Genomic DNA, 57,671 nt, shown 5'->3' with positions numbered 1-57,671 from the left:
TTATTGTTCTCATGGGGGGAAGTTCGTATTTGCTGTCTTCTCAAAAATTAGCCGTTCTGGACCAAAAATTATCTTTGCATGACCCAGAAAAAAAACGGTTTACTCTAGCTGGGGCGGTTATTGAATATAGCCGAAAAGGAATTGCTATATGGCGCGAAGCACGTCATATTCAAGAAGCAATGATTGCTCCGGGAGAAATCTTTATATGGGATCAGCGCTATCAAATTATCAATCATGATACGTCAGCCATACGTGTGGGGCCTGCGGATTTGCTTCATCTGAAAGCTTCTCTCGATCAAGGAAAAAGTGATCTCGAATCCCCTCATTTCCCCTCTTTGCAATCGTTGGTGATGATTTCTCATGAAAAGGGGGTTGATATTCCAGAATTAACACCTCATTTTTATTGTCAACACAATATTATAATAAAACGAATTATGGCACCATTTCATTGGTTATTATCACAGGAGGATGCAGCGATTGTCAGTGTTGTAGGACCTTTTTTTAATTTTAATCATGAATAAAAAATGAAAATTTACAGAAAAAAGGGGAAAAAGGATGAAGAAAAATCATTTTAAAACAGAATAAATAGCTCTTATATCTTGGCAAGGAAGAAACAAGATTATATGTTGAACACGACTCTTAAGAAACTCTATTTAAATAAATGGGCTTAATATGAATTCCAATTATCGTTCCCTCTTGATTTGGGGGATCATCGCCGTTGTTTTAATCGTGTTGTTTTCTCTTTTTAATGGAGACAGTCAGCGTTCTGGAAATGGCGAAGTATCCTATTCTGAGTTTTTACAAAAAGTTGAGAATGGCGAGCTTAAAACTGTCACTATTCAAGGGCAAAAATTAGTAGGAAAAACGACAGATCAGAGGGTGGTTTCAACCTATGCACCAAGAGATCCAGGGTTGGTGCAAAAATTGGAAAACAAAAAAGTCAATGTTAAAGCAATTCCAGAAAATTCTGGGAATAATATCTTTCTTAATTTATTATTTTCGTTGCTTCCTGTTATTATTATCGTGGGCGCGTGGGTTTTCTTTATGCGACAAATGCAAAATGGATCACGCGGTGCGATGGGTTTTGGGAAATCAAAAGCAAAATTGCTGACAGAAGCTCATGGAAGAGTCACTTTTCAAGATGTTGCTGGTGTTGAAGAGGCTAAGCAGGATTTACAAGAAATTGTTGATTTTTTGCGGGAACCACAAAAATTTCAACGCTTAGGTGGACGTATTCCACGGGGCGTTTTGCTCGTAGGACCTCCAGGAACGGGGAAAACTTTGCTTGCTCGTTCTGTTGCAGGGGAAGCGAATGTGCCCTTTTTTACCATTTCTGGATCCGATTTTGTAGAAATGTTCGTCGGAGTTGGAGCAAGCCGTGTTCGTGATATGTTTGAACAAGCCAAAAAAAATGCTCCTTGTATTATCTTTATCGATGAAATTGATGCTGTAGGCCGTCATCGTGGTGCAGGATTGGGCGGAGGAAATGATGAACGCGAACAAACATTAAATCAGCTGTTGGTTGAAATGGATGGATTTGAACCCAATGAAAGCATTATTTTAATTGCTGCAACAAATCGTCCTGATGTTCTCGATCCTGCTTTATTAAGACCTGGACGTTTCGATCGACAAGTTGTTGTGCCCAATCCCGATGTATCTGGACGGGAACAAATCTTAAAAGTTCATGTGCGGAATGTGCCTCTGGCTCCTAATGTTGATCTGAAAATATTAGCAAGAGGAACGCCGGGATTTTCCGGAGCTGATTTAATGAATCTTGTCAATGAAGCTGCTTTAATGGCTGCAAGCCGGAATAAAAGAGTGGTCACAATGCAAGAGTTCGAAGATGCCAAAGATAAAGTGATGATGGGGGCTGAACGGCGTTCAACTGCTATGACACAAGAGGAAAAAGAACTGACAGCTTACCACGAAGCAGGACATGCGATTGTCGCTTTGAGTGTTCCCGTTGCTGACCCTGTTCATAAAGCAACAATTGTACCAAGAGGAAGGGCTCTGGGTATGGTCATGCAATTGCCAGAAGGGGACCGTTATTCTATGAGCTATCGGTGGATGATTTCACGTTTGGCTATCATGATGGGGGGAAGGGTTGCCGAAGAATTGAAATTTGGAAAAGAAAATATCACCTCTGGAGCAGCTTCTGATATTGAACAAGCAACAAAGTTGGCCAGAGCAATGATCACACGATGGGGATTTTCCGATATTCTCGGAAATGTTGCTTATGGTGATAATCAAGATGAGGTTTTTTTAGGTCATTCCGTAGCAAGAACACAAAATATCTCTGAAGAGACAGCCCGTATGATCGATGCTGAGGTCCGTAAGCTGATTGATGATGCTTACAAAAGTGCAACAAAAATTTTGAAAGAAAAAAAGAAACAGTGGTGGGCTATTGCTCAAGGTTTGTTGGAATATGAAACCTTAACAGGTCAAGAAATTAATAATATCATTCAGGGCAAACCTCCTGTTCGTGCACAAGCAAGTGAAGATCAGAATCCGCGAACCTCTGTTGTGCCTAAAACGGGGAAAAAAGGAAAACACGATACGTCTCATCTTGAAAAAGACAGTTCCAATCACGAGGGTGAGGCTAGTGATGCTGAAACAAAATCACGAAGCACAAAAAATAAAACCGAGACCAATAAATCTGATAAAGCTGAAACAGGAGATGTTTCCAGAAGTAAAGAAAAAACGTCAGAAAAGTCTCAGACTTCTGAACGAAAGAAAAAACAAACTCCTGCTAATGATGCTTAACTAAAACCTATTATCCTTAATAGCTCTGTGCGTTATCAACACAAAAATCTATTAAAATTCTTTAGAGGATTTTAAGGGCAGAAAGGATAGTGTCTAGGAGGGTGAAAGGTGCGAAGGTGGGATTTAAAAAATCAATTCAGAAAAAAGAGAGGTCTTGCAAAGGAGGGTGCAGTAAAAGCTGGACAAAAATTAAGATTCTTGAAAGATAAAATTATTGACGGAGAGTATAGAACTCTGAGCAGTGTGTTCTATATCCTCTTCTGAGGAGGATGGGAAAATATTGTCTTAATAAGAGATTTCCTTCTTCTTCTGAGTTTGTTCAAAAAGTTGAGAATGGTGGGCTTAAAACTATAACTCTTCAAGTGCAAAAGTGAGGTGAGAAAATGATAGATCAGAGGGTGATTTCAACTGATCTATGCATCAAGAGACTCGGGGTTTGTGCAAAATTGAGAAAAATAATCAAAACATAATAAATGCAGTATGTGGGGGCTGTCAGAGAAACGGATATGTAAAAGGAAAAAAAATGGCACGAAAATATTTCGGTACAGATGGAATTCGAGGGAAAGCCAATCTTTTTCCTATGACACCAGATTTTGCCATGAAAATAGGAATGGCCGTGGGTGTTTTATTTCGCACAAAAGAACAGTCACATCGTGTGGTTATTGGAAAAGACACACGTTTATCTGGGTATATGTTAGAAAATGCTTTGGTTTCAGGATTGACCGCTGCTGGAATGGATGCTTTCTTATTAGGACCGGTGCCAACCCCTGCTGTTGCTATGTTATGCCGTTCCTTACGGGCTGATTTAGGCGTGATGATTTCCGCTTCCCATAATCCTTTTTATGACAATGGTATTAAACTTTTTGGTCCCGATGGTTTTAAACTTTCCGATGAAATAGAAATCAAAATTGAACAATTGGTTGAGAAAGATCTTGTACATTCTTTAGCAGAAGCTTCAGAAATCGGTCGTGCTAAACGTGTGGAAGGGGATATTTATCGCTATATAGAATATGCTAAACGAACTTTGCCACGTGATGTACGACTGGATTCTTTGCGTATTGTTGTCGATTGTGCCAATGGTGCTACTTATAAAGCAGCGCCACGGGCATTATGGGAATTAGGAGCAGAAGTCTTTGCGATTAATAATGAGCCAACAGGTCTTAATATTAACCAGAAATGCGGATCAACCGATCTCACCTCTTTAAAAAGGAAAGTACATGAAGTGCGTGCCGATGTCGGAATTGCTCTTGATGGCGATGGTGATCGGGTGATCATGGTTGATGAAAAAGCGCAAACTATCGATGGGGATCAAATCATTGCTGTTATTGCTGAGCATTGGTATAAAACCGAACGGTTGCAGAGAAATGGAGTTGTTGCATCGATTATGTCAAATTTGGGGCTTGAGCGTTTCTTAAACAACAAAGGATTGGAACTCATTCGTACAAATGTCGGAGATCGCTACGTTGTAGATGCTATGCGTCAAAAAGGATACAATGTGGGTGGGGAGTCTTCTGGGCATATTGTCTTAAGTGATTTTGGAACGACTGGTGATGGATTGGTCGCTGCCTTGCAAATTCTCGCTTGTATGCAGGAAAGTCAGATTCCTATGAGCCAGTTATGTCAGCGTTTTGAAACTGTTCCACAGATTTTAAAAAATATATCCATTAAAAATAAAAAGATCTTACAGAACTCTAAAGTCAAAACTGCAATTGATCAAGTCCAGAAACGTTTAGGAAAAGAAGTCCGGTTGGTAATTCGGCCCTCTGGAACTGAACCCTTCATTCGCGTTATGGCTGAAGGAGATGATCAAAAAGTCATTGAAGATGGTGTTGCAGAGATTAGCACTGTTCTTGTCCAGTATGATAGCATTCAGGCATAAGTGTATAAAATAGCGGACAACTTTTGAGAAAATGATCGGCTTCCCAGTGTTTGTTGCTGTGAATTTCTCTGTTTGATTCCCTAAATTTATATAAGAGGAAGGGAAAACTTCTTCTTTTTTTCTTTTGTGGAAAGAAATCTCTCACTCTTTTTACAGGATGAAGAGCAGCTATAGTTGTTCTATCAATTCGGTTCTTATGATCAGCAAAGGGAAGAGATGACAATAATCACTCAATATAAATGCTTTCTTTTATAGGCATTGGATATGAGAAATCGTTGAGAAGACTCCATAAGAGAAACAGATATTTTGAGGTGAAGATTATTCTCTTGCTGTCTTTGAAGAAATTGATGGATCAAAAGCAGTGATGTGCTTGTGGGCAAATTTGCTTTGTGAGATCAAGCAGAAGAGAATGTGTCATGGGAATGAGGAAAATATTATATTTGTTGGATGCGTTTAACTCTCGTTATAAACAATATGAAAGTCATTACAGGGTGCGTTCTTCTGAAAATAAGAGGTCTTTTTAAAAGCTTTACCTTGAAAAGAAAGCTTCTCGAAGAGAGTTTTTGGTGAAGAGCAAACCTCTTTTAGATGCATGAGACTCTCCCCCTATTTCTAGGGGTGGTCTTTTTTATTTTTTTTCAAAAGAAAATAAGTGATAAACCCAAGAAGAGGTCCTCCTAATTTAACAAGAGGTAAATGTTTGTTCAGGAGCGTAAGACTGGAAAGGGCTGAAGCTGTTATAAGCTCATGACGCTGTTTTTCCCACTGCTTCTGGTGATCGCGACGATGATACGATTTTAAAAGCTTGCAAAGAACAGCGCTAAGTCCTGCGATAAAAAGCCAAATCAAAAATAATGTACTTGCTGCCGCAAGAGGAGACATCACCAAACAGAATGCGAGAAAACCTATGATGCATAAAAAGATAAGAGCTATAAATAATGCAAGTCCAATAATTCCATAGCAAAATGTTTGGATTTGAATCTTCTTCACAGTACTTTGGATTCCTCCACCAACAAGGTGGTTCAAAAGGGGAGTAATCATTTTATACATTGGTTAACGGCGCAATAAGTGAGAAAGAATAAAACCAATGCCTGTTGCAATGAGAAGCGCTTTGCCAGGATGCTCTCGAACTTGTTGATTGACTGTTTTTTCTAAATCACTGTACTTGCTTTTCGCTTGTGATAAGAGTTCCTCACTATTTTCTTTCGCTGAACTGTAAAGTTGTTCGGCTTTGTTTTTTGCTTCGTTCATTTTGTTGGAACTAAAGTCACTGACGGTCGAGGTGATGCTTGCAATTTCATTGCGTAATTGATCCAATTGTTTCTTTAGTTTTTTTTCTGTCTCTGTTTTGTTGTTTGCTTTATTATTTGCCATAGTCATTGTTCTTTCTATTGACTGATGTTGCACATAGTATTGATATCATTTGACTGAAATAAAAATTTCCTCGTCATGCTTTGTAACGTCATAAAATCTTCTTGGTTCCCTGATCTATTAAGGAACAGTTTTTTTAGATGACAATTCTAACAAAAATGGGGGGATTTGCTTTTTACAACATTGTAAAGAAGAGTGCTCTACAAAAACAAGGGACATCTTCGATAAATAGACTGATGTAATCGGTCCTAATAATGTGAGATTTTCTTTATAAGTTAGAAAAAAAGAAATATAAATAACATCTTAAAAAAATCTTCTTGATGATAAAAAAGATTAATCGTAAGTAATAAAGAATGATTGACTTGTTTTTTGCAAATTTATACCTTTAAAAAGCGAATATAAAGAAGAGTCGGGAAGTATAAAGGGGGAATAAAAATTTAAATATAAGGATTTTGAATAGAATATGACATCTCATACAGTTCCTTTAGAAAACAATACAAATGCATTACCCATGCATGATTTCTCTCCTTTTTCAATGTTTATGGCTGCTGATTGGGTTGTGCAAGCTGTTATTATCGCTTTATTGTTGGCTTCTCTTCTTTCCTGGACCATTGCTTTTTTTAAAATTGTTGAATTCACTGTTGCAAAATATAAAGCACGGCGCGTCTTTCAATTAACGAATGATGCTCAAACATTTGCAGAACTCATAGCAAGCTTTCAAAAGATTAAAGGAACTTCTGTCTTCTTTTTGGAAGAAGTTCTCAAAGAAATACGTCTGTCGTCTCAACAGCTTTGTCTTATGAAATCCAAAGATTTGCATCAAAACCAAAGCGAAGTTTTTCCTTATGATATCCTTTCTTGTGGAAATATCGATGGAGTGAAAGAACGTGTTCATTCGCTTTTATCACGCTCCTTGTTTGCTGCAATGCGGCGTATCGCTTGCGGAAGTGCCGTTCTCGCGACGATTGGATCTGTGGCGCCCTTTGTTGGTCTTTTTGCAACCGTGTGGGGGATCATGAATGCCTTTATTGGAATCGCAAAATCCCAAACAACACGGTTGGATGTCGTCGCACCTGGAATTGCTGAAGCTTTGCTGGCAACAGCTATAGGGCTCTTTGTCGCAATTCCTGCTGTTATTCTCTATAATGGTTTTATACGTTTTTTGAATGGATATCGAAATGATTTAGCCGATATCGCAGCGGCAATCGAAAGACTTATAAGTCGTGAATTCGATAGACAACAACAGAATAAAAATTATCAGCTCAGCCATGAAAATAGATCAATATGATAATTGGGAAAACAATGAAGAAGGCCTCCATAGTGAGATTAATATAACGCCTTTCATTGACGTCATCTTAGTGCTGTTGATTGTTTTTATGGTCGCTGCGCCTTTAGCAACGTCTGTTCTTCCTGTTCAGTTGCCTACTCTTACGCAAACCCCTATTGTTGCTCAGACCGATGAGCCCATTTATATTACCTTGAAAAAGGATCATGCTCTTTATATTGGAAAAAATCACACCAGCAAAACAGAGTTGATTGATCTTTTGTTACAGAAAACGCAACGTAATTTCGAAACAAAGATTTTTATTCGAGCAGATAGCGAAATCGATTATGGAGCTGTTGTGGATCTCCTTAATCAAATCCGAAGTGCTGGATATACTAAAATTGGTCTTGTAGGGCTCCATAAAGCTGCAATAACTGCTCCTAATTTTGCGGTAAATGATCCTATTGAAGATGATGACTGAATATATTCTAGAGTATTTGCTCCTTCTAGAATCTGTGTTGTCCTCTCTGTGTTGTGGGCTATTTGGGAGTATGGAACTTTTGTTCAGAGGACACTGTGGCATCTGGGGCAGAGGCAGTCTCTGTGCTTTGTCTATATGGAGAGGTGTGCGGGGGCATTTGCTGTTCTAGAATCTGTGCCGGCCTCTCTGTGTTGTGGGCTATTTGGGAATGTGAAACTTCTTTTCAGAGGATACTGTAGCATCTGGGGTAGAGGCAGTCTCTGTGCTTTGTCTATATGGAGAGGTGTGTGAGGGAAATATTGCGGTCCTGAAGAAGAGAGGTGAGAGTGTTATTCTTGTCCTGTTGAGCCAAAGCCTCCCGTGCCGCGTTCGTTTGGAATGGCTTGGAAAGAAGCAGAAAGGGGATCTGCTTGATGAGGATCAAATTCGCAAACATCAACTTGGGTAACTGGGGCAATAACCGTTTGTGCAATGCGCATTCCACGGTGGATGGAGAAATCTTCTTGCCCTAAATTAATGAGAAGGACTTTAACTTCACCACGGTAATCGCTATCAATTGTTCCAGGAGTGTTTAGGCAAGTGATGCCATGTTTTAAAGCAAGGCCAGATCGTGGACGTATTTGTGCTTCGTACCCTGGAAGAAGATGAAAGATAAAACCAGTGGGTATGAGAATACGCTGTCCTGGGACGAGATTCACAGTTTCTTCTGGGGCAAGAGCAGCCCGCAGATCAAGACCTGCAGATCCTGCCGTTGCATAATGGGGAAGCTCAAGCCCCTGTCCGTGATCAAGACGCTGAATCCGCAGAGGAAGTTTTTGTACCAGGTGAGAAAAAGTGTCTTTTTGAGGTGTCGAAGGGGGAGTATTTAAAGAATGAGGCATGGCAAGGAATTTCCAAAAGATAAATCAAGTTTATATCCTAACAAAAGCCTTCCTACAAAACAAGCAGATATGATTTCATTAACAAGTACTCCCCTTTTTGGGCTCAGCTTGTGCCAATCAAAATCCCTGTCGCAAAAACTAAAGCGCCACCGAGGATAATCTGAAGAGAAGCTTGTCATGAGGGGGTGGATGTGAATTTATATGATTTCATTAACAAGCGCTCCCCTTTTTGGGCTCAGCTTGTGCCAATCAAAATCCCTGTCGCAAAAACTAAAGCGCCGCCAAGGATCATCTGAAGAGAAGCTTGTCATGAGGGGGTGGATGTGAATTTATATGATTTCATTAACAAGCGCTCCCCTTTTTGGGCTCAGCTTGTGCCAATCAAAATCCCTGTCGCAAAAACTAAAGCGCCACCGAGGATAATCTGAAGAGAAGCGCGTCGTAAGGGGGTAGACATGAATTTATTTTGGATCCAAACAATGGCTCCTAACTCAAAAATGACAATAATGAAAGCAATAAGCGTTGCTAAGAAAAAAGAGTCAATCAAATAAGGAATCGTATGTCCTAGACCACCAAGCATTGTCATCAGACCGCAAGCAATCCCTCTTTTTATAGGTGAGCCACGGCCAGATAATTTACCATCATCATGGAGAGCTTCTGTAAATCCCATTGAAAGACCAGCACCAATAGAAGCAGAAAGGCCCACTAAAAAAGTTTTGTATGTATCACCCGTAGCAAAAGCTGCTGCAAAAATAGGAGCAAGGGTGGAAATGGAACCATCCATTAATCCCGCAAGGCCAGGTTGAATCCACGTTAGAAGAGTTTTCTTTTGATGAGGAGTAAGGGTCGATTGTTCTGTCTCTACAGAGGAGGACTCAGCAGCAGAAAAGGATGAAAAATCAGAGATTTCAGGCGATGAATCTAAGGTTCCTTCATTTATATGGCAAGAAAGGTTCAGTAATTGTTTGTGGTGTTGGAGCTCATTATGACTCATGGTTGCAAGAATCAAAGCTTGAGTGGGACAAGATGATTTGAGTGCTTGTGCGTATTTTAAATACAATGCAGCATGGTCTTTTTTTAATTGGGTGGCATGAGCGACAATTTCTTGCGCTGTGCAGGAAGAACAAACCTTCTGGGGTGTTGATGAAAAGAAATGCTTAGGCATTGGACTCATATGATTAGTTTTAGAATTATTCTAAAATATAAAACGAAAATAATGAAAGTCAATTCGAAAACTTTCTGATCAAAGTAAAATTGTGGAAGAGGGAAATTTCCTTTGTCGAAAAAATTCCGCTAAGTCGGTAAAGAATACCAATAAAATATCCTGTAGGATGACAATCCTTAGATGCACTTTATAGAGAATGAAAACGTTCGGAGATGTTTGCTGTTCGAGGAAATAAGGGGACTCTTAAAACGTCAAAAGAAGAGTATCGTCTCTTTGATAGAGGAATCTATGGATTTTGGATAAAAAAGAACGAAAAGAGCTCTTTGCTTTCTTCTGGAGTATGGTGGGGAGGATGATGAGGAATTGGTGGAGGTGAATGGAAAATCGATTTTGTACAGTGAGAGGTATGCTACTTAAGTGATGGCACGAAAGGAAGGTATGTTCTCTTGTCTTTGGAAAAAAGAAAGCGAACTCTTTGAGAAAGGGATTTCATCTGAAACATTTTTGAAAAGTGTACCGTTCTTCTTTCTGGCAAGAAATCATTGAAAATAATGGATAAGGTGCAAGAAAAAACACGAAGCGGGCAGTGCTTCTCGTTACTTCCTGAAGAAAGAAAAATAGAAAACATCGTCTTGAGGAAAAATGCTTTTGAAAGGTGAAGAGAACAATTGAAAAGAGGAGGATTTTGTTCGTATTATGGGCTGTTGTTTGTATTTTTTATGGTTTTTACTGTTTTTTCAAGAGTCCTTTTGAAGCAACAAAGAGGCTGATAAGCATCAGAACTAAACTAGCAACAGCATTCCAGCCAGCAAAGGAAAGAAACAAAAAATATCCCGCTGCTTGATTACAAGAGGGAGATTGAATAGCGTTTAATTGATTTAAAAGGTGAGAGGCATCCGTTATGATCATGGTAGAGTGTGACGTGCAATTATTCGGTGCGTCCCAAAAGCGATATTCAGCGCCTGCGTGGTAGATTGCTAAGATAAGGCTGATGACCATGAGGATAAAAATACCCCAGAATAAAGAGCGTATCCAAGCAGAGGAGGGGAAAAATCGTGTTGATAAGGCAGCAATACTCAAAAATATCAGAGAGCCATAATAAGGAAAGCGTTCAATGATGCATAACTTGCAGGGAAGAATGCCACCAATATATTCGAACACAAGGGCAATGCCAATCGGAATCAATAAAAGGATAGCAAGAATAAAAATCCATAATTTTTGCTCTTTGCTCTTCAGTGTACAGTGAAGATGTTGGCTAAAAGAATAGTCAGAAAAGATCACTGTATGCACACCTTAAAGAGAAAAATATGATTTGAGAAAAAGAATGTATAATCCATAAATGAATAAAAGCAAAAGAAAACAAAGGGGCATAAACCATTTAAAGTGATCGGAAAGCCAGTCAGTCGCTTGAGAGCCAAAACGTTGAATCAGCCAAGCAAAAAGATAAAAACGTGTCCCACGGGAAAGGATACAGAGAAGAATAAAAAGCCAAAGATTAAAATGGGTAACGCCTGCAAGAAGGGTGGTTATTTTGATGGGAGGAAGATGGGTGAGACCTGAAACAGTCAGTAAAACTGCTAAAAATTCTTGCGTTGTATCATTGTATAATATTTGAAAATTTTCATATTGATCGGTCAATTCTAACAGAGGCTTAACAATCGCGTCAAAGGCAAAATAGCCAAGACACCATCCAACAATACCCCCAAAAACAGAAAAAAATGTTGCAATAAAGGCATAAAAATACGCCTTCTTAGGGCGGACAAGCGCGATGGGAATATACAAAACATCCGCTGGAATAAAAAAAATAAAACTTTCAATAAAAGCAATAAAACCAAGCCAATAAGGCGCTGTACGGCGCTTCGCCAGTGAAATTGTCCAAAGCTTTACTGAGTTCAAGATCATTATTTCTTCCGACAATTCAAAGAGGCAAAGAAGATCAAAAAAATCTTAGGAAGCCTGAATGAGACAAAAATAGCCAATTTTTGCAAAAAAAAAATCTAGTGTTGACGAATCTTCTGTTCTTTATATAGTGCAAAAAAAGAGGGGACAAGTGTGTTCCTTATCAGATGTCGTGCGGGTGTGGTGGAACTGGTAGACGCGCCAGACTCAAAATCTGGTTCCGAGAGGAGTGTCGGTTCGAGTCCGACCACCCGCACCACTTTATTTCATATTCCCTTAATTTAAAGTATAAGATCTTTCCCTCCAAAAATAGATCAAAATCTTATCAGAGGATACTGTGGTATCTGGGGCAGAGGCAGTCTCTGTACTTGTCTGTATGGAGAGGTGTGCGAGGGAAATATTGTTGCTCTGAAGAAGAGTGGTGAGAGTGTTATTCTTGTCTTGTTGAGCCAAAACCTCCCGTGCCGCCAATAAAGGCATAGAGCGTCTTTTGAGGGCAAACAAGTGTGATGAGAATATACAAAACGTCCCTTGGGATAAAAAATAAAACTTTCAATAAAAGCAAAAAACCAAGCTAATAAGGCGCCGTTTGTTTCCAATACAGCTCGTGGAGAGACAGCGTCTCTCCGATCTTTCTGGTGCTTATGCAGAGCTTCTTTGAAAGATTTGTTGAACGGCTTCTCTTTGCCGGATTCTCTTCGGAGGGAAGTCAAAAAGATGTGCTAAAAGAGTTTTTTGTAAAAAAGAGAGCATATGTAAAAAAGAGAGCATATAAAGAGGCACATACAGAGAAAATGAAGAGACAAGAAGAAGTATAAGGGTAGAAGCAATGGGTGGGGACTCCAAAGGTGTGTGTTAGAACATGGTGATGAAAGAGGTGATTCGTGCTTTTTTCAAAAAGTTTAGATGTCTTTGTGCGATTTGCAGTGCGGCAGTGAGCAGCAAGCCAGTCTCTTTTCAAGAAGTTAAGACATGTTTAAGATATCTTTGTGCGATTTGCGTAGCCCCAATGAACAGCAAGCAAGTCTAAACAGTCGCGTAAATGATCAGCAAGAGAATTTTGTTTGCGTTTGGAGGGACTTAATTCTTTAAATGCTTGATCATAACCAACCACTTGTTCAACCAGTCGATACCCAAGAGTCCCTAATTCGATTTTGACTGTTTGTAATTGTTTGAGGGCATTTGTTTGGGCTTCTATTGGGTGGGTATATCGCTGATCGCTATCCACTTTTTGAATGGTCAAATCAAGACTCATTTGTGCATCACCTTGGCATTGACGCCAATAAACATAAAAGCGTTCCGCTGCTTTGTATTGCGCTTGGTTGATATGTCCTTTCTTATATAAAAGGGCAATGGGACGGTTGTGGGCATCAATAAAAGCAAGAGTGGTGCGTGGGTTTTTTGTGCTGATTGGAGATGTAGGTTGAAAGGCAGGATTACTCGTTTCGATGATCACTTCTCGAGTTTTTAGGTGACCAATGGATTTCTTTTTACAGCGAGAGCAGGAGGAGAGACAGGGATGGGAGGATTGTTGTTTTTTGCTGGAGGGAATGGTGGAATCTGTTTTTTGTGAATGGGTCATGATGTTTCCTTCTGAAGAGAGTGGTGGTGTTATTTGAGAGGAAAAGCACTGAAGTAAAAGCTTTAAGGGGTATGAATGTTGGATGATTGAAGGAATTTGGGTTGGTTGATGGATTGTTCTTAAAGAGAATTATTCTTTTGTATTGCAGGGTTTTTCTGTGCGGCGAGAGTAGGGGGAGAGACAGGGATGGGAGGATTGTTGTTTTTTGCTGGAGGGAATGGTGGAATTTGTGTAGCGAGGGAAGATAAAGGAGAAAAAGAAGGAGATTCTTGTGGAAGAGGAGGTGTAGAAAAACAGTTGACTGTGGGAGAGATGATGGGGCTTTGCTTTGAGTCCAAAGAGCTATTTTGGTTCTGTTCAATATAGCATCGGGGTGTTAATGGAGCAGAAGAAGAACAACGATAACGGTAAGTTTTAGGATCAAACCAGAGCCCAATTTTTCCTTCAAAATCCCCAGAGCGTTGTTTGGCAATATTGATAATAACACCTGGGCGTTGTGCTAAGTGCGCTTTTTCTTCTGGTTTATGGGTAGACAAAATTTTGTCTTCTAAAGAACGGTTCCGCCAAATGGTGATGATGTTAAAAGCATTGGCACCAATTTCTGAGGCGCCTTTAATATCTTCTGTGCCTGGGACATCCTTTTCTAAACCACTTTTGCGTGTATGTGTTACAAGATGAATGTGAACAGCGTTTAAAACTGCCCAATCAACTATTTTATAAACAGCTTGTTCTTGTCTTGCATAGTCATCGGAGGCGATCCCAAGGCGCATCAAACTGTCTATAATAAACTGGTCACAGCCATATTTGGCACGGCAATAGTCAAAAATATCTAAGAGGGCATCAACGCTTGATTTGCCTACATGCTCGTACAAAATAAGACCTGCATCTAAAAAATGAAGAACGCGTTCAATCATTTCTTTCGTTGGTTGGTCCGTTCCGCCAGTTTGTTTCGTTAAACGACGTAAAGATTGTTCTCCTTTCATTTCAAGAGAAGCTAAGCAAAGACGGCTTTTTTGCGCAATCCAATGGGGAATGCAATCCGATAAAAGTTGGCTTTTGCCAGCACCACTGGCTCCACTCCAAAGGGTCAATTCCGCAGGGCGAAAATAAAGTTTACCATTCAGTTTTGAATAGGGAACTGTATAGCCAAGATGCTGTTTTGCAGAAGGATAAAATAAGTTTATAACTTGCTCCTTATAATCCAAAACATGGCGTAACCCCTTGGGGGTAAAACTTTGAGCTTGCAAAAAAGCTTCGTGGATGATGGAAGCGTCAACACCTGCTTGTAAACACGCATTCGCATCTTTGCCAGGAAGGCGGACGCGATAACATCGATGGCGACCAAGGCGATGGGCAATCTCAAATGCTGCTTCTTCCCCCGGTGTATCCATATCCGTAGCAAGAAAAATAGTTTCAAAAGACTCTAAACGATCAAATTCATTCTCAATCCAATTTTGTTTGCCTCCTTTCCCGCCGCCAAAGGGAACAGAAACAGCTGGATATCCATAGGCTGCTAAAGAAAGCGCATCAATTTCTCCTTCAGTGATCACAAGAGTTCGGTCCGTTGAAGCACAGTCTTTGAATGACAAAGCTTGCCAGCCAAATAAAATCGGTTCACATTGAGAGGCTGTTGGTTTTGCTGTTGCACCGTTTTCGGCTAAGCGCTCTTTCACTAAGGCGAGGGTACCATCTGGTTTATAAAAAGGAAAAATAATCTTATTGCCCTCTTCGCCAATCCGGTATTGCTGTAAAATTTCAAGGGGAATGCAACGCTCTTTGTGCAAATATATTTTAACCCGCTGTTGCGGAATATTTGCTTTCGGAAGAGGAGGAGCACGATAATGATGGCGAGGAGCCATGAAAGGTTTTGGACGAGAAAGATTGAGATAAGCGCGTGCTTCATCAAGCGCCTCAGGAAGACTGATCCCTTTAACACTACACCACAGGTCAAGAAGATCTCCGCCATTGCCTTCAGCAAAATCATACCAAAGCCCTGCTTTTTTGCCGCTTAAGCTGATCGATAGGCTTTGTCCTGCTTCGCCGTGGATATTGCCCACAACCCAAGAATTGCCGCGCTTTTTCCCTTGTGGAAGCAGCATTTCTGCTATGGAGCCTGCTTGGGCGGTAAGTCTTTGTTTAATTTCAAAAAGTGTGCTCATTGTTATCGATGTGTTAAGAAACTTAATAATTGATAAGGCCGCTATAAAGCCTTTCTTCGTGGTCGTTGCTTAGGGCAGATGCAGAGTGGGCCGAAAGAGCGATAGAGGACAAAGCAGCAAGTCGTTTATCATTTTCTTGTAAACGCTCAATTTCACGGCGGTACCAATTACGCCAGGTGGCTGTCCAATCAACTTTTTTTGCATCTTTGCCACTTTTCGCTTGCCAATAATCACGAAACTTTTTTTCTTGCCAAAGGGCTTGTTCTTCATTGAGCCCTTCTGAAATTGCTGCTGCAATGTCAGCACGCCACTCAGGGGGAAGTCGACACCCTTTGACGTCTTTTTTGGGAGAAAGACTGTCACAAAAAGAGGCAGAAGAAACAATCGCAGACGGTTTCTTTTGTGAAAGACCGTTAGGTGTTTCTTTTTCTTCTGTTTTCTGATCAGGGGAAAGTTGACACCCTTTGACGTCTTCTTTGGGAGAAGGACTGTCACAAAAAGAGGCAGAAGAAACAACCGCAGACGGTTTCTTTTGTGAAACACCAGTAGGTGTTTCTTTTTCTTCTGTCTTCTGAGCTTCTGAGTTACGTTCAACATCTAAAGGAGAGGCGTTGAGCAGATGCTGAAATTGTTCGTTGATTTTCTTGCGTTTTTTTGCTGAAGAGCGTCCCGCAGAGGATTTTTGCTCAAGTAATTTTGCGCGTTCATGAAAGACAATTTCACACCGTGTGTTCCAAAGACCACTGGCGAGCTGTAATATTTTCCCTTCCGTTATTAACATCTCTAAAACGCTTTCAAAAGTTCGCTTGTCACAACCACAAAGACGCGCTAAACGTTCTATTGATAAATTTAAAGGGCGCCCTCGCGCGTACATTTCATTCAGTAAAATTGTATAAATGCCAATTTCATGTGCCCGCATTCCACGGACTCCACCAAGGAAATCATTCTGGTACCAACAGACATAAGGAAGTATCGAGGATTCATAATGCGGAGCTTCTGAGTGTAGAACTTGTTTCATAGGGAAATAAACTTTCTTCTTTTTCGTCTGATATGAAGGGGTAAAAAGCAAAAAATATATTTTTATGTCTCCCAAAAACTATATTGGTTACATTTATTATTTTGAAAAATATTGCTGTTTCATTTTTGTGTTGTTTCGCTTTGTTCTGGTAGACGATCATTTTTTTGTGTATTTCCTTAAAATTGACTCATCAATTATGCAGAATTTAGAGAGTTGCAATTTTACAATTTGAGGTTGTATAAAAGATGGAAATTGAAGAGGGCAAAATAACAATATACGGGTTTTTGAAAAATGACTGTCTAATTCTTAAACTTTGACTTGGGGTGTTGTTTTTTAATAAAAAAATGATGAATCCTCCAATAAGTGAAAATTTCCGTTAATTTTATCCTCTTTAGAAGATAAAGCAAGTCAATTTTATTACAAACAGATTTTTTTAAGATAGGCTATAGGGTGAGACTATGAATATTGATGGTTGGCGTCAAAGATTGCAGGAAGCACTTCAAAAAAGTGGACGGTCAAAAAGGTCTATCTCACTCTCTGCAGGGAAAGGAGCTGGATATTTGCACTCCATTCTCTCTGAAGGAAAAGAGCCGACGATTGAATCCCTCTATCGTGTCTGTCACGCAATTAATGTGAGTATGAGTTATATTCTCTACGGACAAGAGACAATGCCTGAAGATCAAGAGTTTATTGATCTCGTTTTGCAGGTTTCTCCTGAGGAGCGGAAGGCCATTTTAACTCTTTTGCGTCGATCTCTTGACGGAGACGAAACAAAATAATCTGTTGTGTTTTTCGGTCAAGTTTTGTCCAAGATTGTAATAGTTCGAAATCACGCATTTCAGCCCCCGTCTGTTGAAAATATATAGATTTAGAATAATCGGAAACAATGCAGAGCAAGATGGGAACAAGAGAACAGTCATTTTCGTTCTTGTTTTCATTTGAGCATTGGTAAAAGTCATAATATATCTTTTATTAAGGATAAAATAATTGACATATCTTCCATAGAGGATATAAGACTAACGCTATATTTGATCATGTCAAGACAGAGCTTAGCTTTATCAACTGTCTAAGGGAGAAATATTCATGAAAAATATTCCATTCGTTAAAGAGGATGAAATTCTTATCATTCTCTGTGAAGATGAAATCAACGATACGTATGATGGTCCTCTTGAACGAGAAGAAGTGATCGAACTGGTCGAGAATAAATATGATGATGTGGTTCGACTTTTACGGCTCGATTTAAGGTCATTACATGCCGATGATGTAAGCGAACAAATCGCCGAATTATATATGAATATGAAAATTCGTGATGGCTATGACCAAGATGAACAAGTAGCTCCTTTTATTTTTAATAGTGATGCTTATCATGCTTATTTAGATCAAAAAATTGCCCAAGAATATGAAGACAATCTCTATGGATCTTATGAAAAACAGCATCGTTTGCGTTGGTCTGATGTGTTGAATGAATATTGAGGGGAAAATAATGAAAACTTACCTCAAAACATTCTCTTATGGATTACCACTCTATTATGCCGGATATGCACACAATATCATCAAATTGGAACCACAACAAAAAAATGCCTGTTCTTTTATTTCACACTATGAAGCAGAGGCAGTAGCACGGAAATTAGCGCTTCAGTATCAGCGTGATGATTTTTATATAGCGCAAAAATAGGAATGCATTTCCTCATTTCTTTATGCCCATGATCGTACAAAATTAATTCCAGAAAATAAAAAACCGTAAGCAACAAGAAAAAGTGAGTCCAGTTGCGCGATGCTGGGTGTGTGCAGTTCTGTGGTGTTGTTTTGTTGGAGCTGTGTGTTGCGCAATGCTGGATTTGAAAGGTTTTCAAAGAGAGACAAGAGCGGGAAAAAGGGAGAATATTGAAAATGCCAACGATTATTGATTGTGTTCAAGGAACAGACGAATGGCGCCAAGCACGGAATGGTTTAATTACTGCTTCTTTGTTCGAGATGGTCCTTGCACAAAAACAAGATGGAAAAAAAACGCAAAAATATACTTCTTTAATGATGAGGCTTGCTGGAGAAAGAATAACAGGAAAGCCTATCGAAGAGGGAACAACGTTGCCTATGCGGCGCGGCATAGAATTAGAACCACAGGCACGTCAGCTTTATGGAACTCTTACACAGACAGAACCTGAATGCGTTGGTTTTATTTTGGCCGATGATCGTTTGAAAGGAGCTTCTCCAGATGCTTTGATCGGGACAAATGGGATGTTGGAAATCAAAACAAAAAAACCTGAAATTTTAATCCCTTATTATACGCAAAGGAATTTTCCTCTTGAACATAAAGCGCAATGTCAAGGAGGGTTATGGATTGCACAACGTGAATGGATTGATTTAATGATCTATTGGCCGGATATGCCGCCTTTGATTAAACGTGCTTATCGCGATGAGGCTTATATTCGAAGGCTTGAAATAGAAATTAACCGATTTAATGAGGCTTTGGCAGTGATGGTCCATCGTCTGCAAACGATTTCTTTATAAACAATGGTGGAAAAGGATGTTGTAAAATTACAGCAGTTGGGAAAGAAAAAGCCATGAATTCTACGAAAAATTTTAGGGAGATAGAGAGTGCAAATTTGAGGAGAAAAGGCAGAAAAAATAAAAAAAAACGAGTCCACATGCAGAAAATAAAAAGAGAGGTTTCTGCGTGAATCAAGAAAGCATCGTCAAAAAAGGGGGTTCTACACATATGGTGCTGCGAGAGAGGATTGAACTCTCGACCTCTCCCTTACCAAGGGAGTGCTCTGCCACTGAGCTACCGCAGCACTTTGAATCTTCGTGCCGCCTTGTGCCATATTGTTACAAAATAGGCAAGAGAACATTGATCCATTCTTGCAAGTCAGTCTATCTTATGTCATGACAAAAAAGGTGATATAAGAAGCAAAAAGATAAAGGGGAGATAGAGTGTGTATTGAATGGGCTCCCGGTTATCAAAAAAGTGAAATTGTTCAAAAAAATGTGTCATGACACAAATGGATCAACAAAAACAAGACGATAATAAAAAATACAAAGATGAGAAAAAAAAGCAACGCCAAGAAAGGCTAGCCCAGCAATTGCGAGCTAATTTAAGACGTCGAAAAGAGCAAAATCGAAAACGATTTCAGGATAATTCCTAAAAAAGACTTCCGATTAAGGTATTTTTACGGCATTTTTGCAACCAAACCTCTTAATGATTCGTTTCAAAGTCAGAAAAAAGACGCTTCAAGGTATTCACTTGTTTGAAAGGAAACTCTTCAAAGGATCCTTTCTAAGGGGCACTTTGGCGTGGGTAAAAAGGGTCAAACATTATGGATTCTATTCACATTATTGGTGGAAATCCTCTTAATGGTGTTATTCCTATTTCAGGAGCTAAAAATGCTGCACTTCCTCTTATGGTTGCTGCCTTGCTCACTAAGGAGACACTTACTTTGAAGTATATTCCGCATCTCGTTGATGTCGAACTCTTATTGAGAATTCTCAATCACCATGGGATCGGTTATGCTGTAGAGGGGCGAACAGCACATCAGGAAAGCGGGTATTCAAGGACAATTCACTTTACAGCAAAAAAAATAACAACAGTACATGCTCCTTACGAATTGGTCACAAAAATGCGTGCAAGCTTTTGGGTGATCGGTCCGCTTCTCGCACGATGTAGAGAAGCTTACGTTTCCTTACCTGGAGGGTGTGCTATCGGAACAAGACCCGTTGATTTTATTCTGGAAGGTCTCAAAAGTCTAGGCGCACACATCGTTATCGAACAGGGCTATGTTCATGCAAAAGCACCAGAAGGTCTTCAAGGAGGGCGGTATCGATTCCCTAAAGTAACCGTTGGGGGAACACATGTGCTCTTGATGGCAGCCGTCATGGCAAAAGGAACAACCGTTCTTGATAATGCTGCTTGTGAACCAGAAGTGACAAATCTTATTCAAGCCCTAAAAGCTATGGGCGCGCGCATCTCTGGAGAAGGAACACAAACCCTGACCATTCATGGAGTGGAAAAACTGCATAGTGCCAAAGTCCAAGTGATTCCGGATCGAATCGAAGCAGGAACTTATGCTATGGCCGTGGCAATGATTGGTGGAGACGTCTTTCTGAAAAATGCAAACCCTCATCATCTCACCGAAGTTCTCGAATGCCTCAAAAAAACAGGCCTCGAAATCGAAATAAAACCAGAAGGGATCAATGTAAGACGAAATCCAGAGCAGAAAATTATGCCAGTGGATATCAAAACAGGTCCTTTTCCAGCTTTTCCGACAGATCTACAAGCACAGTTCATGGCTCTTATGACACGGGCGCAGGGAAATGCTCATATCACCGAAACAGTCTTCGAAAATCGTTTTATGCATGTACAGGAATTAATACGTTTGGGAGCACAAATTACACTCAATGGACAGACAGCTCTTGTCTGTGGAACAGAGAATCTGCAAGGTGCACAAGTGATGGCAACAGATTTACGCGCTTCCGTCTCTCTTGTTATTGCCGCACTTGCTGCACAGGGAAAGACAATCGTTAGTCGCGTTTATCACCTTGATCGAGGCTTTGAACGGCTGGAGGAAAAGTTGGCGCAATGTGGTGCAAATATTCAACGCGTCACAGGTTGAGAAAATATATCTATGTTTGTGGAAAGTCGTTCCTGAAGAGAGGAAGTCTGAGATCTCCTTAAGAAAAAGCTCCAGAGACGAAAACAATGATAGCTTATGCGCAAAGAATGATGGCGTGTGTGGGTGCGTGGGGTCCTCAGGGAGAATTTTGTGTGGACAAATCTCTGGAAAAGCTGAGGACAAGCTGTAGAGAAAGAGAGTAGTGTCTTCTTTCTGGACTTAAGATTTTTTCACCTTTTCAGCAAACAGTGCATGGACAGGACAGAGAGAGGACTGTAAAAGGGTAAGAGCCTATATGCTTTGCAAAGGATCATCAGGTTCACAGGCATTGCTGTATGCGCAAAGAATGATGGCGTGTGTGGGTGCGTGGGGTCCTCAGGGAGAATTTTGTGTGGACAAATCTCTGGAAAAGCTGAGGACAAGCTGTAGAGAAAGAGAGTAGTGTCTTCTTTCTGGACTTAAGATTTTTTCACCTTTTCAGCAAACAGTGCATGGACAGGACAGAGAGAGGACTGTAAAAGGGTAAGAGCCTATATGCTCTGCAAAGGATCATCAGGTTCACAGGCATTGCTGTGTGCGCAAAGAACGATGGCGTGTGTGGGTGCGTGGGGTCCTCAGGGAGAATTTTGTGTGGACAAATCTCTGGAAAAGCTGAGGACAAGCTGTAGAGAAAGAGAGTAGTGTCTTCTTTCTGGACTTAAGATTTTTTCACCTTTTCAGCAAACAGTGCATGGACAGGACAGAGAGAGGACTGTAAAAGGGTAAGAGCCTATATGCTCTGCAAAGGATCATCAGGTTCACAGGCATTGCTGTGTACGCAAAGAACGATGGCGTGTGTGGGTGCCTGTTTCCTTAAGAGGAGGCTGAAGTGGTGAGCTCTGAAAGGGAGAATGAACCCCAAAAATCTGGAATTTCAGGCTTTAAATGGGGCCCAATGCGGACAGCGGAAACTTTTTCAGCAAGGCCAGTACGGTCAGAAAGCTCAACCGCTAAACCACAAAGCGTTGCTGGTCCTTTCGCAGGCTCATAAAATTTAAACTTTTTTTTATAAAGAAAACGGTAAAGAGGTTCTTCTTTATCCATTCCTAAAGAGGAATTATAATCACCGCACATGCCTGCATCCGATAAGTAAGCGCTTCCGCCCTCTAAAATTTGTGCATCAGCCGTCGGAATATGTGTATGCGTGCCGACAATAACACTGACACGTCCATCAAGAAAGTGACCAAAACACTGTTTCTCACTCGTTGCTTCCGCATGAAAGTCAAAAATAATCGCGTCCGCTTGTTCACGCAGAGGACAGGCTGCGAGAATCTTATCTGCAGTGTGAAAAGGGTCATCTACTGTGCAGGGCATAAAAACAGTGCCCATCACATTCGCAACAAGAACACGAGCACCATTCTTCGCTGTCCATAAACCAGAACCTTTTCCAGGAGTGCCTTCAACAAAATTCGCTGGACGTAAAAAACGATCGCTATAAGAGGCATAGCTCAAAGTCTCTTTACATCTAAATGCATGATTGCCCGTTGTGACAACATCAACGTTCAAAGCTAAAAAATCTTGGTAAATTGTCTCGGTAATGCCAAAACCATTGGAGGCATTTTCACCATTAACAACAACAAAATCAAGGTGCCAGTGTTCAATCAAACAGGGAAGAATCTGGGAAACAACTCTGCATCCCGTTTCTCCAACAATATCACCTAAAAATAAAAAACGCATACGCGTTTTAATCACACTTTAAAATGCAAGAAAACCCTTTTCTGTAAAAATACCCTGCAAAAGAAGATCCTCTGTTCTCGGAGGAATAAAAGCAGCTTCTTGGCACGAAAAACCAAAACCAAATAAATGGACAGGGTGATCTTGGGTGCAGAAATTTTCAACGATCCGGTCATAGTAGCCTGCTCCATACCCAAGTCGATGACCGTGATGGTCAAAAGCAGAAAGAGGAACAAAAATAAAATGTGGCAAAACAACAGCCTGTTTAGAACTCGGGCAAAGAATGCCAAAATGCATCCGCTCTAATTCACTTTCATGCGAAAAACGGCGAAAAACCATCGTCGTATGATCAATAATTGACGGTAAAGCCAAATGACCCCCTCGTGATGTGATAAAATCAAACAAGGGACGAGGATCAATCTCCGAACGAATAGGCCAATAACCAGCAAAAATAATCCCTGAAAGATTATTCACTTTTTTGTCAAGATATTCTGCTGCATGAGAACAGGCGCGATGCGAAAAAATAGAACGGTCCTGTAAGGATAAATGCTCCCGTTGTGATAAACCCCAGTGGCGCAAAGAATTGCGAACCGATAAAGAAGAAGAGGTGCTTTCAGGAAAATGGGGCATTGCTCATCAATGGGGTTAGAGAATTGTGTCAATCAGGTTAAACAATAGCCGAAGCGCAAACAAATACAAAAAGGTGAACCGCAACAACCGATGGAAAAAGTTGATTCCGAGTGCCTAGTATACTAGGTGGGCACCGTGTGAAAAAGCCCACGAGCTCTTTCAGGGACAGCTCCCTTGGAAATCAATAAGGCCTCAGGAATATGTTATTTCCTGTCGCGAAGTGCAGAACACCTTCGACCATTATAAAAGAGTTTTAGCTTTTCGGCTAGAGAAAAAATGATTTCTCATAAATCTCTAAACTTCTTGATCTGCGTGTTGGGATACAAGAAAATCAAGGCGCTGATGAAGAAACTCCATTTGTGGATAAAAAGAAAGAGCTGTTTCATAAGCCTTGATCGCAAGATGAGGACGATTCGTCTCTTCCATAATGATGCCAAGCTCAATAAAGGCTATGTAATGCCGAGGTTCAAGCGTGAGAGCCTGGAATAAATCAAACATCGCAAGCTTAAAATCACTCAATTGAATATGAAGCCAAGCACGTTTTACCCAAGGTTCAGCATAGGTCGGAGCAAGAGCAATCACAGAATCAATCCTATCAAGAGCAGCGTTATAATCTGATGCTACAATGCTTTGTTCGGCCCAGATCATTAAAAGGTCAATAGTTTCACTGCCCGAGCGTGACCATAAACGCTGAAGTTGACGACTAAGATTCTTCGCTTCCTTAACATTAGAACAATATTTCAATTCTTTGAGAAGGCGTACAATCTCTTGTTCTTTACGATCACTCGCAAGAGATTGATGTGCATGAGGCGGCAATGCATAATCTTCAAGAAGAATTGTCCCCGAGTGAGGATTTGACAAGGGAGAACTGTCAGACCGTTCCGAAGGAAAATCAGGAATTATATCCTCTAAAGGTAAAAGAGATTGTGGAGAAGGTGCTTCTTCAAACGGGGAAGAAGGAGAGTTTTGTCCATAACTGGGAGAGAGAGAAAAAAAAACGCTGAAAAATAAAAGAAATATACTCTGCTGTCTTAAAAAATTTGAACAGAAAAAAATAAAACCTTTTAAAAAAACAAAAGACCTTAAATGAACATAACAAATAAATGCCCCCACAAAAACAGCAGAAATCAGAAACCTGTCTTTTAAACCCATTATCCCTGACGGGCTCTAAAACGCGGATTTGTTTTATTCAAAATATAAACACGACCTTTACGGCGAACCAACCGATTGTTACGGTGACGTTCTTTGAGTGCTTTGAGCGAATTTTTAATTTTCATCATCATCACCGTTTATATATAGTTCAAGCAAAAATCGCTTTCTTAAGATAAGAAAACTCTGCTCTTGAGACATAAGATATTATAAAAACATTTCCACTTCTGTCGTGAAAAATACTGAAATTTTCCACCATAATGGGTAAATGAAAACGGTGGATTCATAGCAGGAAGTCCTCTTTTTGTCAAGTACACTTTCCTTTAGCGATATGTTTGATAGGGGGAGAGAATGCTTCTTCAGGATTGATGCCCTTTGATAAAGGAAGAAGGGCCTAAAATGGAGAAAGCGGGAAAGTGAGGTGTTGCGTGCGGAGAGTTCTTAGGAGCAGGAGAGTGTTGTGGTAGGGGAAGAGAGAGGTTTTAAAAGTACACTCTTTCTTTTCTGAAGGGAACCTGTTGAGTTCTTTATTCTTTTGCGTGGGAAGTTTTTGTTGCTGGTCCCGTTAATTGAATGACATGGCCCATTTTGCGTTCTGGTTTGATAAGAGTTTTGCCATATAAATGGACTGACGTTGATTTTTGCTGTAAAAAATTTTGATAATCTTTCAAATTCGTACCAAGAAGATTTGTCATTTCACAATTGCTATGGCGTGAGGTATCCCCTAAAGGAAGAGAACAAATAGCACGGATATGCTGTTCAAATTGTGAAGTGATGCATGCTTTTTGTGTCCAGTGACCCGAATTATGTACACGAGGCGCTAATTCGTTAACCAAAAGACTTCCATCGGCTAAAACAAAAGATTCAACACAAAGAACACCAACATAATCAAGAATGTCCATAATCTTAGCGTTAATCTCTTGTGCTGTTTTTTGAAGCAGTGGTGAAGCTTGTGAAGGTACTAAGGTTTTATAAAGAATGCCACTCTTATGCTGATTTTCACAGCAATCATAAAAAGCATATTCTTTTTGAGGATTTGATGCTGATACAACAGATATTTCAAATAAAAAGGGGACAATCTCTTCTAAAATGAGAGGTTGATGATTAAGTGCAATTAACGCCTTATCGATGATTTCTTCACTCGGATGATGAAGACCAATTTGATGCTTGCCATCATAACCAAAACAGCGTGTCTTCAAAAGACCACTTCCTCCCAAGGCTGATAAACCCTCAATAAGAGAATTTCGGTCATGAACCGCATACCATTTAGCCGTTTGAATTCCATGGGTGTTCAGAAATTGTTTCTCAAGAACGCGATCTTGCGAAATCGCCAAAATTTGAGAAGAGGGATAAAGATAACTTTTTTGTTCAATATATTGTGCTGTTTGCAAAGGAAGATTTTCAAACTCATAGGTTATCACATTGCAAACAGAAAGAAGATGCGTTAATGCCGTTTGATCGTCATACGAAGCAAGAATATGCTCTGTGCTAATATGAGATGCTGGACAATCAATCTCAGGACTCAGAACAAGTGTTTTAAAGCCAAATTCTGCTGCTGCAATTGCTAACATTCGTGCTAATTGACCGCCTCCAAGAAGGCCAATAGTTTTGTCAGAACATAAGTCTTCAGAATAATGAGACATCTTTACTTTCCATCGTTAAAGTTATTGCTTCGCTGGCTGTTTATTCTTTGCATCAGTGTTGTTGCTGTAAATGTTCGGATAAAAGAGTATTATCATGAGATATCCTCACTTTCCATCGCTGGCGTTATTGCTACGCTGGTTGTTTGTTCTTTGCGCCAGTGCTGTAAACGTTCGGATAAAGCATCATCATGAACCGCAAGGACTGCTGCGGATAAAAGAGCGGCATTAATCGCTCCTGCTTTGCCAATTGCTAAAGTACCAACCGGTACACCCGCTGGCATTTGTACAATCGAAAGCAAAGAATCTTGACCCGATAAAGCTTGAGAGTGAATCGGAACACCAAAAACAGGTAAAGGAGTAAGAGACGCTAACATACCAGGAAGATGCGCTGCTCCCCCAGCGCCAGCAATCAGAACTTTAAAGCCAGAAGCTTTTGCTCCTCTCGCAAATTGATAAAGTCGCTCAGGAGTGCGATGCGCCGAAATGATCTGCGTCAGATGAGAAATGCCAAGGTGAGTTAAAATATCTGAGCTATGGCGCATGGTATGCCAATCTGATTGGCTGCCCATTAAAAGTGCTACGTCATACAATTTTTCAGCCATTTAATATCCTTTTCATTCTGCAAGAGGCTTCATTCTCTCTCACTGGGCGCTTTGTCTTTTGATATTATCAAAGGGCGATTCAATTGCTTTTAAAAGTTTTGTTGCTTTTTTGCAAAGTTAATGAGTCAATTTTACTCTCCTTAAGATGAGAAAATAAATTTTTAAGTTCAATCTTTAAAGAAAAAAACATAAAATAAAGCATAAAATACTGGCTTCGTTGAGAAGAAAAATCACAAAAAAGTACAGTGATTATCTCAGAACCGGTTTTTGTTTTTTATGAACCGGTGATCATATGAAATGAAGGAAAAATCAAGAGAAGAAAAAATAAAGAGTGAAAATACGCTCACAAACAGTATATAAAGAAAATCTCTCTTTCTCTCTTAAATCCTTGTTCACAAAATCAAAAAAATAAGATATGGAAAAAGAACGTTAACTTATCATATAAAATCAACGACATATACTATAAAAGGAAATCGCTCTTTATGTCTAAAGAAGAAGTACTGGAATTTTCTGGAATTGTTACAGAACTTTTACCAAATGCAATGTTTCGGGTGAAATTAGAAAATGATCATGAAATTATTGCCCATACCGCTGGAAGAATGCGAAAAAATCGTATTCGTGTCTTAGTCGGCGATAAAATTATGGTGGAAATGACCCCTTATGATTTATCAAAAGGACGAATTACATATCGCTATAAATAACCATCAAAAGGAAAAATTCTGTATCAAAAATTAACCCAAAATTGGGAAGCGTTATTGCAGAAGTGAATGCTTGTGAAAAATAAGGTCAAAGAAAAAACGCTTCAAGTGCACTACAAAATATAGAGGTGTGAAAAAAATAATTTAAATAAAACGGGGACGTTGGGACAAAAGTGCATGCACTCAAAATTGGCGAAAGGGGTTCTATTATGGATATCAATTTGGTTCTTGCTTCTGCTTCTCCGCGGCGTTTAATGCTTCTCGCACAAATAGGTGTTGAACCAGAATTTGTTTATGCAACCAATATTGATGAAACACCAAAATCAAGAGAGCATCCAGCAAATTTAGCAAAGCGTCTCGCAAAAACAAAAGCCCTCGCAGCACAGGAAAATTGGTTAAGAGATCAGAAAAATAATGCAAAAGAACCGTCATCAAAAAAATATTTAATTTTAGCTGCAGATACAGTAGTGGCAGTGGGGCGTGTCATTTTCCCTAAAGCAGAGGGAGAAGATGAAGCATACGAATGTTTGCGTTTTCTTTCAGGGAGAGCCCATAAGGTATATAGTGCTATCTGTCTCTTGAATGAGTGTGGAAAAAAAAAGATCAAGTTAGTTGAAAGTTCTGTGCGGTTTAAACGGTTAACCAAAACAATGATAGAGGCTTATGTGGCTTCTGGAGAATGGCAAGGAAAAGCCGGAGGGTACGCAATTCAAGGAAAAGCCGGGGCTTTCGTGACAAATATAATAGGGTCTTATTCCAATGTTGTGGGACTCCCTTTGGCTGAAACAATAGATCTCTTAATGACTTATCAGTATCCATTGCTTAATCATTGGTGCGAAAATTTCAGTGAAGGTGAATAAGACAAAGTGGGCGAAAATTTAATGGGTAAAGGAAAAAAACAAAACTTTACAGAAAAAGGTACCTTGAAAAACAATGAAACAGCGCAAAAAAGACGGAAAAAAAGCAGAAATATATCAGCCGCCCTTACAAAATAATTTGCGTCCATCGCGCCCCTGTCCAGAATGTGGAAAAATGTCTCAGCAGGATTCTTACCCTTTTTGTTCATCACGGTGTCGTGCAATCGATCTGAACCGTTGGCTGTCTGGGGCATATGTTTTGCCTCCACCTCCTCAAAAAACCGATGAGGAAGAGTGAACGAAAAATAAAATGCTTCAAAAGGAAAAAGTGCCATCTTTGTCTTTGTGGTTAAAATGAAATGCTGTTAGAATTTTTTTAACATATGATTTATGTTTAACGTGAATGCTTTTATCCGTGCTATTTGCGTTGGTTTTTTCAAAATATATGTCGGTGTTTGTTCTTTTATCTTCTTCCTTTATCTGTACCAAAACAAAAAGAGCACAAACTCGCTTGATATCAGGTTTAAGAGGTTCTGGTAAAATGTTTAGAGCATGACATAATGATACTCTTGAAAAAGAGTTGTAAGAGCGTGCCTGATGGGGAAGAATGGACAAATCTTACTGTATGGGAAGGCGCCATGGGGGAGGTTATGGAGCAGAATATCAGGGAATGTTGAGAGAAGTTTTAAGAGAAGGGCTGTGGAGAGGCAAAGCAGATGTTACAGTATCATTCTTCTCTTTAATTGAGCCTTATGATGCTTTTGAAAAAGGGCTGTAAGAGCGTGCCTGATGGGGAGGAATGGACAAATCTTACTGTATGGGAAGGCGCTATGGGCAGGAATATCAGGGAATGTTGAGAGAGGTTGTAGGAGAAGGGCTGTGGAGGAAAAAGGTTTTCTTTTTCAAAAGAGGTTTTATTTCCCTCTTGCTATAGGAAGAGGATGTTCCCATATTTCTTTATTGTTAAAGTAAATTATTGTTTATGGGTGTGTGGAAGATCGTGAAGACGCTTGAAAAAAGTGCTTAGCGGTAAAGTACAAGCTCGTGAAAACAAAGAGCCTGTGAAGGCAGAGAGAAAGAAAAAATGAATTTGGAAAAATATAGCGAACGGCTTCAAGGTTTTTTACAAGCAGCGCAAAGCAGTGCTCTTTCTTCTGATCATCAACAGTTTATGCCTGAACATTTCTTGAAAGCGCTTTTAGAAGATAGCCAAGGGTTGGCCGTTTCTTTGATCCAGAAGGCAGGAGGCAATTTGCCAGCTATTCAAAAAGAGCTCAAAGAAGCGCTCGATGCTATGCCAAAAGTACAAGGCGGAAATGGGCAGCTCTATATGTCTCAGACTATGGCAAAAGTTTTCGCAAAAGCAGAAGAAATTGCTCAAAAAGAAGGGGATCAATTTGTAACAGTAGAACGTGCTCTACAAGCTTTGCTTCTCGAAAAAAATGCAAAAACAGCCGATATTTTGACAACAGGAGGAGTCACAGCGCAGGCTCTTGATGAAGCCATCAAGACAATGCGAAAAGGAAAAACAGCAACAAGTCGTCATGCTGAAAGCCAATATGAAGCGTTGGAAAAATATGCACGTGATTTGACAAAAGAAGCACGAGAGGGAAAACTCGATCCCGTAATTGGACGAGAAGAAGAGATCAGAAGAACTGTTCAAGTCTTATCGAGACGGACCAAAAATAATCCCGTGTTAATAGGAGAACCAGGAGTCGGAAAAACCGCTATTGTTGAAGGACTAGCTCTCCGTATTGTCAATGGTGATGTCCCCGAAACGTTGCGGGATAAACAACTCTATGCTCTCGATATGGGAGCCCTGATCGCTGGGGCAAAATATCGAGGCGAGTTTGAAGAACGTTTAAAGGCTGTGCTCTCAGATGTTCAAGCCGAAAATGGACAAATTATTCTCTTCATCGATGAATTGCATAATCTCGTAGGAGCCGGAAAATCCGATGGGCCTATGGATGCTTCCAATTTGCTTAAACCTGCTCTTGCTCGCGGTGAGCTCCATTGTGTAGGCGCAACAACGCTCGATGAGTATCGAAAATATGTCGAAAAAGATGCTGCTCTAGCACGACGTTTTCAACCTGTCTTTGTTCCTGAGCCAACCGTGGAAGATAGTATCTCTATCTTGCGTGGAATCAAAGAAAAATACGAACAACACCACAAAGTACGCTTGGCCGATAGTGCTTTAATTGCCGCTGCACGATTGTCCCATCGCTATATTGCAGATCGTTTCTTGCCCGATAAAGCAATCGATTTGATCGATGAAGCCGCCGCACGTTTGAGAATGCAGGTCGATTCAAAACCAGAAGAACTCGATGCAATCGATCGGCGCATCATGCAGTTGAAAATCGAACAGGAAGCTTTAAAAACAGAAGTCGATCCCGCAGCAAAAGAACGCTTGAAAATCGTGCAGACTGAACTCGAAACACTGGAAAAAAATTCAGCAGAAATGACACAAGCTTGGCAGGCCGAAAAACAAAAATTAGGATATGCTGCTGATCTGAAAAAACAACTCGAAGAAGCACGAAATGCTTTGGCTATTGCACAACGAAATGGACAGTTCCAACGCGCTGGTGAATTGGCCTATAGTGTCATTCCTGAACTCGAAAAACAACTCAATGTTGCCGAAAATGATGATCAACAAAATAATCTCGTCGAAGAAATCGTTACAGCTGAACATATTGCGCAAATCGTTTCACGGTGGACAGGAATTCCCGTCGATCGAATGCTCGAAGGGGAACGAGAAAGATTATTGCGCATGGAAGACGAAATCGGTAAACGAGTAGTCGGACAAGCTGAAGCTGTACATGCTATCGCACGCGCTGTACGACGCGCGCGCGCTGGATTGCAAGATCCTAATCGTCCTATCGGGTCCTTTATGTTCCTAGGGCCAACAGGTGTTGGAAAAACCGAACTCACAAAAGCACTCGCTGCTTTTCTTTTTCAAGATGCTCAGGCTATGTTGCGGATTGATATGTCCGAATATATGGAAAAACACGCCGGAGCACGCCTGATCGGTGCCCCTCCAGGATATATCGGATATGAAGAAGGAGGCATCCTCACCGAAGCTGTCAGACGGAGACCTTATCAGGTTATTCTCTTTGACGAAATTGAAAAAGCCCATCCCGATATTTTTAATTTGCTTCTTCAAGTGCTTGATGAAGGACGCTTGACGGATAGTCAGGGCCGAACCGTCGATTTTCGAAATACTGTCCTCATTATGACTTCTAATCTCGGAGCCGAAATCTTGACCGCATTGCCAGAAGGACAAATAACACATCAAGCAAGAGATGAAGTGATGCAAGTGGTAAAAGCTGCTTTCCGTCCAGAATTTCTGAATCGCGTCGATGAAATTATTCTCTTTCAAAGATTACAGCGCAAAGATATCGAAGCAATCGTTGATCTTCAAATCCAACACTTACAAAATTTACTCAGTGAACGCAAAATTGCCTTGCAGATCAAACCAGAAGCACGAACTTTGCTCGCGCATAAAGGCTATGATCCTCTCTATGGTGCGCGCCCCTTAAAGCGAATGATGCAAAGAGAAATTCAAGACCCTCTCGCAGAAAGTATTTTAAAGGGCACAATCCATGATAATACAACCGTGACAATTACAAAAGAAGGAGAGCAATTGATCTTTTCTCCTGAAACAGAAAGCGAAAAAGTAAACGCTTGAAAGGGTAAAATGACAGACAATAAAACTTGACAAGGTGAATCTAAACAGCTATCATAAAGGCATAATCACAATTTCGTCTTTATTTAAGTGTTCTGCATTGGTTGTATGAAATCAGCAGAAGTTTTTTGTTTGTGTTTATAATTTATCTTGGCAATTGAAGCTGATTAAGAAATGGTAATTGGGGAGATTTTCTAAAAAAGCACAGGAAGAAAATCTCCCGTTATTCAAAAGCATTTCTTAAGAAAAAAAAATACAATCTCTTCATGCACAAGATTAAGTTTCTTTCTCTTAAGAAGAACCTTCTTCCCATAGAACAGACCTACTTCTCTAAAGAAAGAGCTCTGTTTCATTGGCTCTTTTGTCGCATTGAACTTTATGAAAGGCTAAAATTTGCTTAATTACTTTTTTTACTGCCCAGACTCCGCAGAGCAACACAGCTTCCCACACTGTCCTTGAGGATATTGAGTCATTGATCGTGTCTGGTGAAAACGTTTTTTCGACAAATTTTAAAGTTTTGCATATGAAAAAGGAACTCTCTGATGATACAGGATAATTCTCTTTCTTTGAAGGGGAAAGGACGGCCAAAAGGGACGGTGAATAAAACAACAAAGATTTTCAAAAAAGCACTTCTTACTGCAGCTGAACAGGCGGGAAATCAGTATGGTCGTGATGGTTTGGTTTCTTATCTTTGTTATCATGCGATCAATAATCCTGTTCCTTTCTTTTCTCTGTTAGCAAAAGTTTTGCCTTTGCATGTGATGGGAGAAAATGAAGAAAAGACCAAGGTTATTTCGCGTGTTGAGATTGTACCGATGGTTTCTAATATCGGTGATCTAAACGATCAAATAACGTCTTGACACATCGGTACTTGATTTTGGCACACCCAACCGCCACTTACAAAAATAATGATAAACGCAAGCCGAAGAGGCCGACAAAAAATACGGAACGTCTAAAAATGAAAAACAAGCAGCTGATAAATAACGATTTAAAGATTACCTAAGCCATACTCTATTCCCTGATTTTAAAGGAATATAGAAATTCTTCTTTTCAGCGATTGAGGAAGGTGGTGTATGTTCCAGGTTTATGTTTGAATATCTACAAGAAACCCATAAATGCGAAGAGTTTTTTAAGAAATTGTGAGTGATTTATATTTTAGGGTATGGCTTAGGTAATCTTTAAATCGTTATTTATCAGCTGCTTGTTTTTCATTTTTAGACGTTCCGTATTTTTTGTCAGCTTCTTCGGCTTGCGTTTATCATTATTTTTGTAAGTGGCGGTTGGGTGTGCCAAAATCAAGTACCGATGTGTCAAGACGTTATTTGATCTTAACTCTTTGTGTTGAGGAGTGGAATTATACTCTTCGGGATCACTTTTGTTATGGATGATGTTTTATGATTTTTGGATCAAGAGTCTTAAGGGCAAGGATCTCGCAGAGAGCAGATATCTATTTTTGAAAAGTGTATTCTTTGAATAGGGTCATATAGTGCTTCATAATGAGAGAGAGTTCTATCGGTTAACAAGGGTTATAGTGCACAATGACAACCGTTCAGATTGCCTTGATTCCAAAGCTCATCCCTGTTTTTACTGGAAAAGCTGATGTTCGTGCTGCTTGGGGAGGGAGGGGATCAGGGAAAACACGCTCCTTTGCTTTGATGACAGCTGTGATTGGCTATCATCATGGAAAAGCCGGAGAACGAGGCATTATCCTTTGTGCGCGACAATTCCAAAATTCATTGGCTGAAAGTTCTCTCGAAGAAATTAAACGTGCTATCGAGGCCTATCCCTTTTTAAGCGACTATTATGAAATTGGCGATAAATATATTAGATCAAAAGACGGCTGTATCGTTTATGCTTTTGCTGGTCTTGATCGCAATATCGCTAGCGTTAAATCTATGGGGCGTATTTTGCTCTGTTGGGTCGATGAGGCCGAGCCTGTAACCGATGCCGCTTGGCAAATCCTGATTCCAACGCTCAGAGAAGAGGGAAAAGAGTGGCATTCCGAATTATGGGTGACATGGAACCCATGCCGAGAAAATGCTGCCGTTGAAAAACGGTTCCGTTTTACCAAAGATCCTAATATCAAAGGCGTTGAAATTAATTGGCGCGACAATCCAAAATTTCCTGCGAAACTTAATCGCGATCGACAAGCTGATTTAGAACAAAGGCCTGAACAATATCAACATATTTGGGAAGGGGAATATCTGCAGGCAATGCAAGGGGCTTATTACCAAAAATTGCTGCTTGAAGCAGAACAAGAAGGGCGTATTACTACAGTGCCGCGTGATCCTCTGATCCAGGTCAAAATCTTTTGGGATATCGGCGGAACCGGCGCTAAAGCCGATGCAACCGCTCTATGGGTGGCGCAATTTGTCGGACGCGAAATTCGTGTTCTCGATTATTATGAAGCACAAGGACAGCCCTTATCAGAGCATATCGGATGGGTCTGTCAAAAGGGCTATGAAAAAGCACTGATGGTTTTGCCTCATGATGGAGCTACAAAAGATCGTGTCTATAATGTCAGTTTCGAAAGTGCACTCCAACAAGCTGGTTTTCGTACCCAAATTATCCCTAATCAAGGTGTCGGTGCTGTCAAAATGCGGATCGAAGCTGTAAGACGATTATTCCCCGCTATATGGTTTAATCGTGAGACAACAACCGCTGGGCGAAAAGCCCTTGCCTGGTATCACGAAAAACGCGATGAACAACGTAATATCGGTTTGGGAGCCGAACACGATTGGGCAAGCCATGGTGCCGATAGCTTCGGGCTGTTATGCGTGGCCTATGAACAACCCAGTGCTCACAAAAAACGAGAGGCTTATCGGTCGTGTCCCTCTTCTTCTACAACATCATGGATGGCTTTTTAATGAATATGCAGATTGCTTCTAATTCAATTGAAACCCTCGAACATCAGGCGCTCTTTCAAAAGCTCGTTAACTGGTATCAAGAGGATATTGTTCATGTCGAGCAATGGCGAAAAAATGCTCAAGAAGATTACGATTTTTATAATGGGCGACAGTGGAATGAACAAGATCTTGCTGTTTTACGGGAACAAAACAGACCCGTTATGACATTCAATCGTGTTGCGCCCTTGATTAATGCTGTCGTTGGAACCGAACGCAATAATAAACGCCATGTTCAATTTATTCCACGACAAGAAGGCGCTGCTATCGCTAATCAAATCCTCACTGGAGCAGCAGAATGGTTTCGTGATGAGGCGCATGGTGAATATGAAGATTCCGATGCTTTTCAAGATACGGTTATTTGTGGGATGGGATGGACCGATACTCGGCTCGATTATGAAGAAGATCCTAGAGGAAAACCCGTCATTGCACGGCTCGATCCTATGAAAATGGTGTGGGATACAAGTGCCGTTAAACCTAATCTTATTGATGCTCAGCGGGTGTGGTATATCGATGAAAAACCACTGGAAATTGCACAAGAAATGTTCCCAAATGTGCATTGGAGTGAGCTCAATGCAGATTGGGTGCAACAGCAAACGGGAATGAGTTTGCATAGCGTTGGGAATGGAGATTACCAAAATGAAAGCTTCGGGGAAGGTGAAAATATTCTGCAAAGCCCTAAAATGGTTACTCTGGCTGAATGCCGGTGGTTCGAACGTGAAGTCATCTATAAGGTGCTTAATCCTCAAACTGGGCGGTTTACTGAGTATTCTGAACAGGACTTTGAACAGATTAAAAAAGAATTTCCTCTGTTTCCCGCAACAAAAATGACAAAAAAAGTTGTCAAACGCGCTTTCTTAGGAAAAAAATTGCTCGAGCCTCCCGATAAACCATTGGTCCCTTCTAATCAATTGGGGTGGGAATGTATTACTGGGACATTCGATAAATTAAGTCGACAATTCTATGGAATCGTACGTCCAGCCAAAGACCCTCAACGTTGGGCTAATAAATATTTTAGTCAAGTCATGCATTTGCTTAATAGCCAATCCAAAGGCGGTATCATGGCAGAGCGGGATGCCTTTGATGATGATCGACAAGCAACAGAAAGTTGGGCAAGAGCTGATAGTATTACTTGGCTGAAAAATGGTGCTGTAGCCGCTGGAAGAGTCCAACCAAAACCTGTCGCCCAGTTTCCAAATGGCTTTTTTCAACTCTTTAATGAAGCAAAGGGTGCTATTTCTCAGGTGACAGGATTGTCTCCCGAGTTTGTAGGAACACGCTCCGTCAATCAACCAGGTATACTCGAAGAAAAACGCCGGCAATCTTCGCTCAATCTTTTGGCTGCTTTCTTTGATGGATTGCGTCGCTATCGACAACGACAGGGAAAAATAATTCTCTATCTTATCCAAAATTATCTCTCTGATGGCCGTTTAATTCGTATTGCTGGAGAAGATAATGCTAAATATGTGCCCCTTACACGGGAAATGGTTACAAGTTTGGAATATGATATTGTGGTAGATGATGCACCAACAAGCACAAATGAAAAAGAACGGACATTTTCCGTTATTATGCAATTGTTGCCGCTTATGCAACAATTTGCAACGCCAGAAATGATGCTCGACTTTCTGCACTATTCACCTTTACCTGCATCGCTTATCCATAAAATTACACTCAAAGCACAGCAAAACAGTCAAGTGCTTACTGAGCAACAAGGGCCCCAACAATTCCCAGAAGGAGCAGAAGGTATCCGTGTTGCACAAGCTCTACAGAACCTTGTGGGATGAGTTTACTATTTCCAGAAGGAGCAGAAGGTATCCGTGTTGCACAAGCTCTACAGGATTTTGAGGGATGCATCTTCTGTTTCTAGAAGAAGCAGAAGGTATCCGTGTTGCGTAAGCTTTACAGGATTTTGAGGGATGCATCTTCTGTTTCCAGAAGGAGCAGAAGGTATTCGTGTTGCGTAAGCTTTACAGGATTTTGAGGGATGCGTCTTCTGTTTCTAGAAGGAGCAGAAGGTGTCCGTGTTGCGTAAGCTTTACAGGATTTTGAGGGATGCGTCTTCTGTTTCTAGAAGAAGCAGAAGGTATCCGTGTTGCGTAAGCTTTACAGGATTTTGAGGGATGCGTCTTCTGTTTCTAGAAGAAGCAGAAGGTATCCGTGTTGCGTAAGCTTTACAGGATTTTGAGGGATGCGTCTCCTGTTTCTAGAAGGAGCAGAAGGTGTCTGTGTTGCGTAAGCTTTACAGGATTTTGAGGGATGCATTTATTGTATATGTGCTCTGCGTGGGTATGGGGGCATTTTGTTGTTTTAGGCAAATGAGGAAAGCATAATGAATGAAGAAACTTTAACATTGGAAGAACAGCACGCATGGGAAACGCATTCTTTGCAAGAAACAAGTGATAGTTTGGAAGGAAATTCTGGGAGAGAAGAGGGAGGTAATGTCCTTGCAGAAGAGGACGATGAAAATGAAATAGTCTCACTGGAGCAGGAGAATGAAGGCGATCAGAGTGAAGAGCCAATGCAAGCTCCACCAGATCCGCAAAAAGACTTTATGGGCTATCTGCAATGGCTTGGACAAATGCTTCAAAATAAACAGCAGACATCAGAAGTGCAACAAACTGCTTCGCAGGGGCAGGGGGCTTCAGAAGCAGAGCGGTTGCAGTCTTTTTTTCATCAGTCTGTGGAGACTGTCAAAAAAGTACATAGCGATTTTAATCAAGCTGCTGATTTTGTTTATGAGATGCGTGCAAAGCAATTGGCTGCTTGTGCTTCTCTTTATCCTGAACTAGCAGATCCGAACGTTATTGATGCTATGATCGGCGATGAGTTGAAAAAGATTGTGCAAGATTGTCGTGAAAAGAATAAAAATCCGGCCGAGATGATTTATACAATCGCACAGACTATTGGCTATACAACACCACAAAATCATAAAGGTGAAATTCTACAAAATTATCAAGGGCAAAGTTTACAAGGAATGAAGGAAACAAAGAGCCTACAAGAAAGTGTATGGGAGGAGAAAGCTCTTCAGGAGAGGCAAAATTCTGCCCGTACCCTTGTCGCTTCTAATGGTTTGAGCGCCAATGGGCCAATTTCTTTGGATCTTCTCGATAAGATGTCCGAAGGAGAATTTAATGTTTGGATCGATAACCCAAAAAACAAAGCTGCTTTTAACCATTTAATGAGTGGGGGAGGGCTGTAAAGAGAGGAAAAATACTAAAAAATTAAGACACTAAAAATAACTTTCTGTTCTGAGCATTAGGATAGGAAACAATAAACGCCCGGTACAATACCGGTTTTTTTATATCAAAAATTATGAGGGGGAAAAATGGCTGCAACTCACATCGGACTTAATCATCCAATGGCTGTACGTACATGGTCAAAATTACTGAATCAAGAAGTCTCAAAAGCAATTTCTATTGCACCACTTATTGGAAGAGATTCCAATAGTATTATTCAATTGAAAGATGAAACCAATAAAGCGCATGGAGATTCTATTAGCTTTGGTTTACGTGTCCAATTGTTTGGTGAGGGGGTTACTGAAAAAGACCTTCTTACAGGAAAAGAAGAAGATTTACAATTCCTGACGGATCGCTTGGTCATTAATGAACTTTCTCATGCTGTTCGTGTTAGAAATGAAGGCACAATCGATCAACAGAGAACTTTACATAATTTACGGACAGAAGCCAAAAATGCTCTTGTCGATTGGTATGCAGATCGTTTGAGTCTGATGTTCTTTCTTCATGTCTGTGGTTTTACAGCAAATAAAATCAATTTTGAAGGACGAACCATGGCGGTAAAACCTGTGCATTACGGATTTAATCCACCAACTGAACCAACCGACAAACGGATACTGCGTCCTAATGGAAAAACAAAAGATGCAGATCTTAAATCAAGCGATATCTTTACTCTTCAGTTGATTGATAAAGCTGTCGAACGCGCTAAACTTGCTAACCCAAAAATTAGACCTGTGCGTGTCGATGGAGAAAATGTTTATGTCCTTTATCTCCATCCAACACAAGTTACACAATTGCGATCCAATACAGAGCCAGGGCAATGGCTTGATATCACTAAGGCCATTTACAGTGGAAGCCGTATGAAAAATCCCATCTATAATGGATCATTGGGTATGTATAATGGAGTCATCTTACGAGAAGCAGAGCATGTCACAGAAGGTGTAGGACCGGCATCTGAGGATGGTAAGACGATCCCTATGCTTCCTCATGTGCGTCGTGCCGTTTTGCTAGGGGCACAAAGTACTGTTATTGCTTTCGGTAAGGATCGGGGAGCAACACGCTATAAATTGGTGGAAGAGCTCTTTGACTATGAACGTGAGTTTGGTGTTGCTGCAAAAACAATTATTGGTATGAAAAAAACACGCTTCAGTTTGGAAAATGAGCGTGAAAAAGCTCAGGATTTTGGAACCATCGTGATTTCAACATACGCTCTCTCTTCTTAAAAAAGATTATAAAATTCCCTGCCAATTTTTAAACTTTTGGGAGGGAATAAAATAAAAAGGAAGCACTCATGCCTATTCCTGGATCTTCTTTAACAAAATCTTCTGCTCAATCTTATTCATTTGTTTCAAAAATCTCCGATCATGCCAAAACATTTGGGCAAATGGTGGCGCTGATTCAGGATGAAGTCGATGATACAACAGGTGAATATTCTATTCAAATTCAAGATTCTATTGTAACTGCTCTTCGCTTGTGTGAACAGGAGCCCTTTTTCTTCAATAAAATGCGGGAAATGCGCTTTAAAACACAAAGCGGAAAAACATGGTATGGATATGAAGATACCGCTTTTCTTGAAACAGAAATGGTTATTGAATCTTTGGTTCTTGAGAAAAAAGAAGCAAGGCGAATACCCCTTCTTTATAAATCAGGGAAAAAAGCACAAAAAGAATATAAAAGTCATTCAGTTCAAGGAACACCCGTATTCTACACCTTTTTGGATCAACAAATCGGACTGTTCCCAACACCTGATACTGTTGAAACTGTTCGCCTCTTCTGGAGACCAGCGCATTTTTCTGATAGTCTCGCTCTGCAAGATCAGAACCCTTGGTTTGTTTATGCTTTCGATTTAATTAAAGCACGGGCAAAGTACGAACTCTATAAAAATATTCTCAAAGATGCTGAATGTGCTGCTGTCGCGTTTAGCGATTTTCAAGAACAGCTCCAACTCTTGCGTTACGAAACATCGCGTCGCGAAGGATGCTCTCATATTCTTTCAACGGGGTTTTAAATGGCTTTTTTTCCTCTTGCGGATTATCGTCCCGATGTTGCTCATATCAATAGTCTCTTTACCGATGAACTTGTCAATGTGCTTCCTGCAGATGGATCTTATATCCCAATGCCAAATTTTAGTCCATTATCAGAGCCTTGTCCGGGGACTATTTTAGGCGCTATCGCTGTCAAAACAAAAAATGGTGTGTCGATTATTGCTGGAACAGAAAAAAAAATCTATCAGCTCAATAATACAACTTTGCAGTGGAAAGATATTACGCGTAAAAATAAATCCTATTTTGCTAATGTTGATGCACCTTGGTCTTTTGCGTTATTTGGCGATTATGTTATCGCTGTTAATGCAAATGATAAGCCTCAAGTTATCGATATTAATCAAGATGAAAATTTTAGAGATTTAGGTGGAAATCCTCCACAAGCAGGAATTGTTCGCGTTTGGGGCGATTTCGTTTGTCTCATGAAATTACCCGAACATCCACGACGCGTTCATTGGTCTGGGTTGAATGATGCTGAGTTCTGGACTGTAGGGAAAAAAAGCTGCGATTATCAAGATTTTCCCGATGGGGGATATGTGCAAGGAGCAACAGAAACAACAAATCCGTTAATCTTTATGCGTTCTGCAATTTATGCCGGCTCTTTTATTCCTGGATCTAAGATTATCTTCAGTTTCCAGAAAATACATGATAAACGTGGTGCAAAAAACCCTGAATCAATAGTTTGTCGTGGGGATCTCGCTTTCTTTGCTGATGAGGGAGGATTCTATCAAATTACTACAGATGGGCGAATTTCTCCGATCGGATTCGAAAAAGTCGATCGAACTATGGTGGCAAAAATCTCAGAAAATCAATTATCTACTCTGAGTGCTGCAATCGATGGCGTGTATAACCGCGTTTATTGGGTTATCGATGCCGATGAAACGATCGAAGAGCGGATCTTGCTGATCTATGATTGGGGATTGCAAAAGTGGACCAAAGCGACTGTAAATATCAAAATGATTTTGCCTATTTTTCTAACCGGGTATACCTTAGAAGGGCTTGATAGAGTTTCAGAAAGTCTGGATGATTTACCTTTTTCTCTCGATAGTAAAGTGTGGCAAAATGAAACACCAATTCTGGGAGCTTTCGATCGTGAAGGGAGACTCGGATCATTTTCTGGATCCCCTATGGCTTGTGTCATAACCTCACAAGAAATGGGACAGACAAATGGTATGATAACCAGGGTGAGAAATATTATGCCCCAGGTGAATAGTAAAACATTTTATTTGTCGGTTGGTATGCGCTTTCGTCAAGCCTTTGAGGAAGAAACTGTTTGGTTGCCAGAAAGACAACCTTCTACGCATACGGGACAAATTCATTCTCGTGCTAGGGCGCGGTTTTATCGCTTTAAGCTTCGGATACCAGAAGGAGTCAATTGGTCTCATGTCACTGGATTTGATGTCGAGTTGAGGCCTGCCGGCATGCGTTAAGCATGCCAAAGAATAGGGCTTATGCGTTAAGCATACCAAAGAATAGGGCTCATGCGTCGAGTTTGCTAAGGCACAAAACTAGAATGGTGAGGATGCTAGGGTAAAAGCTTAATATGGTGAGTATGCTTGGGCAAGATGCTGATGCGGTGGGTTATTCAATCAGGAGGTATCAGTATAAATGAGCGCAATGGAGGGTGACAATAGGATTCTCCGGCTGTTTTTGGTGATGTATCGCGTGTTTCTTCCATAGGTAGGGCAGATTGAATGGCAGGATTATGTTTGTGGATAAGAGAATGCTCTAGATAAATGGTGAGAGATTTTATGGGGATAAGGGATGTATTGAGTATAGCAACAAAAAAACTTCTGGCGAGAGCAAAGTTAAGAAGTTGGGATGCTATACCCTGGAAGAAAAAAGCTAAAATTGTAACACAACGCTCAGATCATGAAGATTTTTATTCTCTTCATTGTACGCATCAGTGGTCTTGGGAAAAAATGGCTCTTTATCGAGAGGCTATGAATGCAGCTATGCGGAAATATGCTCAACGATTTCCTCATGATGTGTGTTTGAAACATATGGCTGAAGAGATCATTGGTGGGCAGGCGCAGCTGTGGTTGATTTTAAAAAATAGAACTGAATTTAGTGCTTTTGTAATAACCAAAATTGAAAAAACGCACGATGGAAAAAAACGCGTTGTTATTTTAGACCTTGCTGGCCAGGGAGGCATCAAACTGGTTTCATTGATTGATCAACTCGAACAATGGGCACGAACTATCAAGGCTGATGAAATTTTGACACTGGGAAGATCTGGGTGGGCGAAAATGCTTGTTCATCACGGATATGCTATCAATTTTATTCATTATAGAAAGGTTTTAAAGCATGAGAAGACGGACAAGCCCTCAGGTTCAAACAACGACACAAACGAACGCTCCACCCTCGTGGGCGGAGGATATCTTAAAACAGGCAAGCGCTGAAGCTCTCAATTTGTATAATAAAGGCATAGGGGGAAATGTCTATCAAGGAGAACGGCATGCTGATTTAAGTGAAACAACACAAAATGCTCTTAAGGGTTTAGAAAATGCAGCCAATCAATATAACAATTCAGTCTTTAATGAGTGGCTCAAAGAACCTACAAAAAGTGCTCAAAATCTCTCTGAGATGGCCGCCGGAAATTGGATAGGCAATAATAGCAAATTTAATGATGCTCTTAGCAGAGCACTGAATAAAACATCCGATGTTGTTAATCAATCTATGGCAGGAGCAGGACGTTATGGCTCTGGTGCCCATACCGGTGTGCTTACCGATGAATTGGGAGCATTGGCAACTCAGGCAACCGCACAACAATATAATCAAGATATTAATCATATGCTCAACGCAAATCAGATGATTGATCGTTCGATGCAAAATCAAGTGAATACAGCCAATAATTTCTATCAAGGACAAAGCAATGCTCAAAATAATGCTTTGAAGGGCGGAATGGTACAAGATGCAAATAAGCAGCATGCTTTGGATGTAGAGCAAGAAAAATGGCGCGAACAGGATAATCAAGCCTGGAATCAATTGGAAAGATTGCTGCAAATTGGAACCAAAGCAGCCGGTAATTATGGAACAAAAACAGGAGAATCCACAACTATGCCTGCAATCACAAAGGATCCCTTACGTGATGCGCAGCGCGTGCTTGGCTTGTTGAAAGGCATTATTGGTCTTTCTGATGTAAACGTTAAAGAAAATATCGTTCTTGTAGGGGAGAAGAACGGCTATCCCCTCTATGAATTTAATTATAAAGGAAATTCGCAACGCTATCGCGGGGTTCTTGCTCAAGATCTCGTTCGTTTGAATCCCGATGCCGTTTATATGAATATAAAAACACATTTATTGCATGTGAATTATAACAAGCTCGGCTTTGGATTGGAAAAGATCAAAAAACCAAAGAAAAAATTCTTTGCCTTTTTTTCTTCTTTCTTTTCTTGGTTGTGGTCTGCAAAAAAAGGATAAATCCTATGAGCTCAATTTATGATTGGTCACTTATTGCGGCTGAGAATGCTCGCGCCGACGAAATAATCAACTGGGCTGAAGGACAACCTCCAAGTTCAGTGAATGATAGTGCTCGTGCAATGATGCAGCGCGTCAAAGAATATTTATCCGATATCGGGGGAACCGTTGAGGTTAAATTCACTATAACGGCTGAAGAGAAAGAAGAAAGTAAGAAAAAAACCTCTATTCATTTGACAACTAAGGCTCCTTATGCAGCTTATCAAAATGGTATTGTGCTTCGATTTAAAGCGCAAGAAACGAATGTCGGAGCCACAAGTGTTGTCTTAAATCAATTGTCTTCTCAGCCAATTTATAAAGGAACACAGGAGGGACTCCGACCGTTGACCGGTGGCGAGATGCAAAAAGAAGGGCTTTATGAACTGATCTATTATTCGGAAATCGGTGAAAAAAAAGAAGAAGGATGGTATTTAACCAATCCAGCTGTTGTTCTCCCTAAAGTCAGTGTTTTTCCTTCAGGCTTTATTGCTTCTTTTGCAACGGAAAAAATTCCGGATGAATGGTTATTGTGTGATGGTAAAGCCTATGCCCGAGGGGAATATGCAAGCCTTTTTGAGGCTATTGGAGAAGTGTGGGGGAAAGGAGATGGCACAACAACTTTTAATGTTCCCGATTTTCGTGGTATGTTTTTACGGGGATTGGATAGTGGAAAAGGAATTGATAAGGACCGTATTTTAGGAAGTGAGCAAAAAGACTCTTTTAAATCTCATGACCATACAGGAACAACAGACAAATCAGGATTGCATGATCACATATATACAGGATACGAAGCGGCAGATGATGCATTAGGAGGGGGAGGACTTCTCAGACGTAGATGGACACAACAAAGATATACAGCTGATTCTGGAGAGCATACTCACAAATTAATCATCGATAAAACAGGGGGAAATGAAACACGTCCCCAAAATATGGCCGTTATTTATGCCATTAAGATATAAAATCTTTCTGTGCTAAAAACAGAGAGAATTTCTGCTTTCCTATGGGGAAGGGGCAAAATATTGGTTGCAGTCTCTTGAGAAACACCATGATGGAAAAAATGCGCTTTTTAAAGGTTTCTTTCTTGCTAAAGATGCCTTTCATAAAGGCTTTCTTGTCTATTCTTCTTTCTTCGTAGGATAAGGGAAAGCATCGATGTATCTACAATCGTTATTGTGGAGGTAGAATAAAATTGTGCAAAGGATCAAGGAATCCTACATTTTTAAATGAGGAGCTAGCTTGGTTTTCTTCTTTCATGAAGAGAATGCTTTTGCAAAGATAAAATATTTTCCATCAATAAAAATGATCTTTATCCTACATTTTCTATTCTTTCCAACGCATTATTGGAAGAATAACGAGAATTTCATCTCAAATTATTGAAAATAGAGGCTCTGACAGCTGCTCAATAATGCGTTGGAAAGAATAGAAAAGTTTCCTCATGGACTGTTGATAAATCCAAGAATAAAGGAAAAAATAAAATGGCACTCTTTCCATTTTCAATTGCTGATATTGATGATCCTAGTCATATTCGTGTTGTTCTCTATGCGAGTGGAAGAATGGGACATGCCCCTTTAAATGCATTGTTGAAGCAAATCCTGCAAGAAGGAAAGCGTGAAGATAAAAAACACCAAAAAAACTATATACAACTTTTACAGCGTATTACGGCTTTGGAAGAACAATTGACAACAGGAATAAAAGATCATAGCTTTTCATCAGAAAAAGCGGGAAGATTTCCAAAATGAGCACTTAATTGTCAGCTGGAGAATTGTCAGCTGGAAAGTGCATGATTAGGGGAAAACCATCGATTTTAATCATCCTATAGGCGGTTTATGGAATCAGGAAAATGCGGAAAATATCAAAAGAGGGGCTTGCACTCATTAAACAATGGGAAGGATTACGCTTAAAGGCTTATCAAGATGTTATTGGCGTGTGGACAATTGGATATGGACATACAGAACAAGCAGGAAAACCTGTTGTACAAGATGGCATGGAAATCACACAGGTTGAAGCAGAGACTATACTTCGACAAGATTTGAAACAATTTGAACAAACTGTGGAACGCGAAGTCACTCAGTTTTTAACCGATGAACAGTTTGCAGCTCTTGTATCCTTTTGTTATAATATAGGAACAGAGGCATTTTGTAATTCCACGCTCTTAAAAAAGCTGAACAAAGGAGATTATGAAGCCGTACCAGCCGAATTGCAAAAATGGATAAGAGCAGGAGGAAAACGTGTGCAGGGATTGGTGCATCGACGTGCAGCAGAGGCTGGTTTATGGGCTAAAGGGGCTTATGTTTCTTCTAATTATCAAAAGGTGGAAACAACGAAGAGCATGCCTTTTTTCAAAGCAGAAGTTTTTGCACCATTGATTGCATCTTTTTCAGGTCTTACAGGATTTGTTACGGGACATGGTCCTGTACAGTGGGCTTTGGCTGGTATTATGATTGTGGCTGTGATTGTGGGCATTATCTTGTATATTGATACAGTGAGGAAAGAACAAAAGTGATTTTTTTATTTCGATGGGGTTTTGCTATCCTTTTGGTTATTGTCATTGCTTTGAGTAGCTTTTTTTATGGACGTTCTTTTGAACGGACAAGGTCCTTGATACAAGCGATATCGGCTCTTCAAAATCGTGAGAAAATTAATGCTGAAACTTTTACTCTTTCCCCTTTTAGCCTCTGTCGTGCTCTTGGAGGGATGCCAAAAGAATGTGCCGTTCTCTTGCATAGGATGGAAAAAGCCTCCAATCATTAATAAACCAGCGCATTTAGTTCAGCAAGAACCTTTGTTATCACGCTGGATCGTGGAAACAGATCGCTTTGGAAAAAAGCAGAAATGCTGGTGAACATAAAATAAATTTGATTTTCAAAAAAGCCCAATGGCTAGAATGAAAAAGAGGGAAGAATATAACGATACAAATATTGAGTCACGCTCATTTGCTCCTTTTATTGATCTTATTACACCATAAGGATGATGGTGTGTGTTCTTTAATTGATTATACTCATGAAAAATTGTGCAAATTGAATGAAGAAAAAGAAAGAAAAGAAACAAGATGAGTGTATTGTAAAAAAAGATTTTAGCCTTGGAAAAACAATAAGATTCTTTTCTTAAAATGAACGAAAGATTGCTTTTTGATGTAAGACAATTGATAATAGTTTTTTGTTCTATTTAACTTTCTTCTCAAGTATGATCTGTTCTTGGTAGAGTAAAGGATACGCTGTTCATGGAAAAAAGACTCCGCGCCAGGCGAAAATCCTATCGCAAAAAGTTATATAAAAAAATTACTTTTTTTTGTATCGTTCTTTTTTGTGTACTGACTTTTTATTTTGTGGTGAAAACAATTATCGGTCACTTTTTTTTCAAACAAGAGGTCGTACAAGAAGAACCTGTTAAATTAACTATTCCAACATTTGATTTTCGTGTTTATTGTAAAGAAATTGCAGCTTTAGCTGTGCCCGATATGGTGCAACAAGTCTATCATCGTTGTTTTCATCTAGAAAGTGATGCTTTTTTTGCGATTCGCAAAATGTGGGAAGAGGTTTCCGATGATGCTAAGAAAAAATGTATAAAAATTATTCGTCCAGGAGATGGAAATTATTTTTTGCTGCGTGACTGTCTTCTAGGTGAGCAGGAAAAAGGTGAAGGAAATAGCCAAAAGCATCATCACTTTTAAGGTCTCCACTTTTAAATTTCTTGACATTTATGTAAAGCAAAAATTGCCCTTAAGAGTATCGAGTGTTGCCCGATACCAGAAGGTTTCTTTCAATGATGTGACTCTTCTTTTCAGAGAAAAAAGAATTGTCGAGAATAAGATTCTTACTCAAATTGCTTAATTTTATTGCTTCTCAATTTATATTCATGTTCTCTCTCAGACTCTTTTTTCTCTATAATCTTTCTGCCTTGTTTATAGTATGTGCTATTTGTTCTGCGTATTTATATATACTGCTAGAAAAGGATTAAAAGCTCCTAGTTTTAAAGGCAGAGAGGATTGTGAGAGGTGATCTAGTATATAGGCAATATCATCTGCAAACACATCCAAAGATGGATCTTTGTGTTGATCAAGTCGGTTGCAGGAACGCTGACATGTCTGGCATGTTTCAACAACAATAGCACCTGAACTCTTGTCTAGATTAGAAGAAGAAATGTTTTGGATTGATTCGCAAAAGGTGCATTGAAGAAGTGGATAATACCATAAGGTGCCGCAATAAAGACAAGAGCAAAGTCGTGTGCCTTCTTCTAATCCTGTCTCAACAACAATGCTGGCTGAATGGGTTCCCCTACAGGAAGGGCAAAGATTCTGTTGTTGTATCTTTATGATTTCAGTATTAAGCTGTGAAGCTGCCAGAGAATAAATAATTTGTAAAACGCCAGTAATAAAAAGGTGCTCTCCTTCTTGTTGTAGTGGAATTTCACAATTGAGTATATTGCTTCCCCAAAGGCGCCATTGATCTTGTCGAAGATGCATTCTGCTTAAAGCTTCTTTTTGTTTTATAGGGAGTGCATAAGTTGACATATTGTTTAAAAAATCATGCACAACGCTTTCATAAAAACCCAATTCTAATATCTTTGATCGATCAATAAAAGGAGTAGACATGGTGCTAAAACGAGCAAGTGCACGAGAAAAATCTTTAAATCGTTTGACTGATTGTTGTTGGATTGTGCAAAAATGAGCTAGAAAGAGAAGGGTATCTTTAGCGGAGTGAGTGGTGGCTAAAGATGTAAAGCGCTGAGCTCGTTTTGCAAACAAAGCTTCACTCTCAGGAAATTTTATCATAAATGGGGTGTGTGTTGTAGAAGGAGTGTCTAATCCTTCTGAATCTTTTTGGTGTAGCATGGATATCACTCTTTTGTATTTTGCTTATAACCTTTTTTTCTTATAAAAAGCTTACAATTTTCATTTTTAAGATTACTTTAATTTATTTTGCTGTGCGGATCTGCGTAGTATGGAACTTTTTTCCGCTTTTAGGGATTGTCAGTATGAATTTTTTGAACGAAAATTAATGAGTGCGAAAATATGAAGAGTGAAGTGTCTTGTGAAAAGGATATTTTGCTTCACATTCGTCTATTAAACGGCATTAGGATTCAAACGAACGAGATCTTGAGCAGGAACTCGGCAATAGCATTGCGAATTTCCTTTATAATTAAATTCATAGAGGGGGGAAGCCTTTTTATGATATTAAAAAATAAAGGAGTGTCTATATTCGGAAAAATGGATTTTAAAAGGAGACATATTCTTTTAAATCCACAACAGATGTGTGTATATTTGCGTTTTTGTGTTGTTTTTCGACAATAAAATGATTTTTTTTAATGAAATTGTGATTTATTTGAAAAAAACACTTGGCATTTTCTGTGAACATCTCTAGGTTTCTGCTTGTCAGCGGAGAGATAGGGAATTTTGGGTTAAGTATTCCGTACTGTTTTTGTGTGATATTTCAAAATATATATCTTTATTAAGAAGCCAAGGAATATCGTTTAAGTTAAGTGAAACGGGGATGGTTCAATAACTAAATTTTGAAAGTGATAAGCATTATAAAAAATAATGCAATAAGAGAAGATTTAAAGAGCAATAAAATCCAAAAGGGATAAATATGAGGCCACAGCAGAATAGACGCGTACGCGGTCGCAATAACAATGGCAATAATAATCGTCGCGGTCCTAATCCGTTATCTCGTAATTATGAAAGCAACGGGCCAGATGTTAAAATTCGTGGAAATGCTCAGCAGATCGCTGATAAATACATAAGTCTTGCACGTGATGCGCAAGGAGCGGGTGATAGTGTTATGTCTGAGAATTATTTGCAGCATGCTGAACACTATTTGCGTATTATTTTAGCAGCTAATGATCAAATGTCTTACTCTCATAAGCGTGATGAAAATAACGAGCAGGAATGCGAAGACACAAGCGCTGAAGAAAGTACAAGAGAGGATAATAATAGAGAGGATAATAATAACGAAAGACCGTCCTTGCAAGAGCATTCATCAAGGAATGGTGATGGGCGAAAAAATCAAAGAAAAGGGAAGTATACATCTGATACATTAGATGAGAATTTTCGAGCTGATAAAGCTGAGCAGCAAGAGCAACAAACTGCTGAAGAAGGAGCTGAAGCTTCCAAATCATCACGGCGTCTTTCACGTTCTCGTAGGGTTCGTGTTTCAGAAACTTTATCCTCTAAACAATCAACGGTTGTTTTAGACAGTGCTGAAAAAGTTATCACATCGGCAGAAAAAATTGTTCCTCTTCCTTTATTAAGCGAAAAGGAGCAGAAAAAACCACGTCGGCGCCGGGCAACATCTTCTTCTTCAGTGGAAGAAAATACTTAAACATTTTAAGATGTTTTATTCATTTTAGAAGGTGATATTTTTATTTATTCTTCTTCGATTCATTATAAAGAAGAGTCAGAATCCATTGTTTTTTCTGTGATGTTGACCGAAAAAACCGAAAGAAGCTCACCGGTGTGGTAATTATAAATCATAAATTTCGTTTGTCCTTCTGGTGTTAAGAGTCTCAAGATCATATTTTGTTGGGAAAGACTTTGCGATAAAATTTGCGTTTTTGCAGGTAAAGATAAAGTATGATGAGGCACTGAAGAAGATAAAGGCTGTGCCGATTTTAGCGTTGTCTCAGATTTTATAATTTTATAAATGACTCCAGCAAAGACAGCAAGAATTAACAAAAGTGTGATAGAGATGGAGATGATCATCAAACGCATCAATTTCTTTCTCACCTGTTCCACGGCAGGATCTAATGGTGTGTTTTGTGAAAGAACGCAGGGCTCACTGTTTTGAGCTTTGGAATCATACATTGGTTTATGCCTTACTGTTATTGAGTGCTGATATTGATTTTTGCTCGTTAAACCAAATGTATACTTTTAATTGTTTTCGTTCAATGGGAAGATGCTGGTGGAGGAGAATAGTTTTGCCCATTTGCGTTACAATGCTGAGCTTACGGTCTCATCAGTATTTTGTTCTTTTAGGAAAAAATTGCCTTTGTTTGTTACAGACCAGATAAGGGTTATTTCTTGTTGTGGTACGCTGGCAGAGATATTTGTGCATTGAGCGAAGATTTGTTCTCCATAAGAGGTAAATTCTTTAATTGAGGGTATAATTTTTTGCTCACATGCTTGTGCTGTGGGATAAATTTTAACCATAGTTTTATTGGAATAACAACTGTTAAAATCATCTGTACATGAAACCAGTAGAAGAACAGCAAGAACAGGATTCATAATGTACTTATCCGAATAAAATATAGAGTATTGAGAAATTGTGTGAGAGGTAGATCCTCTGGATTCTAAATAATTTCAAAGGATTTTCGTTCCAAAGAAATACTCTATCTTGCTGCTGTAGGAGGAAAAGAAAAGCTAAAAAGCGCCAAGCTTTGATAATTCGGGGTATAAATTCCCTGTTGCTTGAATGGCTTTATTCTTATCCGTAATGCTCGATCGCTTGATTTTTATTTTTCAGTCGCAATGCTCGGATGGCTTTGTTCTTAGTCGTGATGCTTGGATCACTTTATTCTTATCTGCAATGCTCGATCGCTTGATTTTTCAGTCGCAATGCTCGGATGGCTTTGTTCTTAGTCGTGATGCTTGGATCACTTTATTCTTATTCGCAATGCGCGACCGCTTGATTTTTTAGTTGCAATGCTCGGATTGCTTTACCTAAGACAAAATATCAAAATAATTGTTAGAAACAGATAAACAATAAATCAATCCTTCGTCCGTTAATTTTAAAAAAGCTGAACCATCTACTGCAATGGGAACGATTTTGTCTAAAACGGTATTTCCAAAACAGGCTTTCTTATGTGCAGGAAGAAAGATTTTCTTTTTAAATTCTTCACTCCATGTGATAAAAAGTTGTGTTTTTCCTTGGGCTATTGTGCTGACTGTGCAAGTAATAGAAACAGTTCCTTCGTCTTGTGATAAAGCACCAAAAGAGAGCGAATTAATAATTAATTCATGAAAAGCTAATCCAATATGCAAAACTGCATTTGGAAAAAGATAAGGATCAATACCCTTGATGGAAAAACGCGCCTTTTCTTTTACTAAATAGTTTAAAATTTGTGTTTTTACCAATTCATGAAATTGAGCACCACGCCAGTCAGAGTCGGTAATCAGATCTTGAGAATGAGAAAGAGAATGAAGACGTCCCTGAAATTTTCGTAAGAAGGTTTGCAGCGATTCTGTATAACGGGCAGTTTGGGTTGCAATACTTTGGATAATTGCTAAAAGATTTTTAGAACGATGACTGACTTCCCGTAGTAATATTTTAAGCACTTGTTCGCGACGGCGTAGACCTGAAATATCAACGCCTGTAGTGATGATACCAATGATTTTTCCATTTTCATTCCGGTGGCAATCAATAGAAAATTTATACCAAATGGTTTGTTTGGACATATCTTCAAATCGTGCTTCAATAGCCTGTGTTTTCCCTGTTGATAAAACTTGCAGTTTGATGGTCTCCATATTGTCCGCAAGATCGACTGAGAAAAAATCACTGTCACGACATCCAACTCGCCATTTTTCTTTCAAAGGTTGCGGCAGGTTTTCTGCCCATAAATAGATCAGATTTGTTGTTTGATATAAAACACAAATATCAGCGCCACGGATTGCTTGCAGTAAAGCGCTGAGGTGTGATCTATCTATAGATGTGGTGGAAACAGGGGGCACGAACATAATCATTCCCTTCTGTTAGGCTGCTTTAGACGCATTCTCTTGGAAAAATAAAGCTTGTGAGATAAGGGCCTTTACCATATCAGGATTAAAGGGTTTGGTGACCAAAAAGGTTGGTTCTGGCCGTTCTCCAGTGAGCAATCTTTCAGGAAAAGCCGTAATAAAGATCACTGGGATACAATCATTTTTTAAAATATCGTTGACTGCATCAATTCCAGAACTGTTATCGGCTAATTGAATATCAGCTAAAATGAGGCGTGGTTTTTTCTGATGATACATGACAACAGCTTCATTATGGGTTCTTGCGATTCCTATCACTTGATGTCCAAGGCTTTCCACCATTTGTTCAATATCCATGGCAATGAGAGGTTCATCCTCAATAATCATGACTTGTGTCGCAATTTGTTGAGAAATATCAAAAGAGGCTTGGCTGAGGAGTTCATGAAACTTTTGTTTATCAATTTTCATGATTTCTCCTGCTTCACTTTCATTAAATCCTTCAACAGCAATGAGCAAGAAAGCTTGTCGTGCACGGGGAGTGAGATAAGATAATTGAGCGCTGGCTTTTTGTTCAAAACCGAATTGCGGCAATGGCTCAGCAATATTGGGCGTCGTTTGATCAAAAAGGTGACAAAAGAGTTGATACGTTCCAATGCGATCACTGGACGTTTGGGGGAAAATAGAAAAATCAACAATGAGTGCTTCTAACATGGCTGCGACATAGGCATCACCAGAAGTTTGGTTGCCTGTGATGGATCGAGCAAATCGTCTCAGATAAGGAAGATGAGGGGCGATGCGTTGTGATAGGGACATGATTTAAAACTCCTTCAGCTTGCGAAAGCACTTTTATTTTTTCAATCCCTTATGGATAAAAAAGTTCCTGCTTTCGGTCTGGAACTTTTTAGGAGGGACTATATTTACAACTTTAAAGAGAAAAATCTTCTTTCACTACTATATGGGTTAAGGGGCTAAAAAATGAACAACTTTGGTGAAAAAAATCTCACCGATTATTTTACATTTGAAGATGATCTTCTCGGCGCAAACAGTGAAATAGCACTAAAATTGCGTCAATTTTATATGCAAATTCAAGAAGAGCCACTTCCCCTACGTTTGCTGGAGCTTTTGGACAAATTAGAACAAGCAGAACAAGATAGTCTTCGTTCTGAAGAAAAAAGGTTTGATCCCTTATGACGCAGAGCTCAAAAGATTTTAAACAAGAATTGCTTTTTGTTTTACCAGCTTTACGGGCTTTTGCTGTTTCTTTAAGTGGCACGCATGATAGAGCTGAAGATTTGGTACAGGATACCCTTATGAAGGCGTGGGCTAAGCAAGAAAGTTTTGAAATTGGTACTAATATAAAAGCATGGCTTTTTACGATTTTGCGCAATGAATTTTATAGTCAAATGCGGAAAAGAGGAAGAGAAGTGCAAGATAGCGATGGCGTTTTCACTCAAAATATAGCTGTTCATCCTTCCCAATATGGGACGCTCGATTTGCATGACTTTAAAAAAGCCTTAAACACATTATCAGCTGAACAAAGAGAGGCAATCATTTTAATTGGGGCCTCTGGTTTTTCTTATGAAGATGCTGCAGCTATTTGCAATTGCGCTATTGGAACAGTTAAAAGCCGTGTAAGTCGTGCACGCAATCGTTTGCAAAAGCTTCTCGAAGTTGATGGTGATACTGATTATGGTCCCGATCTTTGTTCGGCTGGAAGCATCTTATGTTCTTTTAGTGATTAGGAAAATAATGATGGGTGAGAACATGGTTTATTATTGTTATCGCTACAGAGAAATCAAAATTGTGAGAATGCGCAGAGCCTTTTATCTCGCCTTCTAGGAACAAGAGCAAAAACGAGGATATGGAAAATAACTCTCTTTCTTCAACTCTTAAAGAAATAAAATAATTTTTTTCTAAACTGAAGAGTGCTGATTTTTGGATTCATTGATGGAAAGTATATGATAACAAAGGCGAATTTGTCTTCTAAAATACCCATTTCTGGTTCAACAACATCACGTTGGCGGTGGGGAGCAATTATTGTTTCTCTTTTCATGGCTTTTTTGGCTTCGACCTTTATTATTCTATTATCCAATGCCGTTGATCAGGAAATTTCACAGTTGGATACAAGCTCAGAATTGCGTGAACAAGCAGATTTAGCCCTTATTAGTTTAATCGATATGGCTGCAGCAAATCGAAGCTATGAAAAAAATCGTCGGGTGGAAGATAAAGTGCGCTTTGAAACAGCGGTTCTTCATCTTGATGATATTCTCAATTATATTGCCCTTCTTGTTCATTCTCATTCACAATGGTATACCTGGTTTACAGCTTTTAAAAAAGAGATCAAAGCACGTACAGCAATTATGAAGGACCATATGATTGCTCTTGATGCATCTTCTGGTCAATCCGTTCATTCTTCGGCGTTTCCTGAAGTTAAGACAACTCAAGTCACAAGTTTGGTTCAATTAATGGCCAATTTTATCGATGGCGATGATATTGAACGACAAAAAAAACGTGAAGATATAGCGCTCATGCGTGCTGCTTTGACTCTGGCTGCTATTGTGTCTGTTGTGAGCACTTTTATTTCTGCCTATTTTGTGATTAACCGTTTTCGATCCGATATTCAGTCTTTAAAAACCTATCAGTTACTTCTTCATAGTGAGAATGCAGCTCTTGAAGCTCGTGTCAAGGAACGAACACAGGAGTTGGAAAAGGCTCGTAATTATGCGGAAAAAGAACGTTGTCGTGTTGAAATGTTGTTACAGGACGCGAGCCACCGCATTGGCAATTCCCTGGGTACGGTTTCTTCCTTGCTTGGTTTGCAATTAAATCGAAGCAAGAATGAAGAGGTTCGTTCTGTTTTGGGAGCAGCACGAGATCGCATCCAAACAATATCAGCAGCGCATCGTCGTTTGCGTTTGAGCGATGATATGGAGACAACATTATTGGCAGATTTTCTTAATTTGGTTGTGCATGATGTTGAATTGGCTATACCATTTGAATTACGTGAAAATATCACTCTTCATAAGGATTTCAAAGACTGCCGATTATCTTCAAGAGATGCTACAACGCTCGGAATTATTCTGGGTGAATTGCTTACAAATTCTTTAAAACATGCTTTTCCTGATAAACGCCATGGGAATATTTATATTTTTTGTGGACCTCAGAAGAATGGAAAAATGGCTCTGATCGTTGAAGATGATGGCGTGGGGATGTGCAGTCAAAATGCAGAGCTAAAAACGGGACTTGGTCGTTTGGTTATAGAACAGCTTTGTATGCAATTTGGTGAGAAAGCACTGTTTGAAACATCTGCTTTAGGAGGAACAAAGGTGATCATTCCTTTGCCAAAGATCATAGGAAACTGTTCGGAGCGTTTTTAATGCTCTCTTTTAAAAGAGATTATATTCTTTGATCAAAATTTTCATTGATACAAGCATTGAAATTTCTCAATAAAACTCTCTGTAAAAAACATGATAAAATTTGGCGAAAAAAGTTCTCAAACCATCGACAGTATGCAATCATAACAATTCGTCAAAGCTCTCATATACAGGTTAGGAGTACAAAAAGAGTTTTACTGAATTGCTCCCAAAAAATTTCTTTAGTCCTCTCTTTTACAGAATTTGTCTTTGATCAAAGAGAAGGGGAAAAGAGAAAAGAAATCTTGAAAAGCGTTTTTCAAAATACAGTTTTTACTTTCTTCTCTTTTTTCTCATGAGAGCAAGTGAAAAATGTTTCTACTGAATCGCAATGATACAGGAGAATTCACTATGATCTATAGGGGTATGATGAACTGTTGGATCTCTATCGTAAAAAGTGAACTGAGATTCTTTAAAGGAATATTTCTATACTATTTTCTTTATTTAATCTTTTAAAACTTTATCTTTGACTTAAACGATTAATCGATACAACAATATCAGTGATGTCCTCTCGTAGAAAAACAGTAGTTTGCCTGATATATGAATCAATTAAGATGCATTTTCTGGCTGTGTTACGCTGTATATTAAGGAATCAATATTTTTCTTTTCTTTCAGAAATGCTTGTAGATCTTTGTCTTTTAAAGATTTACTATCAGGCAAACGAATACGCATAGGATCAACTTTTTTACCATTCACAATGATTTCAAAATGACAGTGAGGTCCAGTTGCAAGACCAGTCGATCCAACATATCCAATAATTTGTCCTTGTTTTATTTTGACGCCTGGACTAATATTAGGAGCATAATTATTTTGATGTGAATAACTACTGACATAGCCGTTAGCATGTTTAATTTCTGTATGGTTGCCATAACCGCTTACGACTCCAACTCTTGTCACCACACCATCTCCAACAGCAATAATGGGTGATCCCTTTGGTGCTATCCAATCGACACCTGTGTGCATGCGCACATAACCTAAAATAGGGTGCTTCCGTGGACCATAAGGTGAGCCGAAAATGCCATTAGGGATCGGCTTTCTAAGCAAAAAAGGCTTTGAACTTTTTCCCTCTGAATCATAATAATCGGCACTCCCATTCGTGGATTGGTAATGGTAATATTTGTACGTAACACTCCCAAAGGTTGCACTTATATAACGGATTTCAGGATCTCCATTGGCGGAAGAGGAGGCCGTTTGCAGTTGTGTACCATTTTTTGTATTTTTACTGTTTTTTTCAGCCTGTTGTTTAGGAAGAGCGTAAAATATTTCGAGCTGATCAGTTGGTGTGATGCGGCTTTTCATATCAATATTCATTGCAAGTAAACGAATAAGATGCTGTGAAAGAGATTGTGACATATTATGGCTGAGAACAGCTTGATAGATTGCATCATAAACTGTTGGTAATTGTGCCACACTAACATAAGAATGAGGCTGACCATTTTGAAATGCAGTTTTAAGGGCATGTGACATTTCTGGTTCTGTACTTGCAACAAATTCGTTGTTATCATTGAGGGCAATTGTCAGAATATGATTCATTCCTTGGTAAATACTTGCCCGAACAAGATGATCTTCTTCACCGTGTTGTGTGACAATTCCAATGCGTAAAAGATTTCCTGCTTTGAGTGTATCTGAACGGTTCAATTTCGCTAATGTTTGTGCAATTTTCTCCATCTGTTCTTGTGGATAGTCGGATTTTTGAAGCGCTTCTAAAATTGTCTTCTTTTTACGAATGGGAATAATGTCTTCAGCATAATTTTTGGTGAGATCAATTCGATGATTGCTTGCTGTAATAGTGACATTTTCTTGGGTAAGACGCACATTAGGAATCTTTGGTACTTTAAGAGAAGGTGTTGAAATATCGAGTTGTGCGGGGTCTAAAAAAGGAAGAAGTGAAAGTTTCTCATTATTTTTATCCA

Annotated in this window: 56 protein-coding genes, 2 tRNA genes, 1 other RNA gene and 1 pseudogene (2 of these 60 cut by a window edge); 37 read left to right on the top strand and 23 right to left on the bottom strand. The window is 39.6% G+C overall.

What is annotated here, in order from left to right; genetic code table 11:
• The 3 genes from tilS to glmM all read left to right on the top strand — a co-directional run.
• Positions 1-521, top strand: the final stretch of a protein-coding gene (gene tilS, locus BA1379B_RS05370; protein ID WP_078673997.1) for a tRNA lysidine(34) synthetase TilS. 943 nt of this gene lie to the left of the window's left edge; 521 of the gene's 1,464 nt are visible here — the last part of the coding sequence; the start codon falls outside the window, past its left edge; it ends in the stop codon at positions 519-521.
• 151 nt (positions 522-672) lie between these two features.
• Complete coding sequence (ftsH, locus tag BA1379B_RS05365) at positions 673-2,763, top strand: ATP-dependent zinc metalloprotease FtsH (protein WP_078673996.1); 2,091 nt, start codon at positions 673-675, stop codon at positions 2,761-2,763.
• A 523-nt stretch (positions 2,764-3,286) separates the two neighbouring features.
• Positions 3,287-4,642: a phosphoglucosamine mutase gene (glmM, locus tag BA1379B_RS05360; protein ID WP_078673995.1), complete on the top strand. Its 1,356-nt coding sequence runs from the start codon at positions 3,287-3,289 to the stop codon at positions 4,640-4,642.
• A gap of 612 nt (positions 4,643-5,254) precedes the next feature.
• Here glmM and BA1379B_RS05355 read toward each other — a convergent pair.
• Both BA1379B_RS05355 and BA1379B_RS05350 read right to left on the bottom strand, forming a co-directional pair.
• Positions 5,255-5,692, bottom strand: a complete 438-nt coding sequence (locus BA1379B_RS05355; RefSeq protein WP_035006573.1) for a phage holin family protein — start codon at positions 5,690-5,692, stop codon at positions 5,255-5,257.
• A gap of 3 nt (positions 5,693-5,695) precedes the next feature.
• Positions 5,696-6,016 (bottom strand): DUF883 family protein, encoded by a 321-nt coding sequence (locus tag BA1379B_RS05350; protein WP_078692471.1) that lies wholly within the window; start codon positions 6,014-6,016, stop codon positions 5,696-5,698.
• 460 nt (positions 6,017-6,476) lie between these two features.
• Between BA1379B_RS05350 and BA1379B_RS05345 the strand changes: the two genes are divergently transcribed.
• Together BA1379B_RS05345 and BA1379B_RS05340 are read left to right on the top strand one after the other, a co-directional pair.
• Positions 6,477-7,301, top strand: a complete 825-nt coding sequence (locus BA1379B_RS05345; protein WP_035006575.1) for a MotA/TolQ/ExbB proton channel family protein — start codon at positions 6,477-6,479, stop codon at positions 7,299-7,301.
• Positions 7,282-7,758, top strand: a complete 477-nt coding sequence (locus BA1379B_RS05340; RefSeq protein ID WP_078688886.1) for a biopolymer transporter ExbD — start codon at positions 7,282-7,284, stop codon at positions 7,756-7,758. The genes BA1379B_RS05345 and BA1379B_RS05340 overlap by 20 nt, the downstream gene beginning before the upstream one ends.
• A 329-nt stretch (positions 7,759-8,087) precedes the next feature.
• Here BA1379B_RS05340 and dut read toward each other — a convergent pair whose 3' ends face one another.
• The 4 genes from dut to BA1379B_RS05320 form a co-directional block, all read right to left on the bottom strand.
• Positions 8,088-8,639, bottom strand: coding sequence for a dUTP diphosphatase (dut, locus tag BA1379B_RS05335; protein ID WP_078692470.1), 552 nt, complete (start codon positions 8,637-8,639; stop codon positions 8,088-8,090).
• Positions 8,640-9,006: 367 nt separating this feature from the next.
• Positions 9,007-9,804, bottom strand: coding sequence for a membrane protein (locus BA1379B_RS05330; protein WP_035006578.1), 798 nt, complete (start codon positions 9,802-9,804; stop codon positions 9,007-9,009).
• 726 nt (positions 9,805-10,530) lie between these two features.
• Positions 10,531-11,094, bottom strand: a complete 564-nt coding sequence (locus BA1379B_RS05325; RefSeq protein ID WP_035006580.1) for a disulfide bond formation protein B — start codon at positions 11,092-11,094, stop codon at positions 10,531-10,533.
• Between the two features lie 3 nt (positions 11,095-11,097).
• Complete coding sequence (locus BA1379B_RS05320) at positions 11,098-11,706, bottom strand: YqaA family protein (protein ID WP_078673989.1); 609 nt, start codon at positions 11,704-11,706, stop codon at positions 11,098-11,100.
• A 171-nt stretch (positions 11,707-11,877) separates the two neighbouring features.
• Between BA1379B_RS05320 and BA1379B_RS05315 the strand changes: the two genes are divergently transcribed.
• Positions 11,878-11,962: transfer RNA gene (locus tag BA1379B_RS05315), tRNA-Leu, on the top strand.
• A 717-nt stretch (positions 11,963-12,679) separates the two neighbouring features.
• Here the strand turns inward: BA1379B_RS05315 and BA1379B_RS05310 are convergent.
• Positions 12,680-13,183 carry a hypothetical protein gene (locus BA1379B_RS05310; protein ID WP_236823979.1) on the bottom strand — a complete coding sequence of 168 codons (504 nt, stop codon included), beginning with the start codon at positions 13,181-13,183 and terminating at the stop codon, positions 12,680-12,682.
• Here BA1379B_RS05310 and BA1379B_RS07060 point away from each other — a divergent pair.
• Positions 13,182-13,322: a hypothetical protein gene (locus BA1379B_RS07060; protein WP_235692223.1), complete on the top strand. Its 141-nt coding sequence runs from the start codon at positions 13,182-13,184 to the stop codon at positions 13,320-13,322. The genes BA1379B_RS05310 and BA1379B_RS07060 overlap by 2 nt on opposite strands.
• Positions 13,323-13,404: 82 nt before the next feature.
• On the opposite strand, the gene BA1379B_RS05305 is transcribed toward BA1379B_RS07060, so the two are convergent.
• Positions 13,405-15,444: a toprim domain-containing protein gene (locus BA1379B_RS05305; protein ID WP_078673987.1), complete on the bottom strand. Its 2,040-nt coding sequence runs from the start codon at positions 15,442-15,444 to the stop codon at positions 13,405-13,407.
• Between the two features lie 22 nt (positions 15,445-15,466).
• Positions 15,467-16,462: a YdaU family protein gene (locus BA1379B_RS05300; RefSeq protein ID WP_078692469.1), complete on the bottom strand. Its 996-nt coding sequence runs from the start codon at positions 16,460-16,462 to the stop codon at positions 15,467-15,469.
• Positions 16,463-16,920: 458 nt separating this feature from the next.
• Here BA1379B_RS05300 and BA1379B_RS05295 point away from each other — a divergent pair, with 458 nt between their 5' ends.
• The 4 genes from BA1379B_RS05295 to BA1379B_RS05280 all read left to right on the top strand — a co-directional run bounded on the left by BA1379B_RS05295 (position 16,921) and on the right by BA1379B_RS05280 (position 18,970).
• The gene (locus BA1379B_RS05295) at positions 16,921-17,241 is read left to right on the top strand and encodes a helix-turn-helix transcriptional regulator (RefSeq protein ID WP_035006585.1); all 321 of its coding nucleotides are present in this window, start codon (positions 16,921-16,923) and stop codon (positions 17,239-17,241) included.
• A gap of 304 nt (positions 17,242-17,545) precedes the next feature.
• A complete protein-coding gene (locus BA1379B_RS05290; RefSeq protein WP_078673984.1) occupies positions 17,546-17,935 on the top strand; it encodes a hypothetical protein in 390 nt (129 codons plus the stop codon).
• Positions 17,936-17,945: 10 nt separating this feature from the next.
• Positions 17,946-18,137 (top strand): hypothetical protein, encoded by a 192-nt coding sequence (locus BA1379B_RS05285; RefSeq protein ID WP_035006588.1) that lies wholly within the window; start codon positions 17,946-17,948, stop codon positions 18,135-18,137.
• 215 nt (positions 18,138-18,352) lie between these two features.
• The gene (locus BA1379B_RS05280; RefSeq protein WP_078673983.1) at positions 18,353-18,970 is read left to right on the top strand and encodes a lambda exonuclease family protein; all 618 of its coding nucleotides are present in this window, start codon (positions 18,353-18,355) and stop codon (positions 18,968-18,970) included.
• A gap of 209 nt (positions 18,971-19,179) precedes the next feature.
• On the opposite strand, the gene BA1379B_RS05275 is transcribed toward BA1379B_RS05280, so the two are convergent.
• Positions 19,180-19,254: transfer RNA gene (locus BA1379B_RS05275), tRNA-Thr, on the bottom strand.
• Between the two features lie 198 nt (positions 19,255-19,452).
• Between BA1379B_RS05275 and BA1379B_RS06870 the strand changes: the two genes are divergently transcribed.
• Positions 19,453-19,605: a hypothetical protein gene (locus BA1379B_RS06870; RefSeq protein WP_167884996.1), complete on the top strand. Its 153-nt coding sequence runs from the start codon at positions 19,453-19,455 to the stop codon at positions 19,603-19,605.
• Between the two features lie 171 nt (positions 19,606-19,776).
• Positions 19,777-21,069, top strand: a complete 1,293-nt coding sequence (gene murA, locus BA1379B_RS05270; RefSeq protein ID WP_078692468.1) for a UDP-N-acetylglucosamine 1-carboxyvinyltransferase — start codon at positions 19,777-19,779, stop codon at positions 21,067-21,069.
• A gap of 852 nt (positions 21,070-21,921) precedes the next feature.
• On the opposite strand, the gene BA1379B_RS05265 is transcribed toward murA, so the two are convergent.
• From BA1379B_RS05265 to purE, 7 genes are all read right to left on the bottom strand, one after another.
• Positions 21,922-22,785 (bottom strand): TIGR00282 family metallophosphoesterase, encoded by an 864-nt coding sequence (locus tag BA1379B_RS05265; protein ID WP_051668866.1) that lies wholly within the window; start codon positions 22,783-22,785, stop codon positions 21,922-21,924.
• An 18-nt stretch (positions 22,786-22,803) separates the two neighbouring features.
• The gene (locus tag BA1379B_RS05260) at positions 22,804-23,412 is read right to left on the bottom strand and encodes a 5-formyltetrahydrofolate cyclo-ligase (protein WP_078692467.1); all 609 of its coding nucleotides are present in this window, start codon (positions 23,410-23,412) and stop codon (positions 22,804-22,806) included.
• A gap of 71 nt (positions 23,413-23,483) precedes the next feature.
• A non-coding RNA gene (gene ssrS, locus BA1379B_RS05255) (6S RNA) lies at positions 23,484-23,644 on the bottom strand.
• A gap of 62 nt (positions 23,645-23,706) precedes the next feature.
• Complete coding sequence (locus BA1379B_RS05250; RefSeq protein ID WP_194284893.1) at positions 23,707-24,564, bottom strand: tetratricopeptide repeat protein; 858 nt, start codon at positions 24,562-24,564, stop codon at positions 23,707-23,709.
• A complete protein-coding gene (gene ykgO / locus BA1379B_RS05245) occupies positions 24,564-24,689 on the bottom strand; it encodes a type B 50S ribosomal protein L36 (RefSeq protein ID WP_004863016.1) in 126 nt (41 codons plus the stop codon). The genes BA1379B_RS05250 and ykgO overlap by 1 nt, the downstream gene beginning before the upstream one ends.
• Positions 24,690-25,088: 399 nt before the next feature.
• Complete coding sequence (locus BA1379B_RS05240) at positions 25,089-26,204, bottom strand: 5-(carboxyamino)imidazole ribonucleotide synthase (protein ID WP_078692466.1); 1,116 nt, start codon at positions 26,202-26,204, stop codon at positions 25,089-25,091.
• Positions 26,205-26,296: 92 nt separating this feature from the next.
• Positions 26,297-26,806: a 5-(carboxyamino)imidazole ribonucleotide mutase gene (gene purE / locus BA1379B_RS05235; RefSeq protein ID WP_035006593.1), complete on the bottom strand. Its 510-nt coding sequence runs from the start codon at positions 26,804-26,806 to the stop codon at positions 26,297-26,299.
• A 482-nt stretch (positions 26,807-27,288) separates the two neighbouring features.
• On the opposite strand from purE, the gene infA reads away from it, so the two are divergent.
• From infA to BA1379B_RS05140, 19 genes and pseudogenes are all read left to right on the top strand, one after another.
• On the top strand, positions 27,289-27,507 hold the full coding sequence (infA, locus tag BA1379B_RS05230) for a translation initiation factor IF-1 (RefSeq protein WP_013545481.1): 219 nt from the start codon (positions 27,289-27,291) through the stop codon (positions 27,505-27,507).
• 206 nt (positions 27,508-27,713) lie between these two features.
• Positions 27,714-28,364 (top strand): Maf family nucleotide pyrophosphatase, encoded by a 651-nt coding sequence (locus BA1379B_RS05225; RefSeq protein ID WP_078692465.1) that lies wholly within the window; start codon positions 27,714-27,716, stop codon positions 28,362-28,364.
• Between the two features lie 73 nt (positions 28,365-28,437).
• Entirely contained in the window at positions 28,438-28,659 is a 222-nt protein-coding gene (yacG, locus tag BA1379B_RS05220) for a DNA gyrase inhibitor YacG (RefSeq protein ID WP_035006595.1), read from the top strand.
• 309 nt (positions 28,660-28,968) lie between these two features.
• A complete protein-coding gene (locus tag BA1379B_RS06740; RefSeq protein ID WP_153574815.1) occupies positions 28,969-29,139 on the top strand; it encodes a hypothetical protein in 171 nt (56 codons plus the stop codon).
• A gap of 306 nt (positions 29,140-29,445) precedes the next feature.
• Complete coding sequence (gene clpB, locus BA1379B_RS05210) at positions 29,446-32,046, top strand: ATP-dependent chaperone ClpB (RefSeq protein ID WP_078692463.1); 2,601 nt, start codon at positions 29,446-29,448, stop codon at positions 32,044-32,046.
• 539 nt (positions 32,047-32,585) lie between these two features.
• A complete protein-coding gene (locus BA1379B_RS05205; RefSeq protein WP_035006598.1) occupies positions 32,586-32,903 on the top strand; it encodes a hypothetical protein in 318 nt (105 codons plus the stop codon).
• 678 nt (positions 32,904-33,581) lie between these two features.
• Entirely contained in the window at positions 33,582-34,910 is a 1,329-nt protein-coding gene (locus BA1379B_RS05200; RefSeq protein ID WP_035006599.1) for a PBSX family phage terminase large subunit, read from the top strand.
• A 5-nt stretch (positions 34,911-34,915) separates the two neighbouring features.
• Entirely contained in the window at positions 34,916-36,730 is a 1,815-nt protein-coding gene (locus tag BA1379B_RS05195; RefSeq protein ID WP_078692557.1) for a portal protein, read from the top strand.
• A gap of 545 nt (positions 36,731-37,275) precedes the next feature.
• On the top strand, positions 37,276-38,145 hold the full coding sequence (locus BA1379B_RS05190) for a hypothetical protein (protein ID WP_035006601.1): 870 nt from the start codon (positions 37,276-37,278) through the stop codon (positions 38,143-38,145).
• A 126-nt stretch (positions 38,146-38,271) separates the two neighbouring features.
• Positions 38,272-39,402 (top strand): N4-gp56 family major capsid protein, encoded by a 1,131-nt coding sequence (locus BA1379B_RS05185; protein ID WP_035006602.1) that lies wholly within the window; start codon positions 38,272-38,274, stop codon positions 39,400-39,402.
• Between the two features lie 68 nt (positions 39,403-39,470).
• Positions 39,471-40,187, top strand: coding sequence for a phage adaptor protein (locus BA1379B_RS05180; protein WP_236829043.1), 717 nt, complete (start codon positions 39,471-39,473; stop codon positions 40,185-40,187).
• Positions 40,188-41,651, top strand: a complete 1,464-nt coding sequence (locus BA1379B_RS05175; protein ID WP_035006604.1) for a hypothetical protein — start codon at positions 40,188-40,190, stop codon at positions 41,649-41,651.
• Positions 41,652-42,047: 396 nt separating this feature from the next.
• Positions 42,048-42,524, top strand: a pseudogene (locus tag BA1379B_RS05170) (hypothetical protein); the annotation flags it as partial.
• A 4-nt stretch (positions 42,525-42,528) separates the two neighbouring features.
• On the top strand, positions 42,529-43,644 hold the full coding sequence (locus tag BA1379B_RS05165) for a tail fiber domain-containing protein (protein ID WP_078673976.1): 1,116 nt from the start codon (positions 42,529-42,531) through the stop codon (positions 43,642-43,644).
• A 5-nt stretch (positions 43,645-43,649) separates the two neighbouring features.
• Positions 43,650-44,639: a phage tail protein gene (locus BA1379B_RS05160; RefSeq protein ID WP_035006606.1), complete on the top strand. Its 990-nt coding sequence runs from the start codon at positions 43,650-43,652 to the stop codon at positions 44,637-44,639.
• A gap of 516 nt (positions 44,640-45,155) precedes the next feature.
• Complete coding sequence (locus BA1379B_RS05155; RefSeq protein ID WP_035006607.1) at positions 45,156-45,419, top strand: hypothetical protein; 264 nt, start codon at positions 45,156-45,158, stop codon at positions 45,417-45,419.
• 101 nt (positions 45,420-45,520) lie between these two features.
• Positions 45,521-46,183 carry a lysozyme gene (locus BA1379B_RS05150; RefSeq protein ID WP_078692462.1) on the top strand — a complete coding sequence of 221 codons (663 nt, stop codon included), beginning with the start codon at positions 45,521-45,523 and terminating at the stop codon, positions 46,181-46,183.
• A complete protein-coding gene (locus BA1379B_RS05145; protein WP_035006609.1) occupies positions 46,180-46,431 on the top strand; it encodes a hypothetical protein in 252 nt (83 codons plus the stop codon). The genes BA1379B_RS05150 and BA1379B_RS05145 overlap by 4 nt, the downstream gene beginning before the upstream one ends.
• A 469-nt stretch (positions 46,432-46,900) precedes the next feature.
• A complete protein-coding gene (locus tag BA1379B_RS05140) occupies positions 46,901-47,350 on the top strand; it encodes a hypothetical protein (protein ID WP_078692461.1) in 450 nt (149 codons plus the stop codon).
• A gap of 243 nt (positions 47,351-47,593) precedes the next feature.
• Here BA1379B_RS05140 and BA1379B_RS05135 read toward each other — a convergent pair whose 3' ends face one another.
• Complete coding sequence (locus BA1379B_RS05135; protein ID WP_078692460.1) at positions 47,594-48,511, bottom strand: formate dehydrogenase accessory protein FdhE; 918 nt, start codon at positions 48,509-48,511, stop codon at positions 47,594-47,596.
• Positions 48,512-49,265: 754 nt separating this feature from the next.
• Here BA1379B_RS05135 and BA1379B_RS05125 point away from each other — a divergent pair.
• Positions 49,266-49,997: a DUF4167 domain-containing protein gene (locus BA1379B_RS05125; protein WP_035006612.1), complete on the top strand. Its 732-nt coding sequence runs from the start codon at positions 49,266-49,268 to the stop codon at positions 49,995-49,997.
• A 62-nt stretch (positions 49,998-50,059) separates the two neighbouring features.
• Here BA1379B_RS05125 and BA1379B_RS05120 read toward each other — a convergent pair whose 3' ends face one another.
• The gene (locus BA1379B_RS05120) at positions 50,060-50,479 is read right to left on the bottom strand and encodes a hypothetical protein (RefSeq protein ID WP_078692458.1); all 420 of its coding nucleotides are present in this window, start codon (positions 50,477-50,479) and stop codon (positions 50,060-50,062) included.
• Positions 50,480-50,605: 126 nt separating this feature from the next.
• Positions 50,606-50,899: a hypothetical protein gene (locus BA1379B_RS05115; protein ID WP_035006614.1), complete on the bottom strand. Its 294-nt coding sequence runs from the start codon at positions 50,897-50,899 to the stop codon at positions 50,606-50,608.
• 187 nt (positions 50,900-51,086) lie between these two features.
• On the opposite strand from BA1379B_RS05115, the gene BA1379B_RS05110 reads away from it, so the two are divergent.
• Positions 51,087-51,311 (top strand): hypothetical protein, encoded by a 225-nt coding sequence (locus tag BA1379B_RS05110; protein ID WP_078692457.1) that lies wholly within the window; start codon positions 51,087-51,089, stop codon positions 51,309-51,311.
• 23 nt (positions 51,312-51,334) lie between these two features.
• Here BA1379B_RS05110 and BA1379B_RS05105 read toward each other — a convergent pair whose 3' ends face one another.
• Together BA1379B_RS05105 and BA1379B_RS05100 are read right to left on the bottom strand one after the other, a co-directional pair.
• Positions 51,335-52,348 (bottom strand): PAS domain-containing sensor histidine kinase, encoded by a 1,014-nt coding sequence (locus BA1379B_RS05105; protein ID WP_035006615.1) that lies wholly within the window; start codon positions 52,346-52,348, stop codon positions 51,335-51,337.
• A gap of 15 nt (positions 52,349-52,363) precedes the next feature.
• Positions 52,364-53,158 (bottom strand): response regulator, encoded by a 795-nt coding sequence (locus BA1379B_RS05100; RefSeq protein ID WP_078673966.1) that lies wholly within the window; start codon positions 53,156-53,158, stop codon positions 52,364-52,366.
• 162 nt (positions 53,159-53,320) lie between these two features.
• Here BA1379B_RS05100 and BA1379B_RS05095 point away from each other — a divergent pair, with 162 nt between their 5' ends.
• The 3 genes from BA1379B_RS05095 to BA1379B_RS05085 all read left to right on the top strand — a co-directional run bounded on the left by BA1379B_RS05095 (position 53,321) and on the right by BA1379B_RS05085 (position 55,722).
• Complete coding sequence (locus BA1379B_RS05095) at positions 53,321-53,536, top strand: NepR family anti-sigma factor (RefSeq protein WP_035006619.1); 216 nt, start codon at positions 53,321-53,323, stop codon at positions 53,534-53,536.
• Positions 53,533-54,087, top strand: a complete 555-nt coding sequence (locus tag BA1379B_RS05090) for an RNA polymerase sigma factor (protein ID WP_078673965.1) — start codon at positions 53,533-53,535, stop codon at positions 54,085-54,087. Before BA1379B_RS05095 ends, BA1379B_RS05090 begins: the two co-directional genes overlap by 4 nt.
• A gap of 216 nt (positions 54,088-54,303) precedes the next feature.
• Complete coding sequence (locus BA1379B_RS05085) at positions 54,304-55,722, top strand: sensor histidine kinase (protein ID WP_035006622.1); 1,419 nt, start codon at positions 54,304-54,306, stop codon at positions 55,720-55,722.
• 585 nt (positions 55,723-56,307) lie between these two features.
• Here the strand turns inward: BA1379B_RS05085 and BA1379B_RS05080 are convergent.
• Positions 56,308-57,671, bottom strand: partial view of a M23 family metallopeptidase gene (locus BA1379B_RS05080; RefSeq protein WP_078673964.1) — the 3' portion only. The gene runs 625 nt beyond the window's last position; the window shows 1,364 of its 1,989 coding nt (coding positions 626-1,989); its start codon lies off the right edge, out of view — the gene reads right to left on this strand; it ends in the stop codon at positions 56,308-56,310.

It is taken from the genome of Bartonella sp. A1379B, from assembly GCF_002022485.1.
GTDB lineage: Bacteria > Pseudomonadota > Alphaproteobacteria > Rhizobiales > Rhizobiaceae > Bartonella > Bartonella rochalimae.
This window is presented reverse-complemented; position numbering and strand designations above follow the sequence as displayed.

Coding starts and splice junctions, on each gene's coding strand:
- dut (WP_078692470.1), bottom strand. CDS start 8,639: ATGCCTCATTCTTTAAATACTCCCCCTTCGACACCTCAAAAAGACACT.
- BA1379B_RS05225 (WP_078692465.1), top strand. CDS start 27,714: ATGGATATCAATTTGGTTCTTGCTTCTGCTTCTCCGCGGCGTTTAATG.
- BA1379B_RS05350 (WP_078692471.1), bottom strand. CDS start 6,016: ATGGCAAATAATAAAGCAAACAACAAAACAGAGACAGAAAAAAAACTA.
- BA1379B_RS05140 (WP_078692461.1), top strand. CDS start 46,901: ATGGAAAAAAGACTCCGCGCCAGGCGAAAATCCTATCGCAAAAAGTTA.
- purE (WP_035006593.1), bottom strand. CDS start 26,806: ATGGCTGAAAAATTGTATGACGTAGCACTTTTAATGGGCAGCCAATCA.
- BA1379B_RS05250 (WP_194284893.1), bottom strand. CDS start 24,564: ATGGGTTTAAAAGACAGGTTTCTGATTTCTGCTGTTTTTGTGGGGGCA.
- BA1379B_RS05125 (WP_035006612.1), top strand. CDS start 49,266: ATGAGGCCACAGCAGAATAGACGCGTACGCGGTCGCAATAACAATGGC.
- BA1379B_RS05205 (WP_035006598.1), top strand. CDS start 32,586: ATGATACAGGATAATTCTCTTTCTTTGAAGGGGAAAGGACGGCCAAAA.
- BA1379B_RS05265 (WP_051668866.1), bottom strand. CDS start 22,785: ATGCGTTTTTTATTTTTAGGTGATATTGTTGGAGAAACGGGATGCAGA.
- BA1379B_RS05135 (WP_078692460.1), bottom strand. CDS start 48,511: ATGCTACACCAAAAAGATTCAGAAGGATTAGACACTCCTTCTACAACA.
- clpB (WP_078692463.1), top strand. CDS start 29,446: ATGAATTTGGAAAAATATAGCGAACGGCTTCAAGGTTTTTTACAAGCA.
- BA1379B_RS05295 (WP_035006585.1), top strand. CDS start 16,921: ATGAATATTGATGGTTGGCGTCAAAGATTGCAGGAAGCACTTCAAAAA.
- BA1379B_RS05120 (WP_078692458.1), bottom strand. CDS start 50,479: ATGTATGATTCCAAAGCTCAAAACAGTGAGCCCTGCGTTCTTTCACAA.
- BA1379B_RS05150 (WP_078692462.1), top strand. CDS start 45,521: ATGCGGAAAATATCAAAAGAGGGGCTTGCACTCATTAAACAATGGGAA.
- BA1379B_RS05105 (WP_035006615.1), bottom strand. CDS start 52,348: ATGTTCGTGCCCCCTGTTTCCACCACATCTATAGATAGATCACACCTC.
- murA (WP_078692468.1), top strand. CDS start 19,777: ATGGATTCTATTCACATTATTGGTGGAAATCCTCTTAATGGTGTTATT.
- BA1379B_RS05320 (WP_078673989.1), bottom strand. CDS start 11,706: ATGATCTTGAACTCAGTAAAGCTTTGGACAATTTCACTGGCGAAGCGC.
- infA (WP_013545481.1), top strand. CDS start 27,289: ATGTCTAAAGAAGAAGTACTGGAATTTTCTGGAATTGTTACAGAACTT.
- BA1379B_RS05100 (WP_078673966.1), bottom strand. CDS start 53,158: ATGTCCCTATCACAACGCATCGCCCCTCATCTTCCTTATCTGAGACGA.
- BA1379B_RS05240 (WP_078692466.1), bottom strand. CDS start 26,204: ATGTCTCATTATTCTGAAGACTTATGTTCTGACAAAACTATTGGCCTT.
- BA1379B_RS05200 (WP_035006599.1), top strand. CDS start 33,582: ATGACAACCGTTCAGATTGCCTTGATTCCAAAGCTCATCCCTGTTTTT.
- BA1379B_RS06870 (WP_167884996.1), top strand. CDS start 19,453: ATGACACAAATGGATCAACAAAAACAAGACGATAATAAAAAATACAAA.
- BA1379B_RS05190 (WP_035006601.1), top strand. CDS start 37,276: ATGAATGAAGAAACTTTAACATTGGAAGAACAGCACGCATGGGAAACG.
- BA1379B_RS05155 (WP_035006607.1), top strand. CDS start 45,156: ATGGCACTCTTTCCATTTTCAATTGCTGATATTGATGATCCTAGTCAT.
- BA1379B_RS05285 (WP_035006588.1), top strand. CDS start 17,946: ATGAAAACTTACCTCAAAACATTCTCTTATGGATTACCACTCTATTAT.
- BA1379B_RS05260 (WP_078692467.1), bottom strand. CDS start 23,412: ATGCCCCATTTTCCTGAAAGCACCTCTTCTTCTTTATCGGTTCGCAAT.
- BA1379B_RS05180 (WP_236829043.1), top strand. CDS start 39,471: ATGCCTATTCCTGGATCTTCTTTAACAAAATCTTCTGCTCAATCTTAT.
- BA1379B_RS05165 (WP_078673976.1), top strand. CDS start 42,529: ATGAGAAGACGGACAAGCCCTCAGGTTCAAACAACGACACAAACGAAC.
- BA1379B_RS05085 (WP_035006622.1), top strand. CDS start 54,304: ATGATAACAAAGGCGAATTTGTCTTCTAAAATACCCATTTCTGGTTCA.
- glmM (WP_078673995.1), top strand. CDS start 3,287: ATGGCACGAAAATATTTCGGTACAGATGGAATTCGAGGGAAAGCCAAT.
- ykgO (WP_004863016.1), bottom strand. CDS start 24,689: ATGAAAATTAAAAATTCGCTCAAAGCACTCAAAGAACGTCACCGTAAC.
- BA1379B_RS05300 (WP_078692469.1), bottom strand. CDS start 16,462: ATGAAACAAGTTCTACACTCAGAAGCTCCGCATTATGAATCCTCGATA.
- BA1379B_RS05340 (WP_078688886.1), top strand. CDS start 7,282: ATGAAAATAGATCAATATGATAATTGGGAAAACAATGAAGAAGGCCTC.
- BA1379B_RS05280 (WP_078673983.1), top strand. CDS start 18,353: ATGCCAACGATTATTGATTGTGTTCAAGGAACAGACGAATGGCGCCAA.
- BA1379B_RS05290 (WP_078673984.1), top strand. CDS start 17,546: ATGAAAAATATTCCATTCGTTAAAGAGGATGAAATTCTTATCATTCTC.
- ftsH (WP_078673996.1), top strand. CDS start 673: ATGAATTCCAATTATCGTTCCCTCTTGATTTGGGGGATCATCGCCGTT.
- yacG (WP_035006595.1), top strand. CDS start 28,438: ATGAAACAGCGCAAAAAAGACGGAAAAAAAGCAGAAATATATCAGCCG.
- BA1379B_RS05330 (WP_035006578.1), bottom strand. CDS start 9,804: ATGCCTAAGCATTTCTTTTCATCAACACCCCAGAAGGTTTGTTCTTCC.
- BA1379B_RS05160 (WP_035006606.1), top strand. CDS start 43,650: ATGAGCTCAATTTATGATTGGTCACTTATTGCGGCTGAGAATGCTCGC.
- BA1379B_RS06740 (WP_153574815.1), top strand. CDS start 28,969: ATGGACAAATCTTACTGTATGGGAAGGCGCCATGGGGGAGGTTATGGA.
- BA1379B_RS05195 (WP_078692557.1), top strand. CDS start 34,916: ATGCAGATTGCTTCTAATTCAATTGAAACCCTCGAACATCAGGCGCTC.
- BA1379B_RS05185 (WP_035006602.1), top strand. CDS start 38,272: ATGGCTGCAACTCACATCGGACTTAATCATCCAATGGCTGTACGTACA.
- BA1379B_RS05355 (WP_035006573.1), bottom strand. CDS start 5,692: ATGTATAAAATGATTACTCCCCTTTTGAACCACCTTGTTGGTGGAGGA.
- BA1379B_RS05345 (WP_035006575.1), top strand. CDS start 6,477: ATGACATCTCATACAGTTCCTTTAGAAAACAATACAAATGCATTACCC.
- BA1379B_RS05090 (WP_078673965.1), top strand. CDS start 53,533: ATGACGCAGAGCTCAAAAGATTTTAAACAAGAATTGCTTTTTGTTTTA.
- BA1379B_RS05175 (WP_035006604.1), top strand. CDS start 40,188: ATGGCTTTTTTTCCTCTTGCGGATTATCGTCCCGATGTTGCTCATATC.
- BA1379B_RS07060 (WP_235692223.1), top strand. CDS start 13,182: ATGGATTTCTTTTTACAGCGAGAGCAGGAGGAGAGACAGGGATGGGAG.
- BA1379B_RS05115 (WP_035006614.1), bottom strand. CDS start 50,899: ATGAATCCTGTTCTTGCTGTTCTTCTACTGGTTTCATGTACAGATGAT.
- BA1379B_RS05095 (WP_035006619.1), top strand. CDS start 53,321: ATGAACAACTTTGGTGAAAAAAATCTCACCGATTATTTTACATTTGAA.
- BA1379B_RS05305 (WP_078673987.1), bottom strand. CDS start 15,444: ATGAGCACACTTTTTGAAATTAAACAAAGACTTACCGCCCAAGCAGGC.
- BA1379B_RS05110 (WP_078692457.1), top strand. CDS start 51,087: ATGGCTTTATTCTTATCCGTAATGCTCGATCGCTTGATTTTTATTTTT.